Below are 45,772 nucleotides of genomic sequence, written 5' to 3'. Positions count from 1 at the left end.
AGCGGCGCCAGGCGCTCCCACTGGGCATCCGTCAGATCACTCCTACACCCCATAGTCGTATCAACGACTCAACTGATCGCCAGGACACTGCCTAGTCGGCGCGGGCGGGCTGACTTGTCGAACTGAGACCGGGCTCGGCCGGGGCGCTGCTTGCCGGAGGGCGCCGTGACCAACGGCCGACCGCCGATGTCGAAGCCGAACTGGAGGCCGCGTTCAGTCCGCTGGATCCGGCCGGGCTGCTGCTGTCGATCAGCGGGCTCGCCTCTCTTGCCTACGGGCTGATCCACGCGGGGGAGGTGGCTTCCTGGCGCCCCGCGGAAGTCTGGCTACCGACCACCGCGGGACTGATATGAGCCGGTGCCGGAGTAGGTCTGACAGCCCGGTCTCGACGGTAGGTGAAAACCGACTCATCCATCGTCGAGACCAACGAGATGAACTGCCACTCCTGGCCCGACCACGTCCGGCGCACCACCGGCGCCAGCAGCTGACCACATCCCAACCGTGCCGCTGAGAAGCGTGCGCACGACCGGCCGCGGTTCGAGGGCGTGTCTGGCAGTTCAGGACGGGCGGCAATCCGGTGCATGTGCCGGTAAAGGCCAGCCAAAGTGCAGGAATTGTAGGGGGATGGACCGCAGTGTGGTCTCTGGACCGGCGAAGGGTCGCCGGGTTGGCTAATCTTCGGATGATCAACATCTGTTGATCACGCAATCCGTCAGTCATGGGGGTCACAGTCATGTCCGCGCCACCACCCTACCCGCAGCAGCCGTACCCGCAGAATCCCTACCCGCAGCAGCCATATCCGCACCAGCCGTATCCGCAACAGCCGTACGGACACGCGCCGTCGCCGCAGCCGCCGTACAACGGTCAGCAGGCGCCAGGCGGGCCGCAGGGCCCGCAGCGGAAGAGCCCGCTGCACGTAATGCTCTCCATCGGCATCGTCCTGGCGGTCTTCGGCGGCGGCGCCTGGTACGTGTGGAAATACAACACTGATCCCAACGGCGGCAAGGCCAAGGCGGAGGCTTCCCGCTCCGCGCAGGCGGAGGAGGCCAGGACGCACGACCCGAGCATCGGAGACTGCGTCAAGATCCAGGATCCGGACGGCAAGCCGCTGCCGACCGTCGTCGACTGCAACGCCGCCGACGCCGAGTACAAGATGGCCCGCAAGCTGTACGGCCCGGACAAGCACTGCGGGAACGATTTCGACTACGGCATCCAGGTCACGTACAACCGGGGCACCGACTACACGATGTGCTTCACCAAGGTCCGCCGTTAGGCGTAGCCTCGGCCGACCGCCCGCAGAAGCGGCGGTGGCTCAGACGGCGCCGGGCCCGGCCACCGAGGAGACCGGCAGTCCTGCCGGCGGCTGCTCCCCTGCCTGGTGGTGGTCCGTGGTCGGCGAGAGGCCGGTGTCCGCTGCGATCGAGGTGGCGGGCGCCGGCACCTGTTCCGGAACCTGTCGGGTCGCTCAGGTTGATGGCCCATCCGTAGCGGGCCCGTCACCTGTGGTGAGTGCCTGAGCGTCTTGCCGGCTGTTGCCCAGGTCCGGCCGGTGTCGCCAGCGGCGTGTGGTCGGTATCAATCGGTTCCGGGCTGTAGCGTGCCCCACCACCTGCCGCAAGGCCGGACGCCGCCCGCCGCGTCCATCAGCTCCCACGGGACCGCTCATCGACTCTCAGGCTCGGGGGACTCCGGTTTGTGCGCCAAGAAGCTGGCTATCGTCCGCTTCATCCCCTCGCCGGGCTCCTGCACCAGTCGCGCAGTGACGACGAGCCCGGCGTGGCCCAGCAGTTCGGCGATCCGGTCTGCCGGCAGCAGGTACGACTCGAAGGACACGGGGTGGTTGCCGTAGGCCTGCGTCAGCCGCAGATGCTCACCGCTTCCCACATAGCCGACGAGCAGAAGATGTCCGCCGGGTGCCAGGGTGCGGTGGAACTCGGCGAACACGACCGGCAGCAACTCCGGCGGCGTGTGGTGGGTGGAGTAGTAGGCCAGGACGCCACCGAGCTCTTCGGTGCCGATCTCCAGCGCGGTCATCGATCCCACAGTGAACCGCAGGGCCGGGTAGGCCGCTTGGGCCAGTTCGATCATTTTCGGTGAGACGTCGATACCGAACGCCGGCACCCCCAGTCCAGCCAGGTGGGCCGTCACCTTGCCGGGACCGCAGCCCAAGTCCGCGACTGGCCCTCGGTCGGCGGCCTGTACGAGTTCCGCGAACGCGGCCAGCATCGCGCGCGACAGCGGATCCAGCTCGGCGGGGGACTTGACGCGTGCGACGTAGTCGGCGGCGACGGTGTCGTACGACTCCCGGATCGCGGCGAGGTAGGAGAGCTCTGTCACGCGGCCAATGTAGACGGGAGCACCGACAGGACCCCGGTGAGAGCCGGCTCCCAGGTGCGGTGCGCCCGGAGGCCCGGAACGAGGCCGCTGTCCGGCGGCGAATCAGCCCTTCGAGGTCACACCCTGGCCGGCGCCTTCCGTCTGGAGCGGTACTCCGCTGCGAAGGCGGTGAGGATGGGGAGGGCGACCGCCGTAAGCCCCAGCCCGAGCACTGCCGGGGCGACGTAACCGGGAGCGCTGTCGGCGGTGAAGCTGCCGCCGCCCTTGTCGAGGTGGCAGACGAGGCGGATGGGCAGGTACTCGATGCGATATCCGTCGACATGGGCCGCCTGGTCGACCCCTCCGGCTCTGACGCATGCCGGAGCCGGGCTGGAGTCCGCGCCGCCGCCCTCGGCCTCCATGAGCGGACCGACGACGTGGAGAGCGCCCCACACGTACACGGCGGCAGCGGCCGCTCCCGCGAGGGTGGCCAGGCCGTGAGAGGTTCTGCCCACGCTGGAGTGCCCGGTACGTCGTCGGGTCAGGGTGGCGCAGCCGAGGCAGATGAGCCCGACGGCGACGATCCCGCCGGCCAAGATGATCAGTAAAAGGATCATCACTTCAATGTAGTTGAACTCCGATGCAGTTGAACGCCATACCGAGCTGACGGAGCTGCCGGCAGCTTGGACGCCGGCGCGTCCCCCTCGCTCACCACGCCCGCAGCTGATCGTGGAGGGACCGGGCCACATGCGCCATCACGGCTTCCGCCGTCGGCTGCGCGGCCGCGGGCACGGTGGACTCCGTCAGGGCCGCGACGGCGTAGCGCGAGCCGTCCTCGTGCTCGACCACCCCGATCTCGTGGCGCAGATTGAGCAGCGTGCCGGTCTTGGACGACCAGCGTGAGGCGTCCGAGCGGAAGTCGGGCGCGAGCCGGTGCCGGATGATGTTCTCGCTCATCAGTGAACGTACGTGCGTGGCGACGGCGGCAGGGATCCGGGTGGGAACCCACAGGGCCTGGAGGAGGTCGACGCAGGCTCGGGCGGTCCCGGAGTTCGCGCGGCTGACGTCCAGTTGGGAGACCGGGTGCCCGCGCCGCGCGGTGCGGGAGCCGATGGCCAAGGACTGGGCGAACTGCACCTCGCGCGCCTCGAACCGTTCCGCCGGGGTCCGGGTGAGTTCGCGCATCAGGTGGCGGACGGTGATCCCGGTGATACCGGCGTTCGCCAGGGCGTGGTTGACCTCAGCGGGTGGCACGAGGCCGAACAGGACGTCCGCCGCGGTGTTGTCGCTGAGCGCGGTGCTGAGATAGAGCAGGTCCTCGACGGCGATCCGGGCGGGGTGGCGGAACCTGCTGAGTCCCACCGGACCTGCCGAGGTGATGCGCCCCGGCGGCACGTCGATCACGGCGGCCCCGTCGATCCGCCCGTCCTGGATACGCTCCAGCACGGCTGTTGCGAGCGGCACCTTGACCAGCGACGCGATCGGCAGCTCGACGTCCGGGTCGATGCCGAGCTCGTCACCGGTGGCCAGGTCCCGGACCAGGAACGATCCGGACAGCCCGGCGTCCTCGAGCATGGAGCGCAGCTCCCGGACGGCCCGCTGTGCGTTCATGGATGCTCCCGTCCGTCGACCGGTACCCCGAGGCAGCGCGCGATCGGCTCCCACAGCTCCTTGCTCACACGCCGTACGTCGTCGCCGCTGCCGGCGCGCAGCTCGTAGCCGCGAGCGACCGGCGTACCCGCCAACGCCCGCCAGTACAGCCCCAGTTCGTCCGCCTGAGCGGACGAGCAGAGCAGCAGGGCGCCAGTACGCATGGTCTCCGACACCGCCGCGGTGAGCGAGGCCGCGACCGAGATCTGCGCGGGCAGGAGGGCGGCGCGGTGGCCGAGTTGCTCCAGCCGGTCCCGGACGTGGGGCAGGTCGTCCTCCGGCTGGATCCAGATCCGCTGGAACGGGCGCCGCGGTTGCCGGTGGCGGAGCGTCTCGATGCGCAGCGGCCGCGGATCGGTCCTGACCGCGGTGGCCACCCCGAGTGGTACGGCCCAGGTGGCCTCGTGCGGAGGAACCGCGACCAGCGCCAGACGTACCTCGTGGGCGTTGAGCAGTTCCATCCGCGGGGCAGGGCCGGCGGCACGCAGGCCGAGGACCACGCCCAGTTCGCGGGCGGCCGCGTCCAGCACGGCCAACTGCCGGATCGGACAGGTCTCGGGGACCGCGAAGGCCATCGGTCTGAGTCTGGCCTGCTCGGCGTCGCACTCCAGCGCGTCCGCGAGTTCCACCAGCCGCTTCGCGGACGGCAGCAGGTCCCGCCCGAACGGGGTCAGCACGGCGCGGCGGCCGGAGCGGTCGAACAGGAGGCCACCCAGGTGCCTCTCAAGAGCGGCGATCCGTCGGCTCGCGACCGGCTGCGGCACTCCGGCCGCCTCGGCGCCCAGGGTGAAGCTCCCCCGCTCGCCGACGCGCACGAACACCCGACACGCTCCGACCAAGTCCACCTCGGCATCGTATGCCGAAAACGCATGGAAGGTCACAGATCCGTCTTTGATTGCATGAGACGTGGGGCGGCAGGCTGTCGGCCATGCCTTTCATGAAGACCGGTGGCGCCCGGCTCGCCGTAGCCCTGCTCGCGGCCGCCCTCCTGACCGGATGCGCCCCGAACGACAGCCACACTCCCGCGCCATCCCGCACCGCTGCCACGACCCCGGCGGCCGAATCCTTCAAGCAGCTCGAGCAGCGCTTCGGTGCCCGGCTGGGGGTCTACGTGCTGGACACCGGCTCCGGCCGGGAGGTGACCTATCGCGCGGACGAGCGGTTCGCCTTCGCCTCCACCTCCAAGGCCCTGGCCGTCGGCGCCCTGCTGCGCCACAGCTCCGACGCGGACCTGGACCAGGTGGTGGCCTACCGCTCCGAGGACCTGCAGAAGTGGGCGCCGATCACCTCGAAGCACGTTGACACGGGGATGCGACTGCGCGAACTGGCCGCCGCCTCCCTGCAGTACAGCGACAACACGGCGGCCAACCTGGTCATGGACCGACTCGGCGGCCCCGACGCGCTGCAACAGGAACTGCGCGGCCTCGGCGACACGACCACCGACGTCAACCGCACCGAGCCGACCCTCAACGAGGCAACCCCGGGCGACCCCCGGGACACCAGCACGCCCCGCGTGCTCGCCGCCGACCTGCGCCGCTTCGTCCTCGGCGACATCCTTCCCGACGCCCGGCGGCAGCTGCTCACGGACTGGCTGCTGGGCAACACGACCGGTGCCCCCTACATCCGCGCGGGCGTGCCAGCGGGTTGGAAGGTCGGGGACAAGACCGGGAACGGCGGGTACGGCACCCGCAACGACATCGCGGTCGCCTGGCCGGACGGCGGCGGCAGCCCCGTCGTCATCGCCGTCCTGTCCGACCGCGGCAGGGCCGACGCCACTTCCGACGACGCCCTGATCGCGCGGGCCACGAAGGCAGCCCTGAGCACCCTCCGCTGATCACGGCTGATCGGTCGTCCGCCGTCCGCCACGAGGCCGACCATCTCGCCGACCGCCGGCTCCCGCTGGAACTCCCGGATAGGCTGCGAGGTTCGAACTCGACCATCGAGGGAGATCCGAGCATGGGGGGAGTGGTGGTCGATGGATGACGTGACCGCGCGCTACCTGGAGCTGTGCCGCGAGGGCGGGAGCGGGCTGTGCGACGCGGTGACGGGGGCGGACCTGCCGGTCTCGCTGTGCGACGCGCGGTTGCTGGCCCGGCCGCTGTTCGTGGCGGAGCCGGCCTTGCGGGCGGCGGCGGACGACCTGCTCTCCCTGTTCGGCACCATGGCCTCGCTGCCCGACCGCCTGTTCGACGGTGACCTCGGGCGCTACTGGTCGGCGCTGGGGGGCGACCCCCGTCTTGTTCCCCTACTGCGGCGCTACACGCCGGGCGGGCCGACGGCCCGATTCGGACGGGCCGATCTCTACCGGACCGAGCGGGGATTCGCACTGCTGGAGTTCAACGTCGGCGGGGGCGTGGGAGGCTTCGAGCTGGGCGAACTGCCGCACGCTCTGCGGGCCGTGGATGCCTTCGCCGACTTCGCGGAGCAGTACGGGCTGGGCCATGTGCGCACCGCGGAGCGGGTCGCGGCCACGCTGTGCGCGGTGGCGCCGCGCCCGTCGCCCGTGGTGGCGTTGGTGTTCGCCCCCGGGATGCTGGCCCCCTACCGGCAGCCGCTGGCGCCCACCGTCGCCGTCCTGGAGGGACAGGGCCTGGACGTGGTCCTGGGCGAGCTGGGCGAGGTGAGGGAGAACGGTGGGAGGCTGTTCGTCGGCCGGGCCCGGGTGGACGTGGTGCTGCGGTTCTTCGCGGTCGACGACACCATCGGGTTCGAGGAGCACATCGAAGCCGTCATGCGCGCCCATGAGGCCGGCGGCGCGGTGCTGTGGACGGGGTTGGACAGCACCCTGTTCACCAACAAGGGCGCCCTCGCATTGATCTCGGATCCACGGTGCGACGCCCTGCTGTCCCCGCAGGAGCGCCAGGTGCGCGACCGGATCCTGCCCTGGACCAGGATGCTGACCAGCGAGCTGGTCGACCAGTGCATGGCGGAGCAAGAGGAGCTGATCCTCAAACCCTGCCGGGGCCTTGCGGGCGCGGGGGTCGTCACGGGATGGAACCGTCCCGAACGGGACTGGCGCGCTGCCCTGCGCCGGCATGCCGGTCAGGGGTTCGTGGTCCAGCGCAGGGTCGTACCCCGCCTGGAGGCGGTGGTGGACCCCGTGACCGGTGGAGATCAGGAGTGGATCGCGGTCTGGGGCCTGTTCGTCACGCCGGACGGTTACGGCGGCAACGCGGTGCGCGCCCAACCCGCTGCGGGCGGCGGCGTCATCGGCTACAGCACCAGCACCGCCACCCGCGCGACCGTCGCGTTCAGCCACCCCTGCCCCGGTCAGCCGACGGCGTCCGCCTCGGCGGCCGTGGTGCCGTGAAGGAAGCCGTCCTGCCCGGTCCAGTACGGGGCACGCAGGGCCTTCTTGTCGACCTTGCCGATGGGGGTGAGCGGCAGCGCGTCGACGAACTCGAAGCTGGCCGGCACGTAGACGGGCCGCTCCAGTTCGGCCAGCACGTACTTGCCGAGCTCTTCGGGCTCGACCCGGGCACCGGGGGCGGTGACGACGATGGCGTGCGCGGCCTGCCCGTACAGATGGTGCGGAACGGGGATCACGGCGGCGGCCCGCACCGCGGGGTGGGCGCCCAGAGCGTTCTCCACCAGCGGTGAGTAGATCGTGGAACCGGCCTCCCCGGTGATGATCACGTCGTTGCGGCGGTCGAGGAGGAAGACGTAGCCCTCCTCGTCCTGGTACCCGATGTCGCCGGTGCGCAGCCAGCCGCCGGGGTGGAAGGCCGCCGCGGTGAGTTCCGGCTGATTGACGTAGCCCGCCATGATCCGGGGGCCGCGCGCGCAGATCTCGCCGGACTCTCCCGGCGTCACTGACAGGCCCTGCTCGTCGCGGACGGAGACCTCCGTGTCGGGGAACGGCTTCCCGGCCGCGCGCAGCAGCCTGCCGTCGTCGAGCACATGGTCCGGTGAGGTGAGTGCGGCGATGCCGAACGCCTCGGTCTGGGCGTAGAGCTGCCACAGCACCGGCCCGAACCGCTCGACGGCCTGCTGGGCCCGGTCGGCGGTGATCGGGCTGGCACCGTACATGATCCGGCGCAGCTTCGAGCAGTCGACGCCGGCCAGGTCCGGGTGGTCGAGCAGCCGGTACAGCATCGGCGGCATCGTCATCATCGCGGTGATCCCGCCGCCGGCCAGCGCTTCGATGACGGCCTCGGGGGTGAAGCGGTCCAGGAGGGTGATCGTGCTGCCCTGGGCCAGGCTGGTCAGCGCGTACAGGCCGCCGACGTGGCAGATCTGGCTGGTCACCAGCAGGTTCACCGGCTCGGGCAGGAACGGATGGGCAAGGATCGTCTCGTACATCCGGTGCCGGTGCAGCACGCACTTCGTAAGCCCGGTCGTTCCGCCCGAGCACAGCACCGTCTCCACCTGCTCGGCGCCCGCCCAGCCCTCACGGTCGTCCGGATCCGCCTGTCGGGCCGCGGTCATCGCGTCGAACCCCGGCCCGCCCGGCCCCAGCGACCCCACGCGAGCACCGGCGAAGGCCGCCGTCACCGCCTCGGCGCACGGCTGCGAGATCCGGTCGTCCAGGAACAGAACGTCGGCCGGCACGTTCGCCGCGATGCTGGCGTACTCTGCCGGCCCCCGGTCCGCCGGCATCGACAGGAACCGTGCCCCCACCAGATGCGCCGCGAACGGCACGCACACCGCCTCCGCCCGGTTCCCGCTGGCCAACGCCACCGTCGTCCCCGCCCCCAGACCCAGCGACCGGAACACCGCCGCCAGGCGCCGGATCGTCCCGGCCAACTCGGCGTAGGACAGCCGCACATCCCGGCACACCACAGCCTGCCGCTCCCCGAAACCCGGGAAGACCTCCTCCACGAGCCATGCGGCATAGCTGCGCTCCGGAACTTCGCCTGTCCTGCCCGTGAGCGCTGAACGGTTGACCATCGGGGCTCCTTGATCTGTCGAGCCGCCGGCCGCAGTAGGGTCGGCGCCCTTGCGAGATGCGGACCGTGCGCGACCGGAAGGTCACACACAGTCCTACTATTCATCCCACAGGTGATCTTCCGTGGCGATGTTCACCTCCGGCGGAAGGACTCCGGCCGGCCAGCCCCTCGTCGGCCGACGCCGGGGAGGAGCGTGAGGCTCCGCAGGCCGACTTCGGCGAAACTCCGCCGCTCCCGGCGAGAGTCGGCTGCTGTGGCGGGCCTGATCGGCCCCGGGGACAATAAGGATCATGAGCTCTCTCGGTCGCGCGAGCTCTCCCGGCGAGATGCGGAGTTGGATTCGGATGTGAAGCTCTTCGGTGGTCCGGTCGAGTCCGCCGCGTCGCTCGCGCCCGGCCCCCGCGCGGGTGAGAAGGGGCTCAAGACCGGCGCGCTGGGACTGTTCTCCTCGGTCGCCATGGGTTTGGCCTCCACCGCTCCGGCGTACAGTCTGGCGGCAACGCTCGGCCTGATCGTGGCAGGGGTCGGTCTCCAGGCCCCGATCATCACGATGCTCGCTTTCGTCCCGATGCTGCTGATCGCGTACGCCTACCGGGAACTCAACGCGAGCGACGCCGACTGCGGGACCACCTTCACCTGGGCCTCCCGCGCCTTCGGCCCGCGCATCGGCTGGATGGGCGGCTGGGGCATCATCGTCGCCGACGTCATCGTCATGGCGAACCTCTCGAAGATCGCCGGCATCTACGGCTTCCGGCTGCTGGGGTTCGCCTCGCTCGCCGAGAGCCGGCTGTGGACCACTGTCGCGGGGGTCGTCTGGATCGCCGTGATGACCGCGGTCTGCTACGCCGGCATCGAGGTGTCCGCGGCCCTCCAGCGCTGGATGGTGTGCGTCGAGATGGCGGTGCTGATCCTGTTCGCGGTCACCGCCCTGGTCAGGGTCTACGCCGACGGCCCGCCAACGGCGATCCACGTCTCCGCCTCCTGGTTCAACCCGCTGCACGTGTCGTCGGTCAAGGCGCTGACCACGGGCATCCTCGCTGCCGTCTTCGTCTACTGGGGCTGGGACACCGCCGTCGCGGTCAACGAGGAGACCTCCGACAGCAGGCACACCCCCGGACGGGCGGCCGTCGTCTCCACCGTGCTGCTGCTGGGCATCTACGCCCTGGTGGCCACCTCGGCCCAGGCGTTCGCCGGAATCGGCACCGAGGGCGCCGGCCTGGGCAACAAGGCCAACTCCGGGGACGTGCTCTCCGGCCTGGGCGGCGCCGTCTTCGGCACCCGGGGCCCCGGCTGGTTCTTCACCGAGCTGCTCATCTTCATGGTGCTGACCTCTGCGGTCGCCTCCACCCAGACCACGATCCTGCCGCTGGCCCGGACCGTCTTCTCGATGGCCGCCCACAAGGCCGTCCCCTCGGGCTTCGCCCGGGTGCACCGCAGGTTCCTCACCCCGACCTGGTCGACCGTCGGCATGGGCCTGGTCTCCGTCGCCTTCCTGGTCATGCTGACCGTGATCAGCCGGGACGTGCTGGCCGACTCCATCGACTCGGTCGGCCTCGCGATCGCCTTCTACTACGGCCTCACCGGATTCGCCTGCGTCTGGTACTACCGCAGGCTGCTCACCCGCAGCCCCCGTGACCTGCTGTTCAAGGGCCTGCTCCCGGGGCTGGGCGGGCTCATGATGTTCAGCCTGTTCTGCTACGCAGCCTTCGACGTCTACGCCGACCCGAACTACGGCGCGACCTCCTTCGACCTTCCGTTCATCGGACGGATCGGCGGAGTGACCGTCGTGGGCCTCGGCGCCCTGGTGGTCGGTGTCGTCCTGATGCTGGTCATCACGCGGGAGCACACCGCCGCCCTCAGGCTGCAACGCGGCCTGCTGCCCCACCGCCTGCCGCCGCTGACCGGGGTCGAGACGGCCAGCCGCTACGTGCCCGCCGACAGCCGCGCCGGGGTGGGCGGCGACTGGTTCGACGTCATCCCGCTGTCGAGCACCCGGGTCGGCCTGGTGGTCGGGGACGTGCTCGGCCACGGCCTGCGCGCCGCCGCCACCATGGGCCGCCTGCGCACGAGCGTGCACGTCCTGGCCCGGCTCGACCTCGCCCCGGACGAACTGCTCGCTCACCTGGACGACGTGGTCGGGCAGACCGCCGAGGAGCAGAGCGCCGAGGAGCGGGCGCATGGCCACGGCGGGGGCAGACCGGGGACCGGCGGCGACGAGGCTCTCGGGGTCACCTGCCTGTACGCGGTGTACGACCCGGTGTCCGGGTGGTGCAGCATGGCGCGCGCGGGCCACTCGCCGCCCGCCGTCGTCGACCCGGCCAGCGGCGACGTCAGCTATCCGGGCCTTCCGGCGGGGCCGGCCCTGGGCCTGGGCGGGGCGCCCTTCCAGAGCGCGGAGTTCCAACTGCCAGCCGGGAGCCTGCTCGCCCTGTTCACCGACGGTCTCGTCCAGGCCCGGGACCACGACACCGACACGGGGCTCCGCCTGCTCGCCGGAGTCCTCACCCGGTACCGGCGCCCCCTGGAGGAGCTCTGCGACCGTACCGTGGCGGCACTGCTGCCCGGGCCGGTGGACGACGACGCGGCCCTGCTCCTGGTCCGTACCCGGATGCTCGGCCGGCACCAGGTGGCGGTGTGGGAGCTGGACTCCGACCCCGCCACGGTGGCGACTGCCCGGGCCGCCGCGAGCGGGCAGCTGTACGAGTGGGGGCTCGAGGAACTGTCGTTCACAACCGAGTTGATCGTCAGCGAGCTGGTCACCAACGCCATCCGCTACGCCTCCGCCGGGCCGATCCACGTTCGGCTGATCCGTGACCGCAGCCTCGTCTGCGAGGTCTCCGACACCGGCCACACCTCGCCCCACCTGCGCAACGCCGCCACGGACGACGAGGGCGGCCGGGGCCTGTTCATCATCGCCCAGCTCACCCGGCGCTGGGGCACCCGCTACACCGCCACCGGCAAGACCATCTGGGCCGACCAGCCCCTGCCGAGCATGGAGTGAGGCCGGCCCGGGCGAGCCGGGCCCACTGCTGCCCGGCACCGCCGGGCGGCGGTGTGACAAAGTGGGGTAAAGCGCACCGGCGCAGGTGGGGGAAGCAGGGAGGTGGCCCTGTCATGTCAATACAGTCTGATCGTCTCGGTCCGACCACCACACACCCCGCACTCCTGCACTCGCACAGCGAGGTGTACACGGACCTGTTCGGACAGGCTCCGGTGATCTTCGCCGCGCTGAGCGGCCCGAGGCATGTGCTGCAGGCGGCGAACCCGGCTTTCTTCGACGCCTTCACGGGGGGCCGGCCGGCCATCGGCCGGCCGGTCGGGGAGTTGGTTCCGGAACTGGCCCAGCAGGGCTTCCTCGAGCGGCTCGACGAGGTGTACCGCACCGGCACCGCGTACCGGAACCGGGGCGGGCGACTCGTGCTCGGCGGACCGGTGGCCAGCCGGGAGGAGTTCTTCGACGTCACCTGTGAGCCCCGCCGGGATGCGGTCGGCCGGGTCGACGGGCTGGTGGTGATCGCGGTGGAGACCACCGCGCACCACCACGCGCAGCTGCTGGCTGCCGAGCAGCGCGTCCTGCTGGAGCAGATAGCCCGTGACGCCCCGTTGGGCGAGATCCTGGGCGGCATGGCGCGGGCGATCGAGGAGCTGTCCCCGGACATGATCGTCTCGGTGCTGCTCGTCGATTCCGACGGCCGTCACCTGCGTCACGGTGCCGCCCCGCGCCTGCCCGACTTCTACAACGAAGCGGTCGACGGGATCGCCATCCGTGACGGCACGGGCTCCTGCGGTACGGCCGCCTACCTGCAGGTACCCGTGATCGCCAGCGACATCGCCACCGATCCCCGTTGGGAGGGTTACCAGGATCTGGCGGAGCGAGCCGGGGTCGCAGCGTGCTGGTCGACGCCGATCCACGGCCTGGACGGACGGCTGCTGGGCACCTTCGCGATCTACCACCGCACCCCAAGGACGCCCGAGGACAAGGATCTGGCGCTCAGCGCGGCCTTCGCGCGCATCGCCGCCCTGGCGATCGAGCGCCATCACGCGGTGGAGACGAGCCGTGCCGCCCAGGCGCGGGAGAAGGCGGCCCGTGAGGATCTGGCCTTCGTCCTGGAGGCCAGTACCGCGATCGCGTGCGAGCCGCACTACTCCGACTGCCTGGAGCGACTGTCCCGGTTGACCGTGCCGGCCTTGGCACCGCTGTGCGCCGTTCACGTGGTCGAGCACGGCCAGATCCGGCGGATCGCCGTCGCCGCCGCCAGCCGAGCCGAGGAGGACCTGCTCGACCGCCCCGAACTGCGGGTCGAGATCGACGACGCGGTCTCCCGCGTGCTGGCCCGTGGCGCCACCGAGACCGGCCGGGCCGGCTCCCGTCCGGGCGGCCTGCCTGCGCGGCTCGGCATCACCGGCTACGTGTGCGTGCCGCTGGCCACCCACGGCCGCATCTTCGGTGCACTGACCCTCGTGGCCACCGAGCAGCCGCTGGACGACCACACCGTCGCCCTGGCGGAGGAGCTCGCCCGCCGGGCCGCTTCCAGCGCCGACAACGCCCGCCAGTTCACCGACCGCGTCCGACTCGCCCGCGACCTGCAGGCCGGCCTGCTGCCTCCCGAACTGCCCGAGATCCCCGGCGCCGTGCTCGCGGCCTCCTACCACCCCGCCGGCGAAGGACTCGACGTCGGCGGCGACTTCTACGACGTCTTCCCGCTTCCCGACGACCGCTGGGCGCTCATGATCGGCGACGTGTGCGGACGCGGCGCCCTGGCCGCCACCACCACCGGCATGGTCCGTCACAGCGCACGCACCGCCGCCCGCCTCCTCAACGACCCGGCGGCGGTGGTCGCCGCCATCAACGACGCTCTGACGGATCACGCGGTCGGCGACGACTGCTTCGTCTCACTCGTCTACGGCGAACTGCGACACACCTCGTCCCACCTGGCGCTGGACCTGATCCGGGCCGGCCACGTGCCCCCACTCGTGCGCCGAGCCGACGGTACGGTCGAGGAACTCACCCAGCCGGGCCTGCTCCTGGGCGTGGGCCCCGACTGCGACCCGTCTTCCTGCAGCGTCGAGCTGTACTCGGGTGACAGCCTGATCCTGGTCACCGACGGCATCACCGAGGCCCGTTCCCGCAGCGGCGAGCTCTTCGGGGAGGAACGCCTGGCCGATGCCCTCGGCGGACTCAGGACCTCGTCCCCCACCGCCGGGAGGCTCCTCGAGTCGGTCTCGGCCGCGGTCGCCGCTTTCGCCGGTGACGCCACGCACGACGACCAGGCCGTGCTGGTCCTCACCGCCTGCTGACCGTGGAACCGCTTGCGGGGCGGGAGCGTTCGCGAAAGGACGGGCTGCCGGGAGAGTGCCGATGGGTGCCCCGGCGGATGCCGGGGCACCCATCGCGCTCCACGGCCCGGGCGCCCCGGATGTCAGCCGTGCCACAACTCGGCCACCGAGGCGGCCAGCGCGGTGGCCTGGGCGTGGCCCGCGCGGGCGGCGGCCGGGCGGCGTGTGTCGTCGGCCGGGTTGCGGCCCATCGCGCGACGAGCGGCACGGTCCGGGGAGAGCAGGATGACCTGCGCCCCGTCGCCGGACAGTTCCGCGGCCTGCTGCTGCGCGCTCGGATGCGGGCCGACCGCGTGGGGGATCGGCACGACCGCCAGCACCCGGCGGTACCCGCGAATCGTGGAACGGTCCCCGGTTGTTTGCCCGACGATGGCACCCGTACCGGGGAGTGTTCCCCGTTAACGGTGTCGAGGCGACCAAGGGGCCGTGCTGGGCGGGGCGCCGACGGTGCGGTGCAGCGATGCGCTGTGCAAGCGGCAGGTGTCGGTGAGAGGACGGCCAGCGAGGTCTTCGCCGGACACGGGCTGGACGCCCGCTTGAAACACCCGATGCGGTTTGCCGCGGCCGGCGGAAGGCCGAGCACATGCATGAGAACCGCACCGAAGACCGCACCGTGCTCCCCGCTCCGGCCGGGTTCCGCCGTCGTGTGAGTCCGCGTTGTACAGTCCGATCCATGACTGGCGACTGGCAAGCAGACAGGATCGGCAGCGCGCTACGAGGGGAGAACCCCACCGTGCTCCGGCGCCTCGACGCCGGGTTCGCCGTGATCGGAGACGTTCAGTTCCTGCCCGGTTACTCGGTCCTGCTGACCGACACGCCCGGTGCGCAGCGGCTGTCAGACCTGCCCCGGCCGAAGCGGATGGCGTTCCTGGGCGACATGGAACGGCTCGGCGAAGCCGTCGAACGCGCCTGCACACGGCTGGATCCGGCATTCCGCCGGGTGAACCTGGAGATCCTCGGCAACACCGACCCCTTCCTCCACGCCCACGTGTGGCCGCGGTACGAGTGGGAGCCTTCGGACGTTGTGGGTAGGCCGGTATGGCTGTACCCGCGGCAGAACTGGCACGGTGAGGAGTTCACGCTCGGCCGGCAGCACGATGGGCTACGGGAGGCGATCGGAGCCGAGCTGGATCTTCTGACCCAGGTGGCGCGGGCTGAGCCGATGCCAGGGCAGACACCGAGACCGCCGCGAGACTACCGATCTTGGTGACAGCCATGTAGCAGCCAAGCTCCGGCTGCGGGCCTTCCATGAGACGGACGGCCCAGGTGGGAATTCCGGTCGCACTGCATCGGCGGGTCTTTCGACCGCGGGCGGTCGCCGCTCCATCAGTCCTCCACGCCCTCAGGGGGAGGAACCTCCTCCAGCAGCTGCGGCCCGTTGTTCCGCACGCTGTTGACGGCGGTCGAAACCGGCCGGGCGATGAGATTGCCGCCGGCAGGCTGGGCGAGCAGGTCCCGCAGAAGGTCGGTGTCCTGGTGCTCGGGGTTCAGCCAGTCGTCGGTGGCGTCCGGTGCGACGGCGAGCGGCATGCGGGGGTGGATCCGGCCGGCGGCGTCGGTGGCCTCGGTCGTGATGATCGTGGTCGTGGCGAGCCAGGCCTCGGGGTGGTCCTCGGGTAGGTCACGGTTGCGCCAGAACTCGAACAGCCCCGCCATCGGCATGAGAGAACCGTCCTCCGGCGCAATGAAGTACGGCTGCTTGCGGGGCCGCCCGCCGGCCGGAGCGGCAATGGTCTCCCACTCGTAGAAGCCGTCCGCGGGAAGCAGGCACCGTCGGGCGGCGAACGCCTTGCGGAAGGACGGCTTCTCGTGGACCGTTTCCACCCTGGCGTTGATCAACTTGCTGCCGGTCGACGGATCCTTCGCCCACGACGGCACCAGCCCCCACCGCAGCGCACGCAGTTGCCGAACCGGCTCCGGCCCCTCGTCGCGAACCGGCCGCTCCAGCACCGCCCACACGCGGTCAGTCGGCGCCACGTTCCAGCTGGGCGCCAGCGTCTCCACCGGCGTCCACCGCGTCACACCGAACAGCTCGACGAGGTCCTGAGGAGTGGAAGTGGACACGAATCGACCGCACATGACTTCACCGTGCCACACGATCAGCCCGCCACGGAGCGGCGACGCGCTTGTCGGCTCTCCGCTGCCGCCGGTGATGTCACCGGCGAGGACCGGCATCGGCAGGTGTTCGGGGGCGATGATGCTGATGTGACAGCGAGAAGGCGGGCACCGGTCGATGAGGGGTCGCGGCGGCCCTCGGAGAGAAGGGGGCAAGCGGGATGACTACGAAGTCACTGGCGGACGTCCGGACGTGCAACTGCTTCCGATAGATTGATCACAGTCCGTCAGAAGACAGCGAACAACGACGTGTGAGGGAGTTCGCATGGCCGTCATCCATCGCACCACCATGACGCCCACCAAGCTGGAGCTGCTCGTCGAGTGGCTGCCGAAGCAGAGCTGGTACGTGGGTGACGGGGGAAGGCCGGAGCTGGTCAAGGCCGGTGGGTTCCGGTTGGACGATCCGGATGGTGCGGTCGGGATCGAGTTCATGGTCGTCGTGGACGCTTCTGCGCAGGAGCCGGTGGCGTACCTGGTGCCGATGGGCTATCGCGGTGGGGCGCTGGAGAACGTCCCCGGCGAGGCGCTGATCGGTACCTCTGAGCATGGGGTGCTCGGGACCCGGTGGATCTACGACGGCGTCAACGATCCGGTGGTGATGGCGCAGTTGCGAGCGCTGCTGAGTGGCGAGGCGATGACGCAGCACCAGGACGAGAGCGACACCCTGGACCCGACCGTCACCGTGTACGGAGCCGGCCCTGACGGTCAGTTCGATGTGCAGGTCAACCGCGTCCTGCAGCCGGCGGAGGCAGCGGAGGGGGCGGCCGGACGCGTGGTCGCCGGGTGGACCTGGCCGGACGGGACGGCTGTGCGGGGCGTGTTCGCGACCGTCGCCCGGCGGTGAGCTCCGCGGCTCACCGCCGGCGGGGCACCAACTCGGTGACGTCACGCACCTGGACCCTGGGACTCGCCGGCACACGGGGTGTCGTCCCGGCCGGCCGCTGACGGCTCTCGGCCGTCAGCCGGGCCACCGGCCAGGTCGTTCAGGCCGTCGTGAATTGGCGCCGTGCACAAGGTGGCGAGCAGGCTCATGCACCCGTCACCGGGGTGGCGAGCAGGATCACGCACCCGTCGCCGGGGCGGCGAGCCGCTCGAGCCACCACTCCACGGTGGCCTTGAGCTGCTCCTCGACCGGGGTGGCGCACACGGTGAACGCGGACTCGTAAGCGGACGAATCCAGCACGAACGGCCGGTCGAACTGATAACGGACTTCTCGCAGTTCGCGGATCAGCGGTGAGAAGAGCGACGCCAGGCCCAGTACCGCCGGCGACAGCCGCCGCACCGCTACCGGGCCCGTCTTCGCATCGGCGGCAACCCGGTTGACCATCTCCCGGATCGACGCGGCGGGGGCCGTGGGCACGTGCCAGGCCCGTCCCCAGGCCCGTTCCTCGCCCGCGACCTCGACCAACGCCCTTGCCACATCGGGGAGATACGACCAGCTGTGCGGCGCGTCCGGGTCGCCGAGCACCGTGACGGGCTTGCCGTTCAGCAGACGCGGCATGACGCGTGCGGCCAGGTGGCCTCCGTCGGTCACGCCGGGGCCGAAGAAGTCCGACGCACGTACCTCGACCGCCCTGATACGGCCCGCCTCGTGCAAGGTCCGCGCCTGCTCCCAGAGCGCCGCCCGTACCCGTTCCTTCGGGCCGGTCGCCGCGAGGGGCAGGTCCTCGGTGATGGGACGGTCCACCGGGCCGTAGCCGTAGAGGTTCCCGAGCATGACCAGGACGGCCCCGGTCGCCTCGGCCGCCGCACAGATCGACGAGGCCAGCGGCGGCCACTCGGTCGCCCAGCGGTGGAGGGGCGGCGCACCGCAGCTGTGGATCGCGGTAGCGCCGCGCGCGACCTCGGTCAGCCGCTCGGAGGCCGTCGCGTCCAGCGCCACGTGCTCGATGCCGGGCTCCGGGGGGCGGCCCGACCTGGTGACCACGCGTACCGAATGCCCCAGTTCGGCCAGCAGCCGAGCGGTGGCCGCCCCAGCGGGCCCGTATCCGACAACCACATGAAAGCTCACCCCCACAGAGTAGCCGGGCCGTTGAAGCTGGTAACACGGGCATGATGAGCGGTGGTTGAGTCGACGCGGCAGATCAAAGACGGAACCGGCGGGACGGAAGCCGCGGCGTCCGGCCGGTTGGGGTGAGCCGATGAGCGGCCCGGAACCTCCTTACCGACCCCGGTTGAGAGTCTGCCGATCCGAATCGGTCCGCTGCACGCCACCGTGACCCGGCCGGGCGGGCCCTGTTGGCCGCCCGGCCGCGGTCGGTCAGCTCTCGCCGGGCGCCCTGGGAGAGCTGCGTCCGGTTCAGAGCGTGCGGTCGAACAGGGCGAGCAGCTCGCGCCAGTGGCGCTGCTCCGCGGCGGGGTTGTGCGCGGTGGTGTCCGCCTGGCTGAAGCCGTGGTGAGCGCCCTCGTACACCTCGCTGCGGTAGCGGACACCGGCGGCGTCCAGGGCCTTCTCAAGGCGTGCGATCTGCTCGGGCGGCATGGAGGAGTCCTGGTCGGCGTGCCCGAAGTACAGCTCGGCGGTGATCCGGTCAGCCACCAGGTGCGGGCTGTCCGGGGCTTCGGTGGCCAGGCGGCCGCCGTGGAAGCCGGCCGCGGCCGCGACCCGCTCCGGATGCGCGCCGGCGGTCCGCAACGCCAGCCGGGCGCCCATGCAGTAGCCGGTGATGCCCACCGGCCCCGCCGCGACCAGCGGGGAGGCGGCCAGCCAGTCGAGGTAGGACTCGGCATCGGCCGTCACCAGGTCCGGGGTGAGCGAGTCGATCATCGGGCCGAGGTGTTCGAAGAGGTCGGGCCGCTGGGAGGTGTCGATGAAGTCCGGCAGGTCGACCACCGGCGCGCGTCCGTGCCGGTAGAGCACGTTCGGGACCAGGACGGTGTAGCCGGCGGCGGCGATGCGCTCCGCCATCTGCCTCAGCCAAGGGCGCAGGCCGAAGGCGTCCATGTAGAGCAGGACTCCGGGATGCGGGGCGTTGTCGTCCGGGTGGACCAGGTAGGCGTCGGCCAGGCCGTCCTTGGTCGGCACGTCCAGGGAAGTCGTGCGTACTGGCGTCATGAGTGGGAGTTGCTCCTCTGTCTTCCGGTCCTGCTCGATCCCGGAGGCAGGACCTTCGTGTGCTGAGCGATCCGGATCAGCATGTCATCTTTCTGACGTTCCGCCATATGGATTAAGACCGATCGGCACTGGGGAGCGTGGGAGAAGGAACGGGCCCTATTGCCGATCGGTTTATAAGTGGATGCCGTCTCGTGGTGAGGATCGACGGGACGTTCCGGGCGGCTGAAAGCCGGTCGTCCGGCCGACGCGGGGGAGTGAGGGCCGGGCGGTGAGGGGTCAGTCGGAGGGTGTGGTCGTGGCGGCGGCGAGTGTCGCGCGGAGCTGTCGGCGGAGGAGTTCGTCGGAGCGGATGATCTCGCTCTCGCTGCCTTCGCTGACGATCCGCCGGTCCCGTTCGGCGAGGGCGGTGAGCCGGCGGTGCTGGCTGCCGGTCAGGGCTGCCGTGTCCAGGGCCTGCAGGGCTTCGCAGGCGCCCTGCACATCGGCCTCCGTCTCGGCGGAGCGCAGGGCGGCTTCGGCGAGTGCCGAGTGGTCGAGGGTGGCGGGGTCGGCGACGGCGAGGAGGGCGAGCACCGCGGCGGGGGCCTGCTTCGGTTCGCCGAGTTGCCCGGGTGAGCCGGGGAGTCAGGGCCCGTCCGGCCGTCCGTCCCGCAGTGCGGCATCGATCAGGGCACAGGCCACGGCCCGGCCGGCCGCCGTGCCCCGCAGCAGCAACGCCTCGGCGATCGCATACAGCGGGGACGCTCGCCTGACGGGCTTTCCGCGGCGGCTCGGCCCGTCCGCGCCCCCGGCGGCGTGACCCCGGCTCGTCAGGGCTCGGGCGACTCGTCCGCGTCCGCGATCCGCCGGGCCACCTCCGTCAGTGCAGGCCCCAGGGGCAGGCAGAGCTTGGCGGCGGCCAGGTCGTCCCCGCGGGTGGCGCCCTGGTTCACGATCGCCACCGGCATGCCCGCGCGAGCGGCGTGGCGGACGAAACGCAGGCCCGACATGACCGTCAGGGACGAGCCGAGGACCACCAGCGCCCGCCCGGCGTCGACCAGCGTGTAGCAGCGCTGGACCCGGTCCCCGGGCACACTCTCGCCGAAGAACACCACGTCGGGCTTGAGGACGCCGCCGCACTCCCGGCACGGCGCGACCCGGAAGGAGTCCACCAGCTCCTGCGGCAGCTCCGCGTCCCCGTCCGGGCACAGGGCGGCCTCCGCGTCCCGGAAGTCGCCGTTCAACTCATCGAGGCGCCGGTCGAGTGCCTCGCGCGCACTGGTGCGCCGGCAGCCGAGGCAGACCACCCGGTCGAGCCCGCCGTGCAGTTCCACGGCCTCGCGCGTGCCGGCCGCGCGGTGCAGGCCGTCCACGTTCTGGGTGATCACCGCCGCTATGTGGCCCGAGTGGCGAAGCCGCTCGACCGCGCGGTGCCCGGCGTTGGGCTCGGCCCGGGCGATCGTGCGCCAGCCGGCGTGGCTGCGCGCCCAGTACCGGCGCCGGGCCGCCTCGCTTCCCGTGAACTCCTGGTACGTCATCGGCGGGCGGCGGCGCCGGCTGCCGGTGGCACCCCGGTAGTCGGGAATGCCCGACTCCGTGGACAGCCCCGCGCCGCTCAGCACCACCACACCCCGCCCGGCCACCAGCCGTACGAGCGTCTCCAGGCCGGCCGCGTCGGTTGCCGGGCCGTCGAGCGTTGCAGGCGCACCCATGCCTGCCAGCGTAGACCGATCCGCCCCGACCGGAGGTGCCGGACCACAGGTCTGCCGTCCGGCCCGGCCTTCGCTCGGTGTGCAGCGCCGTGACGGTCCGAGTGCGAGCCGCCCAGGCCGCCGGCGCGAGGCAGCCGAGGACGGCGATGACCAGACCGCCGAGGCCCAGCAGGACGAGCTCGGGAGCCGGGTAGACGTCGAGGGCCGCACTCGGGAAGTCGAGGCCGGCGCGGTGGCCCATGGCGGGTCCCGTCACGGCGTGCAGGGCGAGGCCGAGCGGGAGCCCGATGCCGCCGCCGATCAGGCCGACGACCGCGACCGAGGTGAGGACCATGCCGACGGTCTGCCGCGGCGTCATGCCGAGCGCCTTGGCCACACCGATGTCGCGGGCCCGTTCACCTTTGTTCTCCCCGGATGCTCCGGCCTTCAGGTCGGGGAGATGGGGGTCCCCCCCGCCCGGAGGGTGGGGGAGGGTCCTTGGGTCGGAACCGCGAAGCGGCGGAGCGATCTTCGGAGGTTTGGACGTGAGCTGTTGTCAGTGACCTTCGGTAGGTTGACCATGTGCACCTTCGGTACTCCTGCCGTGTCTACCCGACGCTAGGTCAGCGTGCCGCGCTGGCCCGGGCGTTCGGGTGTGCGCGGGTGGTGCACAACGACGCCCTTGCGGCGCGGAGGTCGTCGAGCAGGTGGAAGAACTGGAACACCATGCCGATCCTGGCCCGGGTGAGTCGCGGCGGGCGGGTAGTGCGGCGCGGAGCCGTGCCGCGAGTTCGGCGTTGCTCAGCCCACCTGTCGGAGGCGACGGTCAAGACCCACGTCGCCCGCATCCTCGGCAAGCTCAGGCTGCGCGACCGTGCACAGGCGGTGATCGTCGCCTACGAAACCGGACTGGTCAGCGTCGGCACGGTGCGCCCGGTGTGACCCGGTTGTGCTGCGGGGCTTCAACTCGCCCACTTGTCAGGGGACATCACGCAGGAACACCGAACCGGGCTGCCCGGTCGACCAGTTCGGACCGCCGGGCTACCGGCGAGCCGCTTTTGGTCGACCGGCCCGTTCCGACCGGTGGTGACCTGCAGCGGGACAGGCACCCCGGCGAGTGGTGGGCCGTGCACGATCTCCTCCAACGCGGTCCGGCGCGCCAGCTACCCTCGCAGCATGACGATGCACAGGACCGCCCAAGTGAGTGTCGACGCGATGATCGAGGATCTCAGGACACTCGTCGAAATAGAATCCCCATCGCGCGATCTCGACGCCCTGGCGGCATCGGCCAAGACCGTCGCCGCCGTCATCGAGAGCCGCCTCGGCGGGCAGGCCGTCCTCGTCGAGAGCGAAGCCGGGCCGCACGTCCACTGGTCAGCCGGTGGCGACCCCAAGGTACTGATCCTCGGCCACCATGACACGGTGTTCCCGCTCGGCACCCTCGCACGCCGCCCGTTCACGGTCGAGGACGGGCACGCGACCGGCCCCGGGGTCTTCGACATGCTCGGCGGTCTGGTACAGGCCGTTCACGGCCTGGCGACGCTCGATGACCGGTCAGGCGTGGAGATCCTGGTGACCGCCGACGAAGAGGTCGGCTCCCGCTCCTCGCTGGCTCTCATCGAAGAACGAGCCCTTGCCTGCGGTGCGGTACTCGTGCTCGAGGGTGCCGCCGACGGCGGAGCCCTGAAGACCGGCCGCAAGGGCACCGGCACCTTCCAGGTCTCCATCGCGGGCCGGGCGTCGCACGCCGGCCTCGAGCCCGCGGCCGGGGTCAACGCCCTGATCGAGGCGGCCCACCAGGTACTGGACATCGCCGCGCTCGGCCGACCCGAGATCGGCACGACGGTCACCCCGACCGTCGCGTCCGCAGGAACCCTGGACAACGTCGTTCCCGCAGAGGCGACCGTCATCGTCGACGTCCGGGTCGAGTCGGCCGACGAGAAGGCACGGATCGAAGCGGCGTTCGCGGCACTGGCTCCCCATCTCGACGAGGCGCGGATCACGGTTCAGGGATCCGTCAGCCGGCCCCCGATGCCCGGGTCGGCGTCGGCCGGACTCTTCGCGGTGGCACGGCAGTTGCTTCCCGGCCTCGAAGGCAGGTCGGTCGGCGGTGGCAGCGACGGCAACTTCACGGCCGCACTGGGCGTGCCGACCCTCGACGGCCTCGGAGCGGTCGGGGGAGGGGCCCACGCCGACCACGAGTACCTGGTGGTCGAAACCATGGCCGAGCGGGCGAACCTCGTCGCCGGACTGGTGAACGCGATTCAGAACGCATAGGACAACGAGGACGCGAAGAGCCTGCGTACCGCAGACCGGCGAGCACCGGCCGCGGTTGTCGACCGGCAGGACTTCGGTCGTGCCACCGCTATCGTTCGTCGTCGTGGACGCTGCTGATCTCGACCGCCGGGCCCGCACCTACGACGGGTGGATCGCGCCATGGGCGGTCTCGATGCTGGTCGAGCACGGCCACCTCGACGAGGTCCGGCTACGGGCGCACAACGGGGACTGGTACTGCGCCAAAGCATGGTCGCAGGCTCTGCTCGAACAGGACCGGTGCGATGCCGCGCTCGACGTGCTCACCCCGTTCGCCGAGGCCGGCTGGCGGGTCGCGGCCGGCACGGTCGCCGGCCTCCTCGACGACGGGGAGGCACGGACGAGGCGACCGCCCTGGTCCGCCCGTACGCGGAGTCCGGTGAGCGGCTCCACAGCGGTGCGTCGCCCGGCGGACGCGCTGGCAATGCATGGGTGCCTCGGACCGGTTCAGCCGTACGCCACGTGGTGCGGCTCGTCGGCGGGGAACTCGCGGTCCACGGCTCACCGCTCGGACGGCGCCTCCATGCGGACCCGCCCGCCGATCTCGATCACCCCGTCGGCACCCGGCCTCGTCAGGATCTGCGATCCCCTGCCCTGGGTGATCTCCAAGGCCCGGCCGAGCCGGTGGGTGAGCAGCAGCGCGGCCGCTCCGGTCGCTTCGTCCTCGTCGATGCCGTCCCCGCGCCCGGGGAAGGCCCGGGCCCGGATCCGGCCTGCGGCCTCGTCCTGCCAGGCCCAGGCGTAGATCCATTCCCCTGGCTCGGGGACCGTCAGGGCGTCGATCTCGTCGGGGGAGGAGTACTGGCGCAGTGTGCGGGGCGGGGCCCATTCCGGCCGCGCGGTGATCCAGGTGAACTCGGGCTCGTGGCGGGCGGTGACGCTGCCGACGGGGAGGTCGAAGGCTTCCAGACCGAGCAGCCAGGCCGTGCCGACCAGGGGGTGGCCGGCGAAGGGGAGCCGTGCTCCGGGGGTGTAGATGTCGACCCTCCCGTGCTCCGGGTCGTCGACGAACACGGTCTCGCTGAAGCCGAGTTGCCTGGCGACCGCCTGCCTGGACGCCTGGTCGGGGACCGAGTGGCCGTCGCGGAGCACCCCCAGGGGGTTGCCGTACCGACCGTCGGGGCCGGTGAAGACGCGGAGTACGAGTACGTCAATGTCAGCGTTCACCTGGGCATTCAAGCACGTGGCGGAGCGGCCTCGTCCGGGTGATCGCCCGGCAGCAGGTGCACAGGGGAGGGGCTTCCTGCACAGCTCGGTGATGTCGGGTCAACCGAGCGTCAGTCAGGATTCGACGAAGGCCGTCACCCCGTTCAGCGTGCCGAGCAGGATGCGCGGCCCGGAGAGCGTCGGCGCGGCGAAGTCCGGCACGGATCCGACGGTGAGCTGTCGGCGGACCTGGCCGCTCGCCGGGTCGAGCGCATTCAGCAGCCCGTGCCCGTGGTCGACGGCCCAGACCGCGCCGCCGCCGACCACCGGCGAACCGGCCCCGTGCAGTGGCACCCGCCAGCCGGCCTTGATCGAGCCGTCGGCCGCCACCGAGAACCGGGCCAGGGCATCCGCGCACGGCAGGTAGACGGTGTCGCCGTCGACCGCCGCCGCGCCGAAGCCCCGGCAGGCCTGCGCTTGCGCCACCTGGCCGCCGACCCCGCCCAGGCGGTCCGCGACCAGGGTGTAGGCGATGCCGCTCTTGCCGGCGATGAAGACATGCCGTCCGACCAGCGCCGGGGCGAGCGAGCCGAGATCGAGGTCCTGCGCGTTGTCCTGCGCCCAGTCGGCCGGGGCGAAGAACAACGTTCCTCCGCTGTGACCGACGGCGTTCACCGGGGTGGGGCGGGCCAGTCGGCCGGAAGCGTGTAGTGCCAGCCCGGGCGCCAGGCCGGTGGTGCTGCTACCAGGGTTTCCAGTGATGCGCCGGTGAGCAGGCAGTCCAGGGCCCATCGGTTGGCCGAGTGGGCGATCACCAGGATACGGCGGCCATCCCAGCAGGAGGCCAGGTCGTGGAGGAACGCGTCGGTAGCCGCGAGGACCTGGCGGTAGCTCTGGCCACCGGGGAAGGGAACGTCGATCCGTCGAGCCCGTTGGGCAGCGATGAGCGAGATCGATGTCCCGTTGAGGTCGCCGTAGTCGCACTCGCGCAGTCGAATGTCCTGGTGGATCTCGGGCCCGCCCTCGGGGAACGCGATCCGGGCTGTCTCGACGGCGCGGTGAAGGTCGGAGGTGAACACGGCCGCCAGTCCATCGGCGCGGCGGCGCTCGCCGAGCTCACCGGCCTGGCGACGGCCCAGTTCCGAGAGCCGGCCCGGGAGCCAGCCAGTGCCGATGCCCGCCTCGTTGTCGGTGGTCGTGGCGTGTGTCTCGTAGATGATCTCCACTGCCATCAAGGCTCCAGATGTCTCGGTAGGTCAGGCCGCTTCGGTGAGCGGGCGGCCTCCCCGACGGATGCGCCTTCGAGGCGTATACGGGTCGCGTCTTGCGCCGGCCTGCGTGGACCTCGCGGCGGCAGGCGTCGGTGCTGCGCCGGCGACAGCAGAGGCCCCCGGGCCACGAGGGTCCGGGGGCCGGCGCTCCGGCAGAGGCTAGCGAAGGAAGGGGAAGCCGTACGAGGTGACGTAGCCCGGGGCGGGCGTGCCCACGCCGGTCACGTCGTCGTAGCCGCGGACCGCGTGCAGAGTGCTGTCCTTGCCGAGGCTGCGCACGGAGGTCACCAGGCCGCCGGAGGCGTCGACGCCGTTGGCGAAGTCGACTCGCGCCACCGCGAGGTCACGGCCGGCGCCCAGCGGCTGGTCCGTCACGTCGTGGTAGAGCGGGGAGTTGTAGCGGGCGTAGATCGACGGGTTGGCGAAGCCGATCGGGAAGTGGCGGGCCTGCTGCGCCAGCGCCTGGATGCCCGCGATCACCGGTGCGGCCAGCGAGGTGCCGCCGATGCGGTACTCGTCGTACTTGACCGAGCCGTCGGGCCAGGACTGGGTCTGACCCACCAGGAAGCCGGTGTTGGGGTCGGCGACGGCCGCGATGTCCGGCACGGTACGCATCCGGGTGGGGCCGTTGGCCTTCGCCAGTGCGTCGGGGACGATGCCGCGCTGGTAGAACGGCTGCTTCACGGTGGAGCTGGTGCCGCCACCCGCGCCGCCGTTGAACGCACCGGGGAGGTTCGCCCAGCTCTTGCCGTCCGCCGCGAGGAGCGCCTTCTGGGTGCCCCAGCCGGTCTCGAACTGGTACTTGTCGCCCTTGCCGACGGCCAGCGAGGTGCCGCCGACCGCGGTCACCCAGGCCGAGTTGCCCGGGCTCTCGATCTGCTTCTTGCCGGAGCTGGCGACCTCGTCGCCGTCGTCGCCGGAGGAGAAGTAGAAGCCGATGCCCTCGACGGCGCCGAGCTTGAACGTCTGGTCGTAGGCGGCCGCGCCGTCCGGTGTCTCACTGCCCTCGAGGTCGGCCCAGGAGTTGGAGACGATGTCGGCGAGCCGGTTGTCGACGACCTTGTTGAGGGCGTCCAGCAGGTCGGGGTCGTTGCAGGAGGCACCGCCGACGTACACGATGTCCGCGTCCGGCGCGAGGGCGTGCACGGCCTCGACGTCCAGGGACTCCTCGCCGTACCAGCCGGATGCGCCGCAGTCGTCCACGCTGGTGTAGGAGGCCGGAAGCACCTCGGTGTACTGGCCCTTGCGGTAGGCCCGGTCGCCGTTGTGCTTGGCGTACTCGGCCGCGTCGTTCGCCATGGTCGGGGAGGCGTACGCATCGGTGATCGCGACGGTCACGCCCTTGCCGGTGTAGTTGCCCGCGCCGTACGCCGCCCGCAACTGCTTGCCGGTGTATCCGTGAATCGCGTACGGGAGCTTCGTGCCGTACGCGTCCGGCAGCGTGCCGGCGACGTTCGAGCCGTAGTAGGTCGAGTAAGGGCCCGAGTTGCGGAAGCCGGCGCCGGGGCCGGGCAGGGTGTCCCGTGGTGTCGCCCGGTGCGGCGCGTTGTCCAGGCCGGTCACCGTGAGCACCGCGTCGGCCAGCGTGCCGGGAGCGGAGACGGCCTGCTGGGGCGCCCGGTAAGTCCGGCCCTCCTTCCGGTAGTCGTGCAGCGAGGTGGCGAAGGCCGTCCGCGCGGCAGCAGCGTTACCGGAGACGGATATGTAGTGCCGGTTGGTGCCGGTGACGGTCAGACCCGACGACCGCAGCCACTTGGTGACCGCCTCGATCTGTGCCTGTGTCGCGCCGAAACGCTCCTGCGCCTGCTGGGGCGTCAGGTACTTGCCGTACGAGGCCGACTGCGGGTCGGAGACGGCCGTGGCGTACGCGTCCAGGGCCTTCGGGTCCCGCCCTGCCAGGTAGACGCGGGCGTTGATCTGAGCGGAGTCCGGGGTGGCGCCCTGGTCGGCGGCACCGGTGGCCCAGGCGGGCTTGGTGCCCTCCAACGCGGCCCGCCCACTCGGGACGGACTCGGCCTGAGCGGACGGCATGCCGATGACGAGCGCGCCGGCGAGCAGCGACAAGGTTGCCACCACGCTCACCCCAACACGCCGCTGGGCATGGCTGACTGTCATGTAACCCCCTGCGATGGAATTATTCGCGAGTGCACAAGTGCGCCGTTTGTATCGGTGTGTACCCATCGGTGTCCCCATGCGGACCCGGATGCACACGTTGTCTGTCCGGCTTGGCAGGGGCAGAGCATAGCGGCGGTGCGCAATGACCGATAGAGCGCAGTAGGCAACTCCGGAACTATCGCGGATCAGTGACGGCATGTTGCCGATGCCGCCTCCGGTGCGCAGTGCGGTGGCGCGGGGGCGGAGTCCGAACCGGAGGCCCAGTAGTGGGAGGGTGAGGACGGGGGCGTCCACGGCACACGCCTCGGTGCGGTCTGTGGCGACGCACCACCGTCAGGTCACGGGGCGGAGGAGAAGTGCCGTGCTCACAAGCGCAACCGCCCGCGGCCGGGTCGGGTGACTCGGTCGCGGGCGGGTAGCCGAGAGCGTCAACCCTTCAATCCCGCTCAGAGCTTAATTAATTGATGGTCAGTCAGGATTGAGGTCTGGTCTGCACGGCAGCGCGCAGGGACGAGTTGACCGGGGCGCGACGGGGCGCCGGCGGGACCCTCGTGCCGGCCCGCCGGCGGTCCTGGCCCCGCTGCGCTGCGGCACGGCCTCGTCGTAGGCCCGGTGTCCCCGCTCTGGTGTCAGGTCCACTGCTCGGAGGGCTTGACGCCGGGCAGGGGCTTGCCGATGAGGGCGATGGGGATGAAGAAGTTGACCTGACCGATGGCGATGGCGAGGGTCGCGAGGGCCTTGTCGTCGTAGTGCCCGGCGATGCGGGCGTAGAGCTCGTCGGGGACCCTTTCGCCGTCGGCGGCGGGCTGGAGTACGGCCTCGACGAGAGCTAGGGCGGCGGTCTCGGCACCGGTGAAGTAGGGGGCGTCCTGCCAGGAGGCGACCGCGGTGATGCGTTCCTCGGACTGTCCGGCGTTGCGCAGGCTGTTGGTGTGCATGACGGTCAGGTAGGTGTTGCCGACGATCTGGCCGGCGCGCAGCTGGACGAGGTCGATGGTGGTCTGCGGTACGGAGCCGTTGCCGACGGCCTTGAAGAGGGCGCCGGCCACGGCTCCCATCTCGGGGACGAGCTTGAGCGGGTTGGGCATCCTCGAACCGGTCGCGTTCCGGGCCGTGGTCGGGGTGCTGGTGGGCTGGGCGTCCATGGTGGGTGTTCCTTCCGGGTCTCTTGCGTTGCTTTCACTGCTCTGACCCGGCGGGGTGGACGGATGTGACAGTCGGACGGAAGTATTTTCTGAGGCGCGGAGTCGGGCGGGATCCCGGTCCGGCGGGCGCCAGGGGTCGGCCACCGCGGTTCTGATGGATCCGAGGCCGTCAGGATCGCCCGCCGTACCCCGAGCGGCGGGGGCGGACGCGGCGGCTATCCGCGAGCGGCAGGGCCGGGGGTGCTCAGGGAGCCGATCGGCAGGCCGGTACGGGACGGGGTCGCGCCGCGGAGGAGGTCGGCGGTGTGTTCGATGATCTGGGGAAGCAGGGCGTAGAGGGTGACGCCCGGGCACTCGGTGAAGCAGGCGTCGCGGTGGCCGGAGATGGCGTTGAACGGATGGCGGGTGCCGGCGGGGAAGCGGCTCTCGCTGTTCGTGGACGTCAGTTCGACGCGGGTTCGCGGATCGACGCCGTACGCGCCCAGCTGCCACGCGGCCAGACGGGCGATGGCCTCCAGCACCGCCGGGGGTACATGGGCGCCGGCCGGAAAGGTGCCGATCGCCGCGACGCCGACCGTCTCATGGTTGAAGCCCTGCGTATGAGCGCCGGTCACCGCCTGGTCGACGCCGCTCAGACGGCCCTCGTAGATCACGCCGTAGCGGTCGACCAGGAAGTGGTAGCCGATGTCGTCCCAGCCCCGGCGCGTGCGGTGGTCCCGGTAGATCGACCGGACGATCTCGGGCACGTCCTTGGGACCGTACGAGTCACCGTTGGCGGTGTGATGGATGAACAACGCCCGGACCGTGTGGTCGTGCTGCGGCTCGGGCGGGCTCGGCGCCTGGCCGGGCTGCCACAGCGACCGCGCCACGATCGAGGGTGGCGGCGGCTTCCAGAGGTCAGGTAGGGCGGTGGAGACCGGACCCCGTGACAACACCGGCTGGATCGAGGCCGCCGCAGGGTCGGCTTGCGCTGGTGCGGGGGGCGCGGGGGCGGCCGGTCCCGGTCGACGCTGCGGACTCCTCGCGGCGGTCAAGGTGACCGCCGCGCCCGCCGCGGCTCCCTGCGCAACGCGATGTAATAACTGGCGGCGGTCGATCTCCATGCCGCGAGACTAAGAGGATCGGCGGCGAGTCGCATGTCGTCCCGTGGCGCCCCGGCGCGGGCTGGGGAGCATTCCGGTGCAGGTCAGGAGGTGGAGTGGTCCGGTGGGGCCGCAGGCAACGGCACGTGGGCCGGGGTCGGTGTGGAGGCTGTCGATGATCTCGACGAGGCGGATCAGCTGCCCGGCGGGTGCCCCCGGACCCCGGGGAGTCGGCGCGCCGGTGAGACAACGGTGATCGTCCACCCGGATGCGGATTCCATTTTCTGCACGAACCGCTTCGCAGTGCGTACGGACCGACTAGGCTGCTTCGGGGCGGTGGATGAGAGTGCTCAAGCTCCGGCTTGCGTGCTCGATCCAGGGTGCTATCAGGCATTACGGCCTGTCAGGCCCAAGAGATGGCAGGAGCGGTGACGGTGGCGATGCGGGCGGTTCCGCTGGTGGGCGGGCCGGTGGAGTTACGGGGCGCACTGGATCTGGAGATCACGCAGGCGGGGGTGATGCCGCGTCGGTTGCCCGCATGGACCAAGGAGCAGTATCAGGACCCGTCGGCGTACGGGGTGACGGTGATGCCCTCGGGGGTGCGGCTGGTGTTCCGCACCGATGCGCGCGAGCTGGAGTTCGAGGTTCTCACCTCCACCGGACAGCTCGACACCGACCCCGAACCCCGCCCGACCGGGATGCTGGAACTGCTGGTGGACGGTGTGCCCGCCGGGCGTCGGCAAGCGCCGGTGGGCAACGTCCTGCGGATGTCGGCCCACGGGGCCGTGCAGCGACTGACCCCTGGCGAGACGGGGACGGTACGGTTCGCCGGGCTGCCAGCCGGTATGAAGGACGTCGAGCTGTGGCTGCCGCAGCAGACCCCTACGGAACTGGTGGCACTGCGCGCCGACGGCGATGTGCTGGCGCCGCTGCCGGACGGACGGCGCCGCTGGGTGCACCACGGCAGTTCCATCAGCCATTGCATCGATGCCGACGGCCCGACCGGCACCTGGCCGGTGGTGGCGGCCGCGCTCGGCGGAGTGGAGGTGATCAACCTCAGCCAGGCGGGCAACGCACTGCTTGACCCCTATGTCGCCCGGACGATCCGCGACATGCCAGCCGACCTGATCAGCCTCAAGGTTGGCATCAACATCGTCGGCATGGCCGCCTTCCGCAAGCGGACGTTCGGCCCGGCGGTCCACGGATTCCTGGACACGATCCGCGACGGTCACCCGGACACCCCGCTGCTGCTGGTGTCCCCGGTGGGCTGTCCGGCACTCGAGGAGACTCCCGGGCCGACCGTGCTCGGCCTGGACGGGAGGATCGCAGCCCTCGGCGACCCGGCCGACCTGGCCGGTGGGGCGCTGTCGCTCGAGGTGGTCCGTGCCGAGCTGGCGCGGATCGTGGCGGCGCGCCAGGCACGCGACCCCCACCTCCACTACCTCGACGGACGCGAGCTGCTCGGACTGGACGAGGCGGACGACCTGGCTGACGGCCTTCACCCCACCGCCGCCGCGTACCGTCGGATGGGCAAGCGCTTCGCCACCCGCGCCTTCGCGGACGACGGTCCCTTCAGCTGAGTTGCGGGGGCTCCGCGCCCACACGAGACGCAGAGCCCGAGCATTCACCCCCAGCTGCACGACCCGAGGTCGATTCCCTTACCTCACTGGGTACTTCGCAGACCGAGGCGACTCACCAGGCTGCGGCACCAGGGACTCCTGGCTGTTCGAGGCGGCTGCGACACCCACCGAGCTGCCAGGAGGCCCTGCCTTCCCGCGTCGACCGCTCCACGAGCAACGGTGACGATGTGGCGTGGCAGTCGGCAATGCCGCCGAGTAGCGCCGCGCCGAGGCTGGTGAGGGTGTGGACAACGGCGCCGCCGATCCGCTCCTTGGCCGTGAGGTGCGCGGCGCTCAGCACGCTGGCGTGCTGGCTGGCGGACGGCGCCGCCGGCGGCGGCAAGGCCGATCCGCTCAGCGTGCTCGCAGCCTCGGTCGCATCAGCGTGACAGGCTTGTCTGCCATGGATGCGAAAGCACTGCTGGTCGTGGATGGCGCCAACGTCGTGGGATCGGTTCCCGACGGTTGGTGGCGCGACCGCAGGGGCGCGGCGGAACGGCTGCGCGACGCGCTGGCCACGGTGGCCGAGCGGGGCCTACCGGACCGGACCGACGTCCCGGTGTGGGCACGGACCCGGCCTCTGGAAGTGGTGCTCGTGGTGGAGGGCGCTGCCCGCGGCCTGGTCGGTCTGCCACAGGTCCGGGTCGTCGAGGCGCCCGGAAACGGCGACGACCGGATCGTCGACGTCGTACGGCAAGCCAAGGCCGACGACCCGCAGCGCGCCTGCCTGGTCGTGACCGCCGACCGCGGCCTTCGGGCCCGCGTCATCGCCCTCGGTGCCGAGGTCGTCGGCCCCCGCGCCGTCCGTCCGGCCTGACGGACGGCGGCTTCCGCGAGAGCCCCACCGGCTGAGGGCGTGACGGTGCTGCGGTCCCAGCCGTCGACCTGGACCTGCGGTTGCCAGAGGACCTGCGGGACGGCAGGGCATGGCGTTGCGCAGCGGCGGCGTCACCGTCCCCGCCCGCGCGACCGCCTCGCCGCCGAGATCCAGGCGGCTGGCGGCTGGGCGCTGGCGGTGACCGCCGATGTCACCGACCAGGCCGCCGTCGACTCCGCGGCGGCCCGGATCCACACGAGGATGCGCCTGCGTCGATGCCCGCTGCACCCGCGATCGACTGAAGGCCGACACCGTGTGTACCAGCACCACCTCCCGCCCGTCCGAGCAGGCGTGATCGGACGGAGGGAACACCTCCGCCGCAGGTCACCGGCGCTCCATGCACCTCGACACCCCGGTGAAGCGGTCGGCAGCGGGTGTCTGCATACTGTCGCGGTGCCGATAGCTGAAGACCCCGAACCTCACCCGACCTCTGATTCGCCGAATGGCTCGGGAGCAGACGACCCGTTCGACCGACTCGTCCTCGACGACGAGTTCGTCAAGGCCGCCACCATCAAGGAGCGGTCCGGGCGCTCCCGCGTGCTGGCCGCGCGCTGGAAGCGCCAGCCGCCCCCGGAATCGCAGCCGTGGCGGCCGCCGACCGAGCTCCGGCGACGCCGGTTCGGCCGGAAGAGGAAGACCGTCTCGCCCTGGGGCGTCGAGCGACGCCGCAGCCGCGACTGGCAGACCCCGCTGTTCGTCGTGCTGGCGGGCGCGTTGGTGGTGGCCGGGCTGAACGTCGACCGGCTGCACGGCTGGTACACGAGCAACGTCGCCGACGGCCCGACCGAGGCCCCGGAGACCGCGGTGCCGACCGCGGCCCCGCCGACCCTTGCTCCGGACACCCCGACCGTGGACCACCCGTGGGCCGGTTCACCGGCCGCGGTGTGGCCGTCCGGAGCCGATGCGATCGTGCTGCCGCAGGCACAGGCGGTCGGGGTCTTCGACCAGGACGAAGTAGCAGCGCAGTTGAAGACCGTCAAGGACTTCCTCGTCGCGGCGAACCTCGACCCCAAGACGCTCGCCGGCGGAACCCCGCAGGCCGCACTGGACCTGTTGGGCGGGAAGAGCCGGGAGGAGGCGGAGGACGGGCTCGCCCACCCGGGCGGCACGAGCGACCCCAGTGACTGGGCCAGCCGCTTCAACCCGCGCACCGCGATCCCCGCGGGTGACGTGGTCAAGTTGCAGGGGCGGACGAGTTTCGAGGCGGACGGTAAGGACGGGATGGTGGTCCACACCGACTACACCTTCGTCTACGCCGTGCTCCCCGGGCCCGACGCCGGAAAGCTGACGCCGTCTCCCTCACAGGACCCCGCCCCCAGCGGCCTCGCAGCCGGTGCCACCCCGGGCGCGGAGCCGGCCGTCTGGACGGGAGCGGTCAGCGGTAGCACGGAGGTGACCCGCGAGATCGTGCGCCGCGTGATCGACTTCCGCTTCTACGATCCCGCCAAGTACGACGTCGAACCGGGAAAGCTGAACTTCAGCCACACGAACAGCTACTTCGGCAACAGTCTCTGCGGAGTTCACGACGGCTGGCTCGAGCCGGACTTCCCCGTCGTCACATCGGACGGCACCGAGCGGCGTGACGGAGGCACGATGGACCCGTACAACCGGAGCAAGCCGCTGCCGGACGGAACCGGCAAATGCGGCACGGTCACCCGGACCTGACCCCGGGTGGTGGTGCTGCCAAGCCGGTGGCACCACCACCCGGGCGGCCGCGCCGTGCCGCACTCCATGTCGTCGAGGCCGGCGATCGGGTGGTCGAAGCGATAGTCGACCTCCCCTCGGCCGGCTCGTACGTCACCGTGATTCCGATCTGCCGATGACCCTGGGATTCGACCATGCTGCTGACATACGGCGGAGAGACTGCTGCCGACGCCGACGCGCTCAGGACCGGCGGGGTTCCCCTCGTCCCCGAGGGATTCGTCTGGCCGAGCTGCCGCGAGTGCGGTGGGGCTATGCAGTTCCTCGCCCACTTGCCCCTCGGCGCAACGGCGGTGGCGGTGTTCTTCTGCCAGAACGACCCCGGCACGTGTGACGACTGGAACGCCATCGCCGGTGCCAATCGCGCCTACGTGCTCTCCGGCGAACTCACCCCGGCGGCAGTCCCGGCAGAGGGCGAGATGCTCCTGGGTGCGGTCACCGCTCTGAGGCTCCACCCCGCTGGCGAGCCCACGGAGGAGCCGGTCCTGGGACGACTCGGCGGCGAGCCGGACTGGATCCAGGATGACGAGACGCCCGACTGCCCCTCCTGTACCGCGCCCATGACGTTCACGGCCGAACTGGAGGAGGGCTACGACTTCGCCACCTCGGCGAACTTCGGTGGCGGTGGCCGCGGTTACGTCTTCGGCCACCGTTCCTGCCCCGGCCCGGAGTTCCGCCTGCTGCCGCAGCAGTTCGTTCGTCGTCATCACCCGAGCCTCCCAGCCACCGGCCGACGCCGTGCGCGGAGCCCCGACGTCACGCGCTGCAGGTAGGCGCCGCGGGGCCGACGACGGCACCTCGGGAGATGGCTAACTGGGGCGCTGCGGCCGGTTGACACTCGGGATCACCCTGTGGGCGGTCCGGGCGCTAGTCTTCGCGCATGACACAGCTGATCAACGAGGACATACCCGGTCGTTTCGGTCCGGAGGCCACGGTCGAGGTGGAACCGTACGGGGTGGGTGCGGTTCGTACCGAGTACTCGCCGCGGCACGACGGCGACCCCGACCCGGGCGAGATCGTTTGGACGTGGGTGCCGTACGAGGAGCGGGACGGCCGTGGCAAGGACCGGCCGGTGCTGGTGGTGGCGCGCGAGGAGGCGGGCAGTCTGCTGGCCGTGATGCTCTCGAGCAAGGGGCACGAAGGGGACCGGGACTGGGTGCCGATCGGCTCCGGTCCGTGGGACAAGTCCGGCCGGGACTCCTGGGTGGCGCTGGACCGGGTGATGCGGGTGTGGGACGGCGGGATGCGCCGTGAGGCCTGCGCGCTGGACCGGGCCCGCTTCAATCTGGTGGTGGACAGCCTGCGCCGCCGCTACCGCTGGAGCTGACCGCACTCCTCCGCCCGGGTCCCGTCGGACGGCGGTCCGACGGGACCCGGCGCGGGGCGTCCGCGGGCGCCGTTGGCGTTCGGTCAGGTAAGCGGTTCGGGGGCGGCGCCGCAGAGGAAGGCGGCGCCGTCCAGCAGCTCCGGGGTTAGCCGGACACCGGTGAGGTGTTCGGCGAGGGCGAAGGCGGCCTCGGTGTGGAGGGCGGAGTCGCAGTCGTCGTCCTCACGGAGGTCGAACCCGGCCTGCTCCATCATGGCCGCTGTGGCGTCGGCGTCGCTGCCGTCGCGGCCGAAGGCGAACAGCGGCTCGAAGTGCAGGCGGGTCCGGCCGTCCTCCTGCCAGTAGAAGTGGTCCACCGCGTTGATGTTCCGGAAGTGTGAGACCAGACGAGTGCCCCGGGAGAGGGCCTCCATCACGGGGGCGGAGATGCCGAGGTGGCCGTAGTGCTCGACGGCCAGCGCCCAGCCCCCGACCTCGGTGGCGGCGATGAACAGCCGGTCGTCATCGTCGTCATCGTCCAGGACATCCTGGAAGCCGCCGTCCTCGAACTCGTCCGCGGCTTCCAGGAGAGCGGCGACCCCGGTGACTCGGTGCAGGGGCTTCGCGCCGATCCGGTCCAGCAGGTCCTCCGGCGAGAGCCCCTCCACCAGCGTGAGGCAGTACGCCTCGTTCAGAACGTCGTAGCGCTCGGCAAACCAACGGTAGTCGGCGGCATGTGCAGTCATGACGCCCATGTTCGCAGGCGACTGTGACAGCGTCAGAGCCGCCCGCGTCGGCACCGGGTGGTGGTGTGTCGGGCGCGGGCGGCACGGCCGTGTTCATGTCCTGGTGAGGGTGACGACGGCAGTGCACAGCAGGCGGATGCTCTGCAGGAACTCGTCGTCCTGGCTCAGCCGGGGTGTCTGCTCGATGAGCAGCGGAAGGGGGCCGGTTGTCCGTCCCGGCTCGGCGGCTGCCGGGTGGTTCAGCAGCCGGAGATGTCGATGTGCTGGTAGAGCACCTGGTGCCCTTCGGGGGTGGGGTGCAGGCCGTCCGTGAGCATCTCGGTCCTGTCGCGCAGCGGTTCCCACATGTCGAGGTAGTCGATGTGGTTCTCGGCGCACCAGGTCTTCAGGAACTCGCGCAGGGCCAGCGCCCGGGCCTGGGTGAATCGCAGGCCCTCGTAGTCGCCGGTGCGTGATTCGTCGATCCACGTCGGTCCCGCGACGACGAGTCGCGCGTTGTGGCTCAGGGCGGTGTCAGCCAGCGAGGCGAGGCTGTCCGCGACATGCGCCGGCATGTCGCGGTGAGCCTGCGCAGTGGCGGTCGAGATGGCGGAGTCGTTGATGCCGGCGGCGACAATGATGGTGTCGGGTCGGCGGGGAGGCAGGAGGGCGGGGGTCTGCTCGGCCACATCGAGCAGGGTGCTTCCGGGGATGGCCAGGTTGAAGACCCGGTGGTCGGCCTCGTTCCCGGCGATGTGGGTGGCCGTCAGGCGGGCTGCCCATCCGCCGTGCGGATCGCAGCGTCCGTAGGCGATGCTGTCGCCCACGATCACTATGCGTGCTGCCGGGCGCAGTGGTTTCGCATCCAGGTAGGCCCAGGCGCTCTCTCCGGAGGAGAGGAGTACCCGTCGGCGGACGTAGTCGTCCACTTCGTAGGCGTCAGCTGCAGCGAGCTCCTGGTCGGTGAGGCGCAGGACGGCGCCATCGACCACGGCGCCGAGCTTGGACTTCAGCGCCAGGTGGACGTCAAGGCCGCTGGTGGCGATCACGGACTGGTCGGTGATCGGCAGGGGCCTGGTGGTGCAGCCGGCCAGCGATGCCGCAGCACTCGGCACGGCTCGGCCGAAGAGTGTGGTCTGGACTCGTTCGTCCATCAGTGTGCCGAAGGAAAACAGGGTGTGAGGGCGGGACTCGGTCACCGTGAGCGCCGTGGCCTTTCTTCCGGAATGATCAGTTCACTTTATCGGGCGAGTCGTTCACGGATGGTTGCCGTCGGGTCCCCGACGTCATCGACCGCGAGGAGCGGGCTGAGCTGACCGGACGAGTCGGAGTACGTCGCCGGCTCCACACGGCGGTTCACCGAAATGGTGGGCGTTCGGGAGCAGCACCTGACCGAACGTGAACTGTCCGCGCTGTGTCGTACCGGGGGAACGCTGCGCCCGGACGCCGGTTCCTCTGCCCGGACGCTCGGCGGTCGGGGTCTGGGCGCATTCGCCCTGCTCGTCCGCGCCGGAGTCCGCTTCGAACGCGGTCAGCTCGTTGGGCGCCCAGGGGCGCTGGTGGCCTGACCGATCTCGAAGGTCGCACCGGGCGCGGCGTAGTCGGTGGGGCCGTTGAAGCGCGCCGAGGCGCGCGCCACCGCCTGCTGTGGCGTGAGGAACCGACCGACATGCGTGACGATCAACCGGCCTGCCCGGGCCGCGCTGGCGGTCTCGCCGGCGTCCTCAGGGGTGTGGTGCACCTGGTCGCCCTCGGTGGGCACCTTCGCGCTCTCGGCCTCACACAGCAGCACGTCGCATCCGTCGGCCAGACTCGTCAGGCCGGCGCACGGTGCCGTGTCCCCGGAGTAGACCAGCGACCGACCCGCGACCTCGACGCGTAGCGCGAAGGCCGGGATGCCATGCGCCACAGCCCGGCTGGTCAGCCTCAGCGGACCAACGTTCACCTGGTGCCCATCGTGCAACTCGGTGACGGCGAAGGCGGATTCGATCGGGCTGCGGACCGACGTGTTGGTGAGGAAGCCCGCCAGCCGGTCGACGATACCGGGCGGGCCGTAGAGGGGGATCGGCGCGGCAAGGCGGACGTCCGCGTACAGAGCGCCGTAGTAGGCAGTGAGCAGGTCCGCGCTGTGGTCGGCGTGCAGGTGCGAGATCCAGATCGCGTCCAGCTCATCCAGCCGGGCGTGACGTTGCAGCGGGCCCAGCGTTCCACTGCCCGCGTCCACCCACACACGCGTGTCCCCACTGGAGACCAAGTAGCCGGAACACGGATTGTCCACGCTCGGAAACGGCGTCGCGCACCCCAGGACCGTGAGGCGAAGAAACTCGTCGACCATCTCGAGAGTCTAGAACACTTGATCCAAATGTCTTGAGATTTCTCTCGACGGGCAGAGCCGGCTTCAGGTGGCACGTAGGACCCGGACTCGGTGCGTCCCGCAGCGCGCGCCGTGCAGCCGGCCCCGGCGCAGGCCTTCGGTGCCGCAGGTCGGTGGTGGATAGTCTGGGGCAGTTGATCAAGCTTGGAGGGGGCGCGGGTGAGGCACCTGGAGTGGAACGAGTTGGCTGCGTACCGGGCGAGGGTCCGGGGCTGTCTGCTCGGCGGGGCGATCGGGGACGCACTGGGCAATCCGATCGAGATGAAGTCCATGGTCACCGTCGAGGCCCAGTACGGGGAGAAGGGCATCACCGGGCTGGTCCCGGACCGCCACGGCATGGTCGGGACGATCACCGACGACACCCAGATGACCCTCTTCACGGCCGAGGGCTGGCTGCGCGGCTACACCCGCATCATGACGGACGGCGGCGGCACGGAGACCGCCCTGGTGCACGAGGCGTACCTGCGGTGGCTGGACACCCAGCAGTCCGACGCACCGCAACCCGAGCTCAGCAGCCCGCACCGCACCGGATGGCTGCGCGAGGAGCCCTGGCTCTACGCGCGACGAGCCCCAGGCCGCGCCTGCGAGTTCGGCATCCCCAAGAACCACATCCCCGACCCGCGCGGCGCGATCGACGGCACCCCCGGCCCGGTCAACCCCGACGCGAAGGGATGCGGCTCGGTGATGCGCTCCGCACCCTTCGGCCTCACCGACGCCAGCCCCCAGTACGCCTTCGAACTCGCCGCCCGCTGCGCGCAGATGACACACGGCCACCCGACCAGCTACTACGCCTCCGGGGCCTTCGCCGCCATGATCAGCCACCTGGTGACCGGCGAGTCCCTCCAGGACGCGGTCCGGCTCAGCATGGGCTTGCTGGCCCGCTACCCGGGCCACGAGGAGACAACCACCTTGCTACGCAAGGCGGTTGAGCTCGCCGCGGCCGGCCCGGCGACACCCATGACGGTGGAGAGCCTCGGGGGCGGCTGGATCGCGGAGGAGGCACTGGCCATCGCCGTCTACGCGGCGCTGGCCCGCACCACGTTCTGGAAGGATCACACGCCGATCGAGTCCGCGCTGCTGCTGTCGGTCAACCATTCCGGTGACAGCGACTCCACCGGCGCGATCTGCGGCAATCTCCTCGGCGCCCGTCACGGCGACGGGCTGCTGCCGCAGCAGTGGCTGGCCAGGATCGAGGGCCGGGCCCAGATCGCCGTGCTCGCGGACGACTTCGCCGCCGCGGTCTGCCCGGGCGTGCAACGACCGTAGAGCTACCGGCGTCATTCGAGGAACCGGGGTGATCCCGGACGCCGGCCGTCTCCCTGGCGGGCCGCGCGGAAGCCGCCGGGCCGCCAGGGGCGTGGTGGGTAGTCACTCGAGCATCAGGCGGAGGACGTCCTCGGGAGGGGAGAGGCAGGCCAGGCCGGTCTGGCCGACCGTTCGGTCACCGGTGGGCGGGCCGGGGCGGAGGCCGACCGTCGTGGCGGTGGTGCCCCAGCGGCGCAGACGACCCAGGCGTATGCGATCAGCAAGCCCTCGAGCCGTGGCACCTGGAGCAGCCTCAGGATCGCGGCGTACGGTCTGGTGAGCCGCCATCCGGTGCTCTGGCGGCTGTCCGACCTCCCGTTGCGGGCGGCGTTCGAGCTTCTGCGGCAGGTGCCGCTGGACTGGACGCACGGTGTCGGGGTCTCGTCGGGGCGGCCCGTGCCGGTCCCGCTCGATCTGGTGTGCCATCGGCTGGGCCGCTCCGTCTGGCAGCCCGAGCTGATCCGTGCCAGACCGGGCCTCTCGTCTGGGGGCGCTCGTGACGGCTGTGGTGCAATCGGGGGCTGCGTTGGTCGCTGTGGTGGTCGCCTGCGGCTGGGCCGTCGGTGTCGCCCGGGATGCCGCGTGCGGCTGCAGGGTCCAGATCGTCGGGGGACGGGGCCCGCCGCCTGCGTGGCAGGCCGGGCTCTGGGCGTTCGTGTGGATCGCGTCCTGGGTCGCACCGGCCAGGCGGGCGGGTCTACGGGCCGGCGGGGAGGGGCGTGTGGGCGCAGGCGTCGGCGAGCGGGGCGCTGTTCCTGCGCCGCCTGTTTCCCTGACGCCGACTTATCTCATCGTGTCGGCGGTTCCAGACGCTCCGGCCGCCGATGGTGTGAGCTGGTGTCAGGTTCAATCCGAAGGGCTAAGCTCATTTCAATTCTCTTGTCTTGCAGATGATTTGACGTTTCCTGAGGAGAGCGACGCCTTGTCCTGGTACCTCATTCGGCTCTCTGGTGGCGGCCTTCGAGATGCCCGATGTGAGTGCCGTCGTTACGTTCAGATCACGGGGTCGGCGGCCTAGCCGACCGCTCAGGAAACAGGAGAAGTTCCATGCAGATCACCCGCGCCACCGCTATCACCGCGGCCGTCGGCGCCGCCGCGGCTCTGGCCGCGACCGGCCTCACCTACGCCTCGGCCGCCTCGCAGCCGGCGAGCCAGGCAGCCCCGGCCGTCCAGCAGGTGGCCGTTCCCGAGCAGGCACCCTCCGGTAACGACGGGAAGGAGAACAACAACGGACGCAAGGGCAACGAGGGCCACGAGGGCCACGAGCACCGTGAGCACCGGCACCACAAGCGCCACCACGAGGGCCGGATCCAGATCAACGAGCGGACCTACTCCGCCCACACGGACGGCTGCATCACCGTGATCAGCGGCCTGGGCGCGAAGACCCTGAACATCCGCAACGACAGCCACAAGACTGTCGAGGTCTTCCGCGGGGCAGTGTGCGACAACGGCGCTCCGATCGCCACGGTCGGGCCTCACAGCCAGGCCGACGGCGTGAACGTGCACCGCGTCAAGGGTGTCTTCGTCAAGGACGGTGTGCTGGCCAGCTTCCGGGTCATCCACCACCACCACGGGGGCGGCCACGGTGACGAGGGCGGCCACGGTGGTGAGGGCGGGGGCGACCGGGACTGATCAGGCCTTCCCTGGAAGGTCTGAGCGATGATGGTCTTGACGATCGCGAAAAGGGCGGTCGAGGGGCCGTGGACGCCTCGACGGATCGGGAACGTGCTCGGTCAAGACCTTCTCCGTGACCGGCGATAGCGTGGTCCGGGATCGCGATACGGTGGCCTGACCGGCACCGGAACATCGCCGAGAACCGGACCACGCCGCGGTCGGCGCTCATCCGCCTCACGGACGCCCCCGCCTGGCTCTCGCCGGGCGGGGCGTCCGTGGCTGCGTTTTCCGGGGCCGTCTGCGGCTCCCTGACACCGGATACTACCGGGCCCCCGGGGCTCCCGGGCATACGACACACCCGGCGCAGCCTCACCGGGCCACTCGCCGCCCACGGCGCAGGCCCCGCGGGAAACCGAACCGGTCCGGGACACGGCGCCATCGGTGGCCCGCTGATGTGGCGACTCGACGACACCAGCGTTGTCGTTGCCCGCCTCTACAGTGGCCGCATGGTGGTTCTTGAGGCACAGCCAGAAGTCTCCCCGCAGCATCTGCTTCGAAAGTGGATCGGCGACCTGCCCTACCAGCTGCGGGTCCTGGAGAGGGTGCTCCTCCCCGCGGATTTCTGCTTCGACTACTCCCCAGCGTCGCTGGAGGCTCTGGAGGCGGTCCTGCTGGAGCACCACGGCCGCGTCCAGGACACCGGGAAGCGGCGGGAGTTCGTGGAGAGTGCGATGGCCTATCTCGGCGAAGTCCTGCTCGGTGTCGCCGGCGGTGCCTGGGCCTGGAACACCCGGCAGATCGACGGTCTTCCGGGGCAGCCTGTCGTCTGGCCGGACCTGGAACTGGAACTGTCTCCAGTCGCACCGATGCTGCTGATCGCCCACGCTCTGCGAGAGCGTACGGGGACCGCGTTCGCCGAAGAGGTCGAGCGGCTCCGGCATGCCGTGACGGCGCGACGACAGCACGTTCCGGGGTGGGAGCCCGTCAAGGAGCACACGCCGTACGTCGACCCCAGAGCGCCGCTGGCAGAGGATCCGGCTCTGACGGCATGGCTGGACGACCGGAGAGAGGCGCTCTCCGCCTGGGCCGAGGACGCGTTCGAGGGAGCGTGGCGGTGGAGCTTCCACCCGGACACGCTGAACTGGCTGGAAGCAGTCCTGAGGCGGCGGTTCACCACCGTGGAGGAGTTCGACGCCGCGCGGGACGAGCCGTTCGTGCAGGGCGCCTGCTGGTACCTGGGCGAGGTGATCCGGCAGGTCAAGGGGGCGGTGTGGCAGTACATCCCGTTCGATCCCGATGCCGAGCCCGGGGAGGCCGGATCACGGGAGAACGGGTGGACCGATGTCCCGTTCGTCGATCAGCCGGACAAGCGGGTCGGGGGTGCGGCTGTTCCACTGGTGTGCCTGCGCGACTTGTTCGTCGCGGAGGCGGGGCGGCCGGCGGACAGGCTCGTGGACGTGTTGCCGTGGTTCAGGGGCTCGTCGTACGCACACGTGGGGGCGCTGCTCCAGCGCATGGGCATGGTGTCCCAGGAGAAGGTCGACAGTGTCCTCGCCGATTACGCGGACCTCGCGCACAACGAACTGCCGCCCCATGAAGTGCCCAGCGCTCTCGAAGAATTCGGCGTGGCGATCTCGGCCCACGGGGACGATGTGGACGACTTGGAGGAGAGCTACGCGGGCATCCTGGAGCGGGCCGCGACACTCACCGGCGGCGCGGTCACCATCACCGGCGCCCGGCTGGTTGAGGACGAGGAGGGACACGAGGTCCTGGAGTTCGTCCGCAACGGCGCGTTGGTGACGCAGTGGGTCGAGCATCAGTCGGACGAGTACCTCGACCACTTGGCGATCACGGAGTTCATCGGGCATGTCGATCCCGACCCCGGTGACGACACCCGCCGCTTCTACCTCGTCCACTTCGTGCGTCTGAGGGACAGCAACTACGACAGCTACTTCGTTTTCGCCACGCCGGAGCAGAGTGCGCAGCTGGAGCGGGAACTCGGCCTGGAGCTGCGCTAGAAAGCCGAGTCGATCGCGCACAGCGAGCAGTCCGGCCTGCCGCTGGGCGCCGAGCTCGTCCAGGACGATGCGGCCAGCCGATCGGGAACCCCGACACGGTGATCGCTCCGCCGCCCGTCCGTCCGCCACCGGGCAGCCGCGGCTCCGGCCGAGTCCACTCGTGGTGTGTCGGATCGCCCCGGCCGTCGTCGGGCACGTGTCGGCCACGCAGCCCCCGTTCCCCGGAACAGATCGGGCTGTTACGCGGTGGCCCGCCGTGCGTACACCTCTATCTCGATCTTCATCCGGGGGTCGGCGAGACCGCACATGAGCATCGTGGCGGCCGGCCGGACATCGCCGAAGTAGCGGCGCAGGACCGGCCAGCAGGGCTCGAAGTCTTCGCGCTCGGGCAGCAAGTAGCGCACCCGCACCACGTCGGCGAAGGTGCACTCCGCCTCGGCCAGCGCGGCCTCGATGTTGCGCAGGCACTGTTCGGCCTGCTCCACCACGTCGTCGGAGATCGTCATGGTGGTGTAGTCGAACCCGGTCGTCCCGGACACATGCACCCAGTCGCCGTCCACCACGGCACGGGCATAGCCGATCTGCTCCTCGAAGGTCGAGCCGCTGAGGATCGCACGTCGCTCTGTCATGCGCCAAACGCTAAGTGGCCAGCACGGATACGTCTAATACAGCCACGAGCATGACCTGATATCTCTAGGCGTATGGAGTTGCACCGCCGTGTTGCCCCCGGGCTTTGCCGCTGCGGCCGGCGCTACCGGGGCTGCGGTTCGTGGGCGAGGGTGATGGTCATCCACGGCGCGGCCTTCTCGCGGAAGCTGTGCCCGAGGGGCTCGAGGCCGGTTTGGTCGTCGAGGCTGAAGGCCGTCACCATGATCATCGGGGAGTCATCGGTGATGGAGACGAGAGGGGTCCCGCATCGCGGGCAGAATCCGCGGTGCAGGGTCGGCCAGGTGGCGTACCAGGTCGGCTCGCCTCCAGGGCCGGTCCAGGTCAGCGCCTCCCTGTGGAAGCCGACCCAGGCCATCGCGGGGCCACCGCAGAGGTGAGTGCAGTGCTCGCAGGAGCACAGGTGCGGGTCGTCCGGAACGCCGGTGACCTCGTAGGTGATGTCCCCGCAGCGGCATCGGCCTGCTCGCAGTTCAGAAGGGGCGTTCAGTTCGGCCATTCGAACATCTCCCTTGGTAAGGGCGAGGGTTGGAAGCGTCAGTGTGCCATCGGGCTGGGGTCCCGGGCTGGTGTTGGGGTCCGGGGGCCCGGTGGGCGAGATCGTGTTCACCCCTGGCGGTGAGGGGCCTGGCGCCAGGGTGACGATCGCACGGCCCCGACCTTCGGCGGTCGGCTTGCTGTCCGCGGTCGCAGGGTGAGAGCTGCGAGATCCTACCGGCCGTCGGGGCTGGGCTGCGACCGGCGTTCCTGACCCGGCGCCCCGCTCCACCCCGTTCCGCTCGCGGTCGGCGCCGGGGCAGGTATTCGCGGTCCTTGGCGCACTTCTGCCTGTGGCCTGGGCCACATTGCTTTCGGCAACCCGGCGCATTCTGTGGCCCGGGCCACATTCCGGCGGGGGCATTCGGGGCCCTAGAGCCGCCCAAAAAGGAGAAAATAGGTTTAAGTTGCCCGTGACGGTGGCCACACGCGGCAGACACTCCACTACCCCGCATAGTGGACCACCCCCACCGGGCCCGCGGCCATCCGGCCACCATCGCGGCCACCCCGGGACCGCCGGGGCCGCCACCGACCGGCCGATCCCACATCAGCCCAGCTCAGAGCCGTGATCACGGAATTCGAAAACGGGCCCGAAGGCCAGGTTTCAGCCCCACGGCGGCGGGCAGAACGACGCGCCCCGGGAACCCCGACGGGCGACGCTCCTACGACACCGCGTCGTAGACCGGCCGTTTCCGACCCCTTGGAGCCCGCCACCGGGCCCGCTAACAATGGCTTCAGTCGCCACGACGCACCGGGCCTTCCACCCGAGTCGTAGCGAACCGGCGCAGCCCACGCGATCCGTTCCACCGCGATCACGGCGCCGCTACCACGCCGGAGGCACGGACCCTTCTCGAAGGCCGTGCGGGTGTGAATCCCTGTCCCCTGCCTTAGGACCGCTCTTGTCTGCTTCCATCACCGCTCGCCTG

At 70.9% G+C, this 45,772-nt stretch carries 39 protein-coding genes and 3 pseudogenes; 18 read left to right on the top strand and 24 right to left on the bottom strand.

The genetic code is table 11. From position 1 onward, the window contains the following. Positions 1 to 733 precede the first annotated feature (733 nt). Positions 734 to 1,273 carry an LppU/SCO3897 family protein gene (locus ACWDAK_RS32365; RefSeq protein WP_344638891.1) on the top strand — a complete coding sequence of 180 codons (540 nt, stop codon included), beginning with the start codon at positions 734 to 736 and terminating at the stop codon, positions 1,271 to 1,273. Positions 1,274 to 1,312: 39 nt separating this feature from the next. Here ACWDAK_RS32365 and ACWDAK_RS32360 read toward each other — a convergent pair whose 3' ends face one another. The 5 genes from ACWDAK_RS32360 to ACWDAK_RS32340 form a co-directional block, all read right to left on the bottom strand. Then, on the bottom strand, positions 1,313 to 1,441 hold the full coding sequence (locus tag ACWDAK_RS32360) for a hypothetical protein (RefSeq protein WP_344638890.1): 129 nt from the start codon (positions 1,439 to 1,441) through the stop codon (positions 1,313 to 1,315). A 221-nt stretch (positions 1,442 to 1,662) separates the two neighbouring features. After that, positions 1,663 to 2,337 (bottom strand): class I SAM-dependent methyltransferase, encoded by a 675-nt coding sequence (locus ACWDAK_RS32355; RefSeq protein ID WP_427395488.1) that lies wholly within the window; start codon positions 2,335 to 2,337, stop codon positions 1,663 to 1,665. Positions 2,338 to 2,453: 116 nt separating this feature from the next. Then, positions 2,454 to 2,933 (bottom strand): hypothetical protein, encoded by a 480-nt coding sequence (locus ACWDAK_RS32350; protein ID WP_344638888.1) that lies wholly within the window; start codon positions 2,931 to 2,933, stop codon positions 2,454 to 2,456. Positions 2,934 to 3,024: 91 nt separating this feature from the next. Next, positions 3,025 to 3,927: a serine hydrolase gene (locus ACWDAK_RS32345; protein ID WP_427395489.1), complete on the bottom strand. Its 903-nt coding sequence runs from the start codon at positions 3,925 to 3,927 to the stop codon at positions 3,025 to 3,027. Then, the gene (locus ACWDAK_RS32340; protein WP_427395490.1) at positions 3,924 to 4,811 is read right to left on the bottom strand and encodes a LysR family transcriptional regulator; all 888 of its coding nucleotides are present in this window, start codon (positions 4,809 to 4,811) and stop codon (positions 3,924 to 3,926) included. Before ACWDAK_RS32340 ends, ACWDAK_RS32345 begins: the two co-directional genes overlap by 4 nt. A gap of 83 nt (positions 4,812 to 4,894) precedes the next feature. On the opposite strand from ACWDAK_RS32340, the gene bla reads away from it, so the two are divergent. Next, entirely contained in the window at positions 4,895 to 5,800 is a 906-nt protein-coding gene (gene bla / locus ACWDAK_RS32335) for a class A beta-lactamase (RefSeq protein ID WP_344638885.1), read from the top strand. A gap of 141 nt (positions 5,801 to 5,941) precedes the next feature. Next, positions 5,942 to 7,276 carry a hypothetical protein gene (locus tag ACWDAK_RS32330; RefSeq protein ID WP_344638884.1) on the top strand — a complete coding sequence of 445 codons (1,335 nt, stop codon included), beginning with the start codon at positions 5,942 to 5,944 and terminating at the stop codon, positions 7,274 to 7,276. On the opposite strand, the gene ACWDAK_RS32325 is transcribed toward ACWDAK_RS32330, so the two are convergent. Then, a complete protein-coding gene (locus tag ACWDAK_RS32325) occupies positions 7,237 to 8,856 on the bottom strand; it encodes an AMP-binding protein (protein ID WP_427395491.1) in 1,620 nt (539 codons plus the stop codon). The genes ACWDAK_RS32330 and ACWDAK_RS32325 overlap by 40 nt on opposite strands. Positions 8,857 to 9,201: 345 nt before the next feature. Here ACWDAK_RS32325 and ACWDAK_RS32320 point away from each other — a divergent pair, with 345 nt between their 5' ends. Beyond that, positions 9,202 to 11,856, top strand: coding sequence for an amino acid permease (locus tag ACWDAK_RS32320; RefSeq protein WP_344638882.1), 2,655 nt, complete (start codon positions 9,202 to 9,204; stop codon positions 11,854 to 11,856). A gap of 113 nt (positions 11,857 to 11,969) precedes the next feature. Continuing rightward, entirely contained in the window at positions 11,970 to 14,153 is a 2,184-nt protein-coding gene (locus ACWDAK_RS32315; protein WP_344638881.1) for a SpoIIE family protein phosphatase, read from the top strand. Positions 14,154 to 14,275: 122 nt separating this feature from the next. Here the strand turns inward: ACWDAK_RS32315 and ACWDAK_RS32310 are convergent, their stop codons facing one another. After that, on the bottom strand, positions 14,276 to 14,500 hold the full coding sequence (locus tag ACWDAK_RS32310) for a hypothetical protein (protein ID WP_344638880.1): 225 nt from the start codon (positions 14,498 to 14,500) through the stop codon (positions 14,276 to 14,278). A gap of 365 nt (positions 14,501 to 14,865) precedes the next feature. On the opposite strand from ACWDAK_RS32310, the gene ACWDAK_RS32305 reads away from it, so the two are divergent. Next, positions 14,866 to 15,402, top strand: a complete 537-nt coding sequence (locus ACWDAK_RS32305) for an HIT family protein (protein ID WP_344638879.1) — start codon at positions 14,866 to 14,868, stop codon at positions 15,400 to 15,402. A 116-nt stretch (positions 15,403 to 15,518) separates the two neighbouring features. Here ACWDAK_RS32305 and ACWDAK_RS32300 read toward each other — a convergent pair whose 3' ends face one another. After that, positions 15,519 to 16,271, bottom strand: coding sequence for an SOS response-associated peptidase (locus ACWDAK_RS32300; RefSeq protein WP_344638878.1), 753 nt, complete (start codon positions 16,269 to 16,271; stop codon positions 15,519 to 15,521). 301 nt (positions 16,272 to 16,572) lie between these two features. On the opposite strand from ACWDAK_RS32300, the gene ACWDAK_RS32295 reads away from it, so the two are divergent. Continuing rightward, a complete protein-coding gene (locus ACWDAK_RS32295) occupies positions 16,573 to 17,151 on the top strand; it encodes a maltokinase N-terminal cap-like domain-containing protein (RefSeq protein ID WP_344638877.1) in 579 nt (192 codons plus the stop codon). A 216-nt stretch (positions 17,152 to 17,367) separates the two neighbouring features. On the opposite strand, the gene ACWDAK_RS32290 is transcribed toward ACWDAK_RS32295, so the two are convergent. The 5 genes and pseudogenes from ACWDAK_RS32290 to ACWDAK_RS32270 all read right to left on the bottom strand — a co-directional run. Further along, positions 17,368 to 18,318: an NAD-dependent epimerase/dehydratase family protein gene (locus tag ACWDAK_RS32290; RefSeq protein ID WP_427395492.1), complete on the bottom strand. Its 951-nt coding sequence runs from the start codon at positions 18,316 to 18,318 to the stop codon at positions 17,368 to 17,370. A 288-nt stretch (positions 18,319 to 18,606) separates the two neighbouring features. After that, positions 18,607 to 19,362 carry a dienelactone hydrolase family protein gene (locus tag ACWDAK_RS32285; protein ID WP_344638875.1) on the bottom strand — a complete coding sequence of 252 codons (756 nt, stop codon included), beginning with the start codon at positions 19,360 to 19,362 and terminating at the stop codon, positions 18,607 to 18,609. Between the two features lie 276 nt (positions 19,363 to 19,638). Then, positions 19,639 to 19,935, bottom strand: a complete 297-nt coding sequence (locus ACWDAK_RS32280) for a hypothetical protein (RefSeq protein WP_344638874.1) — start codon at positions 19,933 to 19,935, stop codon at positions 19,639 to 19,641. A gap of 236 nt (positions 19,936 to 20,171) precedes the next feature. Then, a complete protein-coding gene (locus tag ACWDAK_RS32275; protein WP_427395493.1) occupies positions 20,172 to 21,053 on the bottom strand; it encodes an NAD-dependent protein deacetylase in 882 nt (293 codons plus the stop codon). A gap of 112 nt (positions 21,054 to 21,165) precedes the next feature. Next, positions 21,166 to 21,483: pseudogene (locus ACWDAK_RS32270) on the bottom strand (FtsX-like permease family protein); the annotation flags it as partial. A gap of 131 nt (positions 21,484 to 21,614) precedes the next feature. Here ACWDAK_RS32270 and ACWDAK_RS32265 point away from each other — a divergent pair. The 3 genes and pseudogenes from ACWDAK_RS32265 to ACWDAK_RS32255 form a co-directional block, all read left to right on the top strand. Further along, positions 21,615 to 21,677, top strand: a pseudogene (locus ACWDAK_RS32265) (hypothetical protein); the annotation flags it as partial. 162 nt (positions 21,678 to 21,839) lie between these two features. After that, positions 21,840 to 21,974, top strand: a pseudogene (locus ACWDAK_RS32260) (LuxR C-terminal-related transcriptional regulator); the annotation flags it as partial. Between the two features lie 234 nt (positions 21,975 to 22,208). Continuing rightward, complete coding sequence (locus ACWDAK_RS32255) at positions 22,209 to 23,309, top strand: M20 family metallopeptidase (RefSeq protein ID WP_344638872.1); 1,101 nt, start codon at positions 22,209 to 22,211, stop codon at positions 23,307 to 23,309. Between the two features lie 537 nt (positions 23,310 to 23,846). On the opposite strand, the gene ACWDAK_RS32250 is transcribed toward ACWDAK_RS32255, so the two are convergent. The 6 genes from ACWDAK_RS32250 to ACWDAK_RS32225 form a co-directional block, all read right to left on the bottom strand. Beyond that, complete coding sequence (locus ACWDAK_RS32250) at positions 23,847 to 24,512, bottom strand: PhzF family phenazine biosynthesis protein (protein ID WP_427395494.1); 666 nt, start codon at positions 24,510 to 24,512, stop codon at positions 23,847 to 23,849. A 114-nt stretch (positions 24,513 to 24,626) separates the two neighbouring features. Continuing rightward, positions 24,627 to 25,136 carry a PQQ-binding-like beta-propeller repeat protein gene (locus ACWDAK_RS32245; RefSeq protein WP_427395495.1) on the bottom strand — a complete coding sequence of 170 codons (510 nt, stop codon included), beginning with the start codon at positions 25,134 to 25,136 and terminating at the stop codon, positions 24,627 to 24,629. A 26-nt stretch (positions 25,137 to 25,162) separates the two neighbouring features. Next, positions 25,163 to 25,723: a histidine phosphatase family protein gene (locus ACWDAK_RS32240; RefSeq protein WP_344638869.1), complete on the bottom strand. Its 561-nt coding sequence runs from the start codon at positions 25,721 to 25,723 to the stop codon at positions 25,163 to 25,165. A 198-nt stretch (positions 25,724 to 25,921) separates the two neighbouring features. Beyond that, positions 25,922 to 27,877, bottom strand: coding sequence for a S53 family peptidase (locus ACWDAK_RS32235; RefSeq protein ID WP_427395496.1), 1,956 nt, complete (start codon positions 27,875 to 27,877; stop codon positions 25,922 to 25,924). Between the two features lie 629 nt (positions 27,878 to 28,506). Beyond that, the gene (locus ACWDAK_RS32230; RefSeq protein WP_427395497.1) at positions 28,507 to 29,022 is read right to left on the bottom strand and encodes a carboxymuconolactone decarboxylase family protein; all 516 of its coding nucleotides are present in this window, start codon (positions 29,020 to 29,022) and stop codon (positions 28,507 to 28,509) included. A 215-nt stretch (positions 29,023 to 29,237) separates the two neighbouring features. Then, positions 29,238 to 29,957, bottom strand: a complete 720-nt coding sequence (locus ACWDAK_RS32225) for a peptidoglycan recognition protein family protein (protein ID WP_427395498.1) — start codon at positions 29,955 to 29,957, stop codon at positions 29,238 to 29,240. 563 nt (positions 29,958 to 30,520) lie between these two features. Between ACWDAK_RS32225 and ACWDAK_RS32220 the strand changes: the two genes are divergently transcribed. From ACWDAK_RS32220 to ACWDAK_RS32200, 5 genes are all read left to right on the top strand, one after another. Continuing rightward, positions 30,521 to 31,684: a GDSL-type esterase/lipase family protein gene (locus tag ACWDAK_RS32220; RefSeq protein WP_427395499.1), complete on the top strand. Its 1,164-nt coding sequence runs from the start codon at positions 30,521 to 30,523 to the stop codon at positions 31,682 to 31,684. A gap of 442 nt (positions 31,685 to 32,126) precedes the next feature. After that, positions 32,127 to 32,540: an NTP pyrophosphohydrolase gene (locus ACWDAK_RS32215; RefSeq protein WP_344638864.1), complete on the top strand. Its 414-nt coding sequence runs from the start codon at positions 32,127 to 32,129 to the stop codon at positions 32,538 to 32,540. A gap of 453 nt (positions 32,541 to 32,993) precedes the next feature. Beyond that, positions 32,994 to 34,265, top strand: coding sequence for an SCO2583/SCO2584 N-terminal domain-containing protein (locus ACWDAK_RS32210; RefSeq protein WP_427395500.1), 1,272 nt, complete (start codon positions 32,994 to 32,996; stop codon positions 34,263 to 34,265). A 173-nt stretch (positions 34,266 to 34,438) separates the two neighbouring features. Then, complete coding sequence (locus ACWDAK_RS32205) at positions 34,439 to 35,074, top strand: hypothetical protein (RefSeq protein WP_427395501.1); 636 nt, start codon at positions 34,439 to 34,441, stop codon at positions 35,072 to 35,074. A 107-nt stretch (positions 35,075 to 35,181) separates the two neighbouring features. Continuing rightward, complete coding sequence (locus ACWDAK_RS32200) at positions 35,182 to 35,628, top strand: type II toxin-antitoxin system PemK/MazF family toxin (RefSeq protein WP_344638861.1); 447 nt, start codon at positions 35,182 to 35,184, stop codon at positions 35,626 to 35,628. Between the two features lie 83 nt (positions 35,629 to 35,711). Here ACWDAK_RS32200 and ACWDAK_RS32195 read toward each other — a convergent pair whose 3' ends face one another. The 3 genes from ACWDAK_RS32195 to ACWDAK_RS32185 all read right to left on the bottom strand — a co-directional run bounded on the left by ACWDAK_RS32195 (position 35,712) and on the right by ACWDAK_RS32185 (position 38,667). Then, complete coding sequence (locus tag ACWDAK_RS32195; RefSeq protein ID WP_427395502.1) at positions 35,712 to 36,353, bottom strand: DUF6461 domain-containing protein; 642 nt, start codon at positions 36,351 to 36,353, stop codon at positions 35,712 to 35,714. Positions 36,354 to 36,592: 239 nt separating this feature from the next. Next, positions 36,593 to 37,486 carry a GDSL-type esterase/lipase family protein gene (locus tag ACWDAK_RS32190; protein ID WP_427395503.1) on the bottom strand — a complete coding sequence of 298 codons (894 nt, stop codon included), beginning with the start codon at positions 37,484 to 37,486 and terminating at the stop codon, positions 36,593 to 36,595. A 377-nt stretch (positions 37,487 to 37,863) separates the two neighbouring features. Next, positions 37,864 to 38,667 (bottom strand): MBL fold metallo-hydrolase, encoded by an 804-nt coding sequence (locus ACWDAK_RS32185; protein ID WP_344638858.1) that lies wholly within the window; start codon positions 38,665 to 38,667, stop codon positions 37,864 to 37,866. A gap of 198 nt (positions 38,668 to 38,865) precedes the next feature. On the opposite strand from ACWDAK_RS32185, the gene ACWDAK_RS32180 reads away from it, so the two are divergent. From ACWDAK_RS32180 to ACWDAK_RS32170, 3 genes are all read left to right on the top strand, one after another. After that, positions 38,866 to 39,972 carry an ADP-ribosylglycohydrolase family protein gene (locus ACWDAK_RS32180; protein ID WP_427395504.1) on the top strand — a complete coding sequence of 369 codons (1,107 nt, stop codon included), beginning with the start codon at positions 38,866 to 38,868 and terminating at the stop codon, positions 39,970 to 39,972. Positions 39,973 to 41,058: 1,086 nt separating this feature from the next. Next, positions 41,059 to 41,643: a hypothetical protein gene (locus ACWDAK_RS32175; RefSeq protein WP_344641529.1), complete on the top strand. Its 585-nt coding sequence runs from the start codon at positions 41,059 to 41,061 to the stop codon at positions 41,641 to 41,643. A 488-nt stretch (positions 41,644 to 42,131) separates the two neighbouring features. Further along, entirely contained in the window at positions 42,132 to 43,643 is a 1,512-nt protein-coding gene (locus ACWDAK_RS32170; RefSeq protein ID WP_344641530.1) for a hypothetical protein, read from the top strand. A 239-nt stretch (positions 43,644 to 43,882) separates the two neighbouring features. Here the strand turns inward: ACWDAK_RS32170 and ACWDAK_RS32165 are convergent, their stop codons facing one another. Together ACWDAK_RS32165 and ACWDAK_RS32160 are read right to left on the bottom strand one after the other, a co-directional pair. Then, on the bottom strand, positions 43,883 to 44,272 hold the full coding sequence (locus ACWDAK_RS32165; RefSeq protein ID WP_427395505.1) for a RidA family protein: 390 nt from the start codon (positions 44,270 to 44,272) through the stop codon (positions 43,883 to 43,885). A 122-nt stretch (positions 44,273 to 44,394) separates the two neighbouring features. Further along, positions 44,395 to 44,808, bottom strand: a complete 414-nt coding sequence (locus tag ACWDAK_RS32160) for a GFA family protein (protein WP_427395506.1) — start codon at positions 44,806 to 44,808, stop codon at positions 44,395 to 44,397. Between the last annotated feature and the right edge of the window lie 964 nt (positions 44,809 to 45,772).

Source organism: Kitasatospora sp. NPDC001175 (genome assembly GCF_053598215.1).
This window is presented reverse-complemented; position numbering and strand designations above follow the sequence as displayed.

Excerpts from the sequence above, each read along its gene's own strand:
- ACWDAK_RS32365 (WP_344638891.1), top strand. The coding sequence starts at position 734 with ATGTCCGCGCCACCACCCTACCCGCAGCAGCCGTACCCGCAGAATCCC.
- ACWDAK_RS32350 (WP_344638888.1), bottom strand. The coding sequence starts at position 2,933 with ATGATCCTTTTACTGATCATCTTGGCCGGCGGGATCGTCGCCGTCGGG.
- ACWDAK_RS32345 (WP_427395489.1), bottom strand. The coding sequence starts at position 3,927 with ATGAACGCACAGCGGGCCGTCCGGGAGCTGCGCTCCATGCTCGAGGAC.
- bla (WP_344638885.1), top strand. The coding sequence starts at position 4,895 with ATGCCTTTCATGAAGACCGGTGGCGCCCGGCTCGCCGTAGCCCTGCTC.
- ACWDAK_RS32330 (WP_344638884.1), top strand. The coding sequence starts at position 5,942 with ATGGATGACGTGACCGCGCGCTACCTGGAGCTGTGCCGCGAGGGCGGG.
- ACWDAK_RS32325 (WP_427395491.1), bottom strand. The coding sequence starts at position 8,856 with ATGGTCAACCGTTCAGCGCTCACGGGCAGGACAGGCGAAGTTCCGGAG.
- ACWDAK_RS32315 (WP_344638881.1), top strand. The coding sequence starts at position 11,970 with ATGTCAATACAGTCTGATCGTCTCGGTCCGACCACCACACACCCCGCA.
- ACWDAK_RS32305 (WP_344638879.1), top strand. The coding sequence starts at position 14,866 with ATGACTGGCGACTGGCAAGCAGACAGGATCGGCAGCGCGCTACGAGGG.
- ACWDAK_RS32300 (WP_344638878.1), bottom strand. The coding sequence starts at position 16,271 with ATGTGCGGTCGATTCGTGTCCACTTCCACTCCTCAGGACCTCGTCGAG.
- ACWDAK_RS32295 (WP_344638877.1), top strand. The coding sequence starts at position 16,573 with ATGGCCGTCATCCATCGCACCACCATGACGCCCACCAAGCTGGAGCTG.
- ACWDAK_RS32285 (WP_344638875.1), bottom strand. The coding sequence starts at position 19,362 with ATGACGCCAGTACGCACGACTTCCCTGGACGTGCCGACCAAGGACGGC.
- ACWDAK_RS32275 (WP_427395493.1), bottom strand. The coding sequence starts at position 21,053 with ATGGGTGCGCCTGCAACGCTCGACGGCCCGGCAACCGACGCGGCCGGC.
- ACWDAK_RS32255 (WP_344638872.1), top strand. The coding sequence starts at position 22,209 with ATGACGATGCACAGGACCGCCCAAGTGAGTGTCGACGCGATGATCGAG.
- ACWDAK_RS32240 (WP_344638869.1), bottom strand. The coding sequence starts at position 25,723 with ATGGCAGTGGAGATCATCTACGAGACACACGCCACGACCACCGACAAC.
- ACWDAK_RS32235 (WP_427395496.1), bottom strand. The coding sequence starts at position 27,877 with ATGACAGTCAGCCATGCCCAGCGGCGTGTTGGGGTGAGCGTGGTGGCA.
- ACWDAK_RS32230 (WP_427395497.1), bottom strand. The coding sequence starts at position 29,022 with ATGGACGCCCAGCCCACCAGCACCCCGACCACGGCCCGGAACGCGACC.
- ACWDAK_RS32220 (WP_427395499.1), top strand. The coding sequence starts at position 30,521 with ATGGCAGGAGCGGTGACGGTGGCGATGCGGGCGGTTCCGCTGGTGGGC.
- ACWDAK_RS32215 (WP_344638864.1), top strand. The coding sequence starts at position 32,127 with ATGGATGCGAAAGCACTGCTGGTCGTGGATGGCGCCAACGTCGTGGGA.
- ACWDAK_RS32205 (WP_427395501.1), top strand. The coding sequence starts at position 34,439 with ATGCTGCTGACATACGGCGGAGAGACTGCTGCCGACGCCGACGCGCTC.
- ACWDAK_RS32200 (WP_344638861.1), top strand. The coding sequence starts at position 35,182 with ATGACACAGCTGATCAACGAGGACATACCCGGTCGTTTCGGTCCGGAG.
- ACWDAK_RS32195 (WP_427395502.1), bottom strand. The coding sequence starts at position 36,353 with ATGACTGCACATGCCGCCGACTACCGTTGGTTTGCCGAGCGCTACGAC.
- ACWDAK_RS32190 (WP_427395503.1), bottom strand. The coding sequence starts at position 37,486 with ATGGACGAACGAGTCCAGACCACACTCTTCGGCCGAGCCGTGCCGAGT.
- ACWDAK_RS32185 (WP_344638858.1), bottom strand. The coding sequence starts at position 38,667 with ATGGTCGACGAGTTTCTTCGCCTCACGGTCCTGGGGTGCGCGACGCCG.
- ACWDAK_RS32175 (WP_344641529.1), top strand. The coding sequence starts at position 41,059 with ATGCAGATCACCCGCGCCACCGCTATCACCGCGGCCGTCGGCGCCGCC.
- ACWDAK_RS32170 (WP_344641530.1), top strand. The coding sequence starts at position 42,132 with ATGGTGGTTCTTGAGGCACAGCCAGAAGTCTCCCCGCAGCATCTGCTT.
- ACWDAK_RS32165 (WP_427395505.1), bottom strand. The coding sequence starts at position 44,272 with ATGACAGAGCGACGTGCGATCCTCAGCGGCTCGACCTTCGAGGAGCAG.
- ACWDAK_RS32160 (WP_427395506.1), bottom strand. The coding sequence starts at position 44,808 with ATGGCCGAACTGAACGCCCCTTCTGAACTGCGAGCAGGCCGATGCCGC.